Origin of the sequence: Streptomyces sp. NPDC007346 (assembly GCF_040703535.1) — a bacterium.
In the GTDB taxonomy this organism is placed as follows: Bacteria; Actinomycetota; Actinomycetes; order Streptomycetales; family Streptomycetaceae; genus Streptomyces.
Genome location: NZ_JBEYKR010000048.1, coordinates 1 through 45,119 on the forward strand (window position 1 = coordinate 1; position 45,119 = coordinate 45,119).

The 45,119-nt window shown below is 72.7% G+C and carries 46 protein-coding genes and 1 tRNA gene; 26 read left to right on the forward strand and 21 right to left on the reverse strand.

The window, feature by feature from the left end; all coding sequences use genetic code 11:
* Positions 1-47: 47 nt before the first annotated feature.
* The 3 genes from AB0917_RS15080 to AB0917_RS15090 form a co-directional block, all read right to left on the reverse strand.
* Positions 48-1,031, reverse strand: a complete 984-nt coding sequence (locus AB0917_RS15080) for a DMT family transporter (protein WP_366819960.1) — start codon at positions 1,029-1,031, stop codon at positions 48-50.
* Positions 1,032-1,201: 170 nt separating this feature from the next.
* Positions 1,202-1,966, reverse strand: coding sequence for a helix-turn-helix domain-containing protein (locus tag AB0917_RS15085; RefSeq protein WP_366819961.1), 765 nt, complete (start codon positions 1,964-1,966; stop codon positions 1,202-1,204).
* Positions 1,967-1,980: 14 nt separating this feature from the next.
* Positions 1,981-2,670, reverse strand: a complete 690-nt coding sequence (locus AB0917_RS15090) for a TetR/AcrR family transcriptional regulator (RefSeq protein ID WP_366819962.1) — start codon at positions 2,668-2,670, stop codon at positions 1,981-1,983.
* 77 nt (positions 2,671-2,747) lie between these two features.
* On the opposite strand from AB0917_RS15090, the gene AB0917_RS15095 reads away from it, so the two are divergent.
* The 3 genes from AB0917_RS15095 (at position 2,748) to AB0917_RS15105 (ending at position 5,026) form a co-directional block, all read left to right on the forward strand.
* Positions 2,748-3,899: an acyl-CoA dehydrogenase family protein gene (locus AB0917_RS15095; protein WP_366819963.1), complete on the forward strand. Its 1,152-nt coding sequence runs from the start codon at positions 2,748-2,750 to the stop codon at positions 3,897-3,899.
* A 106-nt stretch (positions 3,900-4,005) separates the two neighbouring features.
* A complete protein-coding gene (locus AB0917_RS15100) occupies positions 4,006-4,296 on the forward strand; it encodes a YiaA/YiaB family inner membrane protein (protein ID WP_366819964.1) in 291 nt (96 codons plus the stop codon).
* 100 nt (positions 4,297-4,396) lie between these two features.
* Positions 4,397-5,026 carry a TetR/AcrR family transcriptional regulator gene (locus AB0917_RS15105; protein WP_366819965.1) on the forward strand — a complete coding sequence of 210 codons (630 nt, stop codon included), beginning with the start codon at positions 4,397-4,399 and terminating at the stop codon, positions 5,024-5,026.
* 37 nt (positions 5,027-5,063) lie between these two features.
* On the opposite strand, the gene AB0917_RS15110 is transcribed toward AB0917_RS15105, so the two are convergent.
* The gene (locus AB0917_RS15110) at positions 5,064-5,525 is read right to left on the reverse strand and encodes a MaoC family dehydratase (protein WP_366819966.1); all 462 of its coding nucleotides are present in this window, start codon (positions 5,523-5,525) and stop codon (positions 5,064-5,066) included.
* Positions 5,526-5,658: 133 nt separating this feature from the next.
* Here AB0917_RS15110 and soxR point away from each other — a divergent pair, with 133 nt between their 5' ends.
* Positions 5,659-6,147, forward strand: a complete 489-nt coding sequence (soxR, locus tag AB0917_RS15115) for a redox-sensitive transcriptional activator SoxR (protein WP_366819967.1) — start codon at positions 5,659-5,661, stop codon at positions 6,145-6,147.
* Positions 6,148-6,202: 55 nt separating this feature from the next.
* On the opposite strand, the gene AB0917_RS15120 is transcribed toward soxR, so the two are convergent.
* On the reverse strand, positions 6,203-6,970 hold the full coding sequence (locus AB0917_RS15120) for a 3-keto-5-aminohexanoate cleavage protein (protein ID WP_366819968.1): 768 nt from the start codon (positions 6,968-6,970) through the stop codon (positions 6,203-6,205).
* 76 nt (positions 6,971-7,046) lie between these two features.
* A complete protein-coding gene (locus AB0917_RS15125; RefSeq protein WP_366819969.1) occupies positions 7,047-7,670 on the reverse strand; it encodes a hypothetical protein in 624 nt (207 codons plus the stop codon).
* A gap of 278 nt (positions 7,671-7,948) precedes the next feature.
* Here AB0917_RS15125 and AB0917_RS15130 point away from each other — a divergent pair, with 278 nt between their 5' ends.
* Positions 7,949-8,428, forward strand: a complete 480-nt coding sequence (locus AB0917_RS15130; RefSeq protein ID WP_366819970.1) for a GNAT family N-acetyltransferase — start codon at positions 7,949-7,951, stop codon at positions 8,426-8,428.
* 91 nt (positions 8,429-8,519) lie between these two features.
* On the opposite strand, the gene AB0917_RS15135 is transcribed toward AB0917_RS15130, so the two are convergent.
* Complete coding sequence (locus tag AB0917_RS15135; RefSeq protein ID WP_366819971.1) at positions 8,520-9,791, reverse strand: DUF1343 domain-containing protein; 1,272 nt, start codon at positions 9,789-9,791, stop codon at positions 8,520-8,522.
* Between the two features lie 219 nt (positions 9,792-10,010).
* Between AB0917_RS15135 and AB0917_RS15140 the strand changes: the two genes are divergently transcribed.
* The 4 genes from AB0917_RS15140 (at position 10,011) to AB0917_RS15155 (ending at position 14,830) form a co-directional block, all read left to right on the forward strand.
* Complete coding sequence (locus AB0917_RS15140; RefSeq protein WP_366819972.1) at positions 10,011-10,784, forward strand: SDR family oxidoreductase; 774 nt, start codon at positions 10,011-10,013, stop codon at positions 10,782-10,784.
* Positions 10,781-12,607 carry an AMP-binding protein gene (locus AB0917_RS15145; RefSeq protein ID WP_366819973.1) on the forward strand — a complete coding sequence of 609 codons (1,827 nt, stop codon included), beginning with the start codon at positions 10,781-10,783 and terminating at the stop codon, positions 12,605-12,607. Before AB0917_RS15140 ends, AB0917_RS15145 begins: the two co-directional genes overlap by 4 nt.
* 49 nt (positions 12,608-12,656) lie before the next feature.
* Entirely contained in the window at positions 12,657-13,250 is a 594-nt protein-coding gene (locus AB0917_RS15150) for a TetR/AcrR family transcriptional regulator (protein ID WP_366819974.1), read from the forward strand.
* Positions 13,251-13,492: 242 nt separating this feature from the next.
* Positions 13,493-14,830, forward strand: coding sequence for a M28 family metallopeptidase (locus AB0917_RS15155; protein WP_366819975.1), 1,338 nt, complete (start codon positions 13,493-13,495; stop codon positions 14,828-14,830).
* A 52-nt stretch (positions 14,831-14,882) separates the two neighbouring features.
* Here the strand turns inward: AB0917_RS15155 and AB0917_RS15160 are convergent, their stop codons facing one another.
* Both AB0917_RS15160 and AB0917_RS15165 read right to left on the reverse strand, forming a co-directional pair.
* Complete coding sequence (locus AB0917_RS15160) at positions 14,883-16,097, reverse strand: acyl-CoA dehydrogenase family protein (protein WP_366819976.1); 1,215 nt, start codon at positions 16,095-16,097, stop codon at positions 14,883-14,885.
* 7 nt (positions 16,098-16,104) lie between these two features.
* Positions 16,105-17,127, reverse strand: coding sequence for a phosphotransferase family protein (locus tag AB0917_RS15165; RefSeq protein WP_366819977.1), 1,023 nt, complete (start codon positions 17,125-17,127; stop codon positions 16,105-16,107).
* A 277-nt stretch (positions 17,128-17,404) separates the two neighbouring features.
* Here AB0917_RS15165 and AB0917_RS15170 point away from each other — a divergent pair, with 277 nt between their 5' ends.
* A complete protein-coding gene (locus AB0917_RS15170; protein WP_366819978.1) occupies positions 17,405-18,340 on the forward strand; it encodes an NADP-dependent oxidoreductase in 936 nt (311 codons plus the stop codon).
* Positions 18,341-18,475: 135 nt separating this feature from the next.
* On the opposite strand, the gene AB0917_RS15175 is transcribed toward AB0917_RS15170, so the two are convergent.
* From AB0917_RS15175 to AB0917_RS15185, 3 genes are read right to left on the reverse strand one after another with little or no spacing between them, the layout of a single operon-like run.
* Positions 18,476-18,790 carry a DUF202 domain-containing protein gene (locus AB0917_RS15175; RefSeq protein ID WP_366819979.1) on the reverse strand — a complete coding sequence of 105 codons (315 nt, stop codon included), beginning with the start codon at positions 18,788-18,790 and terminating at the stop codon, positions 18,476-18,478.
* Entirely contained in the window at positions 18,787-19,182 is a 396-nt protein-coding gene (locus tag AB0917_RS15180; protein WP_366819980.1) for a DUF202 domain-containing protein, read from the reverse strand. The genes AB0917_RS15175 and AB0917_RS15180 overlap by 4 nt, the downstream gene beginning before the upstream one ends.
* Positions 19,179-19,715, reverse strand: a complete 537-nt coding sequence (locus AB0917_RS15185; protein WP_366819981.1) for an NUDIX domain-containing protein — start codon at positions 19,713-19,715, stop codon at positions 19,179-19,181. Before AB0917_RS15185 ends, AB0917_RS15180 begins: the two co-directional genes overlap by 4 nt.
* A 110-nt stretch (positions 19,716-19,825) precedes the next feature.
* On the opposite strand from AB0917_RS15185, the gene AB0917_RS15190 reads away from it, so the two are divergent.
* Complete coding sequence (locus tag AB0917_RS15190) at positions 19,826-21,484, forward strand: FAD-binding dehydrogenase (RefSeq protein WP_366819982.1); 1,659 nt, start codon at positions 19,826-19,828, stop codon at positions 21,482-21,484.
* A gap of 62 nt (positions 21,485-21,546) precedes the next feature.
* On the opposite strand, the gene AB0917_RS15195 is transcribed toward AB0917_RS15190, so the two are convergent.
* Entirely contained in the window at positions 21,547-21,990 is a 444-nt protein-coding gene (locus AB0917_RS15195) for an ASCH domain-containing protein (protein ID WP_366819983.1), read from the reverse strand.
* Positions 21,991-22,194: 204 nt separating this feature from the next.
* Between AB0917_RS15195 and AB0917_RS15200 the strand changes: the two genes are divergently transcribed.
* Together AB0917_RS15200 and AB0917_RS15205 are read left to right on the forward strand one after the other, a co-directional pair.
* Positions 22,195-23,166 (forward strand): hypothetical protein, encoded by a 972-nt coding sequence (locus tag AB0917_RS15200; protein WP_366819984.1) that lies wholly within the window; start codon positions 22,195-22,197, stop codon positions 23,164-23,166.
* Between the two features lie 69 nt (positions 23,167-23,235).
* Positions 23,236-24,816, forward strand: coding sequence for an APC family permease (locus AB0917_RS15205; RefSeq protein WP_366819985.1), 1,581 nt, complete (start codon positions 23,236-23,238; stop codon positions 24,814-24,816).
* 163 nt (positions 24,817-24,979) lie between these two features.
* On the opposite strand, the gene AB0917_RS15210 is transcribed toward AB0917_RS15205, so the two are convergent.
* Together AB0917_RS15210 and AB0917_RS15215 are read right to left on the reverse strand one after the other, a co-directional pair.
* Positions 24,980-26,377 carry a gluconate:H+ symporter gene (locus AB0917_RS15210; protein ID WP_366819986.1) on the reverse strand — a complete coding sequence of 466 codons (1,398 nt, stop codon included), beginning with the start codon at positions 26,375-26,377 and terminating at the stop codon, positions 24,980-24,982.
* Positions 26,378-26,388: 11 nt separating this feature from the next.
* Positions 26,389-26,898, reverse strand: coding sequence for a gluconokinase (locus AB0917_RS15215; RefSeq protein WP_366819987.1), 510 nt, complete (start codon positions 26,896-26,898; stop codon positions 26,389-26,391).
* Between the two features lie 131 nt (positions 26,899-27,029).
* Here AB0917_RS15215 and AB0917_RS15220 point away from each other — a divergent pair, with 131 nt between their 5' ends.
* The 3 genes from AB0917_RS15220 to AB0917_RS15230 all read left to right on the forward strand — a co-directional run bounded on the left by AB0917_RS15220 (position 27,030) and on the right by AB0917_RS15230 (position 29,550).
* The gene (locus AB0917_RS15220; RefSeq protein WP_366819988.1) at positions 27,030-27,731 is read left to right on the forward strand and encodes an FCD domain-containing protein; all 702 of its coding nucleotides are present in this window, start codon (positions 27,030-27,032) and stop codon (positions 27,729-27,731) included.
* A gap of 104 nt (positions 27,732-27,835) precedes the next feature.
* Positions 27,836-28,921: an S-(hydroxymethyl)mycothiol dehydrogenase gene (locus AB0917_RS15225; protein ID WP_366819989.1), complete on the forward strand. Its 1,086-nt coding sequence runs from the start codon at positions 27,836-27,838 to the stop codon at positions 28,919-28,921.
* Positions 28,921-29,550, forward strand: coding sequence for an MBL fold metallo-hydrolase (locus tag AB0917_RS15230; RefSeq protein WP_366819990.1), 630 nt, complete (start codon positions 28,921-28,923; stop codon positions 29,548-29,550). The genes AB0917_RS15225 and AB0917_RS15230 overlap by 1 nt, the downstream gene beginning before the upstream one ends.
* 12 nt (positions 29,551-29,562) lie before the next feature.
* Here the strand turns inward: AB0917_RS15230 and AB0917_RS15235 are convergent, their stop codons facing one another.
* Positions 29,563-30,501: an RluA family pseudouridine synthase gene (locus AB0917_RS15235; RefSeq protein WP_366819991.1), complete on the reverse strand. Its 939-nt coding sequence runs from the start codon at positions 30,499-30,501 to the stop codon at positions 29,563-29,565.
* A 74-nt stretch (positions 30,502-30,575) separates the two neighbouring features.
* Positions 30,576-30,663: transfer RNA gene (locus tag AB0917_RS15240), tRNA-Leu, on the reverse strand.
* Positions 30,664-30,847: 184 nt separating this feature from the next.
* Here AB0917_RS15240 and AB0917_RS15245 point away from each other — a divergent pair.
* From AB0917_RS15245 to AB0917_RS15255, 3 genes are all read left to right on the forward strand, one after another.
* Positions 30,848-32,182, forward strand: coding sequence for a M20/M25/M40 family metallo-hydrolase (locus tag AB0917_RS15245; protein ID WP_366819992.1), 1,335 nt, complete (start codon positions 30,848-30,850; stop codon positions 32,180-32,182).
* 230 nt (positions 32,183-32,412) lie between these two features.
* Complete coding sequence (gene chpH, locus AB0917_RS15250) at positions 32,413-32,646, forward strand: chaplin ChpH (protein WP_366819993.1); 234 nt, start codon at positions 32,413-32,415, stop codon at positions 32,644-32,646.
* A gap of 139 nt (positions 32,647-32,785) precedes the next feature.
* Positions 32,786-33,586, forward strand: coding sequence for a chaplin (locus tag AB0917_RS15255; protein WP_366819994.1), 801 nt, complete (start codon positions 32,786-32,788; stop codon positions 33,584-33,586).
* 87 nt (positions 33,587-33,673) lie between these two features.
* Here the strand turns inward: AB0917_RS15255 and AB0917_RS15260 are convergent, their stop codons facing one another.
* Complete coding sequence (locus AB0917_RS15260; RefSeq protein ID WP_003970138.1) at positions 33,674-33,862, reverse strand: DUF5703 family protein; 189 nt, start codon at positions 33,860-33,862, stop codon at positions 33,674-33,676.
* Between the two features lie 47 nt (positions 33,863-33,909).
* Between AB0917_RS15260 and AB0917_RS15265 the strand changes: the two genes are divergently transcribed.
* A complete protein-coding gene (locus tag AB0917_RS15265) occupies positions 33,910-34,572 on the forward strand; it encodes a hypothetical protein (RefSeq protein ID WP_366819995.1) in 663 nt (220 codons plus the stop codon).
* A 51-nt stretch (positions 34,573-34,623) separates the two neighbouring features.
* Here the strand turns inward: AB0917_RS15265 and AB0917_RS15270 are convergent, their stop codons facing one another.
* Entirely contained in the window at positions 34,624-36,945 is a 2,322-nt protein-coding gene (locus AB0917_RS15270) for a helix-hairpin-helix domain-containing protein (protein WP_366819997.1), read from the reverse strand.
* Positions 36,942-37,925: an aldo/keto reductase gene (locus tag AB0917_RS15275; RefSeq protein WP_366819999.1), complete on the reverse strand. Its 984-nt coding sequence runs from the start codon at positions 37,923-37,925 to the stop codon at positions 36,942-36,944. Before AB0917_RS15275 ends, AB0917_RS15270 begins: the two co-directional genes overlap by 4 nt.
* Before the next feature lie 137 nt (positions 37,926-38,062).
* On the opposite strand from AB0917_RS15275, the gene AB0917_RS15280 reads away from it, so the two are divergent.
* Together AB0917_RS15280 and AB0917_RS15285 are read left to right on the forward strand one after the other, a co-directional pair.
* Entirely contained in the window at positions 38,063-39,112 is a 1,050-nt protein-coding gene (locus AB0917_RS15280) for an LLM class F420-dependent oxidoreductase (protein ID WP_366820000.1), read from the forward strand.
* 235 nt (positions 39,113-39,347) lie between these two features.
* Positions 39,348-40,136, forward strand: a complete 789-nt coding sequence (locus AB0917_RS15285; RefSeq protein ID WP_366820001.1) for a ferritin-like domain-containing protein — start codon at positions 39,348-39,350, stop codon at positions 40,134-40,136.
* A gap of 119 nt (positions 40,137-40,255) precedes the next feature.
* Here the strand turns inward: AB0917_RS15285 and corA are convergent, their stop codons facing one another.
* Positions 40,256-41,242: a magnesium/cobalt transporter CorA gene (gene corA / locus AB0917_RS15290; protein ID WP_366820002.1), complete on the reverse strand. Its 987-nt coding sequence runs from the start codon at positions 41,240-41,242 to the stop codon at positions 40,256-40,258.
* Between the two features lie 131 nt (positions 41,243-41,373).
* Here corA and AB0917_RS15295 point away from each other — a divergent pair, with 131 nt between their 5' ends.
* From AB0917_RS15295 to mshC, 4 genes are all read left to right on the forward strand, one after another.
* Positions 41,374-42,096 carry a histidine phosphatase family protein gene (locus AB0917_RS15295; protein WP_366820003.1) on the forward strand — a complete coding sequence of 241 codons (723 nt, stop codon included), beginning with the start codon at positions 41,374-41,376 and terminating at the stop codon, positions 42,094-42,096.
* A gap of 71 nt (positions 42,097-42,167) precedes the next feature.
* Positions 42,168-42,758 (forward strand): DUF3090 domain-containing protein, encoded by a 591-nt coding sequence (locus AB0917_RS15300; protein WP_355865661.1) that lies wholly within the window; start codon positions 42,168-42,170, stop codon positions 42,756-42,758.
* A complete protein-coding gene (locus AB0917_RS15305; protein ID WP_366820004.1) occupies positions 42,722-43,561 on the forward strand; it encodes an SCO1664 family protein in 840 nt (279 codons plus the stop codon). The genes AB0917_RS15300 and AB0917_RS15305 overlap by 37 nt, the downstream gene beginning before the upstream one ends.
* 145 nt (positions 43,562-43,706) lie before the next feature.
* Entirely contained in the window at positions 43,707-44,936 is a 1,230-nt protein-coding gene (gene mshC / locus AB0917_RS15310; protein WP_366820005.1) for a cysteine--1-D-myo-inosityl 2-amino-2-deoxy-alpha-D-glucopyranoside ligase, read from the forward strand.
* The last annotated feature ends 183 nt before the right edge of the window (positions 44,937-45,119 follow it).

Below are 45,119 nucleotides of genomic sequence, written 5' to 3' on the forward strand. Positions count from 1 at the left end.
CGTCGACGTCACCGGGCCACCGGACCACCGGGAAGTCCTGGCGCAGGTCACGTCCGCGGTGCGCTCCGGTGCTCGGCGTCCTGCCGGTCACCCTCCACCGGCCCGGCCGGATCCGCGGGTGCCGCCGCCGTCCGCCGGCGGCTCCGGGAGACCGCCACACCTGCCAGGCAGAGCAGCCCGCCGAGGACGCCGAGCAGGGTCGGCACCTCGTCCAGCAGCACCCACGCCATGAGCACCACCAGCGCCGGGACCGCGTACGTGGTGGCGCCCATCCGGCCCGCGGTGGTCCGGGCCAGCGCGTAGCCCCAGGTGGTGAAGGCCAGGGCGGTCGGGAAGACGCCCAGGTAGATCATGTTCAGCGTGGCGGACATCGGCGCGTCGCCCGCCTCGGAGATCAGCACCCCGGTGAACGGCAGGCAGGCGACGGCGCCGATCAGGCAGCCGAAGGTGTTGATCTGGAGCGAGGAGCCGTACGCGAGCGCCGGCTTCTGGCTCACCACACCCAGCGCGTACGCCACCGCGGCCAGCAGGCAGAGCGCCACACCCAGCACGGACGAGCTGCCGTGCCCGGACATCGCGAGGCCGACGACGACCGCGCCGGAGAACGAGATGCCCATCCCCAGCAGCAGGCGGCGCGGCAGCCCCTCGCCGAGCATCCGGGCACCCATCAGCGCCATCAGGATCGGCCCGATGTTCACCAGCATCGCCGCCGTCCCGGCGTCGACCTCCTGCTCGCCCCAGTTGAGCGCCACCATGTAGAGCCCGAACCACAGCACCCCGGATGTGACGATCCCGCGCCAGGCGCCCCGTCCGGGGAGCCCCTCCCGGCGTACGAGCAGGATCGCCCCGAGCACCAGGACACCGGAGACGAGCCGCCCCAGGGCCAGCGCGCCGGGGGAGTAGGCCTCGCCCGCGCTGCGGATGGAGACGAAAGCGGAGGCCCACAGGACCACGGTGGTGCAGGCGGCGGCGGTGGCCCGCCAGGATCGGGTGGGCGCGGAGGAGGCCGGGGCTGCCGGGGTCGTCGTCATGGCCACGACCGTAGGGCCCGAACGGTTCGGCCCCCACCGAATTGTGGGAGACCGTCAATCGACGGACCGCCACCCGGCCCACCCGGCCTGAGAACGCCACCGCGCCCCGAGCACCGCTTCCGCGCCCAGAGCCCTGCCGGGGCGGGCCGCATGCGCGTCGCCCCGTCCCGTCAGCCCTCGGCGGCGCCGCCGATCGCCCCGGCATCCACCCCCAGCGCCTCCGACAGGCCCCGCGCCCCCAGCGGCGTCACCCGCACCGCCCTCCCCGACCCGAACCTCTCGCACCACCCCGCCTCCAGCACATACGCGCACAGCGCCGCGCCCGCCGCCCCCGCGAGATGCGGCCGCCGCTCCGTCCAGTCCAGGCACCCCCGCACCAGCGGCCGCCGCCCGGCCCCGTCCAGCGCGATGCCGAGCTCGCCGAACCAGTCGAGCCCCGCCCCGGTCAGCGCGAACCCGGTGTCCTGCCGCAGCAGCCCCCGTACGGTCATCGCCTCGGTGATCCGGATGCCGAGGCGTCCGGCGAGATGGTCGTAGCAGGTACGCCCCCGGGCCAGCGCGCTGCTGACGCTCGCCGCCCGCAGGGTGCGCGGCGGCTCGGGCGCCCCGGGCAGCACGTGCGAGGCCAGCTCCTCCACCAGGTGCGCGACCCGCTCGTCGGCCAGCCGTACGTACCGGTGCCGCCCCTGCCGCTCCTCGGTGAGCAGCCCGCCCGCCACCAGCCGCCCCAGGTGCTCGCTGGCGGTGGAGGGGGCGACCGAGGCGTACCGGGCCAGCTCCCCGGCGGTCCAGGCCCGTCCGTCGAGCAGGGCGAGGCAGAAGGAGGCACGGGTCCCGTCCGCGAGCAGGGCGGCCAGCGCGGCGAGGCGCGGGGCGGCGGCGTCGTGCGGCCGGGCCCGCGTCGAACTGCCCGTGGGGCGAGGTGAACGGTCCATGGGTCCAGGATGCGTCAAGGACGTTTCGGCGCCGCCCGAATCGTGGCCGTGGCCCCGCCCGCCGGCCGCGCGTACTCCTCGTACTGGAGCGCCAGCCCGTCCAGCAGCGCCCGCAGCCCCGTCTCGAAGGCCCCCTCGTCCACCTGCCGCCGGTGGTCGGCCAGAAGGTGCGCCTGGCCCAGGTGCGGGTAGTCGGCGGGGTCGTAGGCGCTCTCGTCGTCGACGAAGCCTCCGGCGAAGGAGCCCAGCGCCGAACCGGTGATGAAGTAGCGCATCAGCGCCCCGATCCGGGTCGCCTGCGCGGGCGGCCACCCGGCCCCCACCATCGCCCCGAACACCGCGTCGGCCACCCGCAGCCCCGCCGGGCGCCGCCCCGGGCCCCGGGCGAGGACCGGGACGATGTGCGGGTGCGCGGCGAGGGCGGCCCGGTAGGAGAGCGCCCAGTCGTGCAGGGCCGCCCGCCAGTCCCGGGGGTCGGACTCCTCGAACATCGACAGGTCGACCTGTGCGGAGACGGCGTCGGCGACCGCGTCGAGGATCTCGTCCTTGTTGCGGAAGTGGTTGTAGAGCGAGGGCCCGCTGACCCCCAGGACGGCCGCCAGCCGGCGCGTGGAGACCGCGTCGAGCCCTTCGGCGTCCACGAGCGCGCTCGCCGCCTCGACGATGCGGTCTCTGCTGAGGAGGGGCTTGCGCGGTCGGGCCATGCGGCTCATAGTAGGCGCTGCGAACCAGAAACTAGCAGTGCTAATTAAGTGTTGTGCGAGAGGTGGGGTGGTGCGCGATGGACCTGGAGCTCAGTCAGGAGCAGGAAGCCGTCCGGCGGCTGGCCGAGGAGTTCGTGGCCCGTGAGGTCGCACCGCACGTCGTCGCGTGGGACCGGGCCGAGAATGTCGACAGGTCGATCGTGAAGAAGCTCGGCGCGCTCGGCTTCCTCGGCCTCACGATCCCCGAGGAGTACGGCGGATCGGGCGGCGACCACCTCGCGTACTGCCTGGTCACCGAGGAGCTCGGCCGCGGTGACTCCTCCGTGCGCGGCATCGTCTCCGTCTCGCTCGGCCTGGTCGCCAAGACGATCGCCTCCTGGGGGAGCGAGGAGCAGAAGCGGCAGTGGCTGCCGGGGCTCACCTCGGGCGAGGCGATCGGCTGCTTCGGCCTCACCGAGCCCGGCACCGGCTCGGACGCCGGGAACCTCGCCACCAGGGCCGTACGCGACGGCGGTGACTACGTCATCGACGGCACCAAGATGTTCATCACCAACGGCACCTGGGCCGATGTGGTGCTGCTCTTCGCCCGCACGAACGACGCCCCCGGCCACCGCGGCGTCTCCGCCTTCCTCGTCCCGGCCGACGCCCCCGGCCTCACCCGCCGCACCGTCCACGGCAAGCTCGGCCTGCGCGGCCAGGCCACCGCCGAACTGGTCCTCCAGGACGTCCGCGTACCGGCCACCGCCCTCCTCGGCCCCGAGGGCAAGGGCTTCTCCGTCGCCATGTCGGCCCTCGCCAAGGGCAGGATGTCGGTCGCGGCGGGCTGCGTGGGCATCGCCCAGGCCGCCCTGGACGCGTCCGTGCGGTACGCCGGTGAGCGCGAGCAGTTCGGCAAGGGCATCGCCGGACACCAGCTCGTCCAGGAGCTGCTCAGCGACATATCCGTGGACGTCGAGGCGGCCCGGCTGCTCACCTGGCGGGTCGCCGATCTCGTCGACCGGGGCCAGGAGTTCGCCACCGCCGCCTCCCAGGCCAAGCTGTACGCCTCCGAAGCCGCTGTCCGCTGCGCCAACAACGCCATCCAGGTCTTCGGCGGCTACGGCTACATCGACGAGTACCCGGTCGGCAAGCTGCTCCGCGACGCCCGCGTGATGACCCTCTACGAGGGCACCAGCCAGATCCAGAAGCTCATCATCGGCCGCGCGCTGACGGGTGTCTCGGCGTTCTGACGGGTGTCATCCCGCCCCGCCGGCACCCGGTTCGTACGGGTGTCTGAGTACGCGCCTGAGTACGGGCGCGGATGTGGCGCACGCCACGTCGGCGGATGCTGAACCCATGAGTGACACGACATCGGTCAAGCAGCAGAGCACCGCCGCCTTCTACGGCCAGGCCGTCGCCTCCTTCCTGGTGGCGATGGGCGCGGTGGCCCTCGGTATCTTCTTCCTCGACGCCGACGCCTGGGTGCGGGGCTTCCTCGCCATCGGGGTGCTCTACCTCGTCACGTCCTGCTTCACGCTGGCCAAGGTGATCAGGGACCGCCAGGAGGCCGGGCAGATCGTCAGCCGGGTCGACCAGGCCCGGCTGGACAAGATCCTCGCCGAGCACGACCCCTTCCAGAAGCTCTGATCCGGCACCAGGACCCGTCGCCGCCGGTGGACATCCCCTAAGCGCTTGCTCAGGTTCGGGGTATGGTGTTCGTCCTGTTGACGGAGAGGGGCCCTGGGCGATGAGTACGGCGGAGGAGACGAGCGGCGACGATGCTCCCTGGGGCGAGGTCACGCCCGAGGCGGCCAGGCGGCTCCTCGTCGCCGCGGTCGACGCCTTCGCCGAGCGCGGGTACCACGCGACCACCACCCGCGACATCGCCGGCCGGGCCGGGATGAGCCCGGCCGCCCTCTACATCCACTACAAGACGAAGGAAGAGCTGCTCCACCGGATCAGCAAGATCGGCCACGACCGGGCGCTGTACGTCCTTCAGGCCGAGGCCGACCGGGACGGCGCCGCCGCCGAGCGGCTCGCCGGAGCCGTACGGTCCTTCGTCCGCTGGCACGCCGAGCGCCACACCACCGCGCGCGTCGTCCAGTACGAGCTGGACGCCCTCGCCCCCGAGCACCGCACCGAGATCGTCGAACTGCGCCGCAGGAGCGACGCGGTGGTGCGCCGGATCATCAGCGAGGGGGTGCGGGCGGGGGAGTTCGACGTCCCCGACGTCCCCGGCACCACGCTCGCGGTCCTCTCCCTCTGCATCGACGTGGCGCGCTGGTTCAACGCCCAGGGCAGCCGCACGCCCGACGAGGTCGGCGCGCTCTACGCCGACCTCGTCCTGCGGATGGTCGGAGCCCCGCCGCAGCCGTAGGGCTCTGCGCGGCGCGCCTCAGGAGGGGTGGCGCGCCTCAGAAGTAGTAGCGCGACACCGACTCGGCCACGCAGGCGGGCTTCTCGCCGCCCTCGCGCTCGACCGTGACGAGCGCGGTGACCTGCACGCCGCCCCCGGCCTCCTCGACCTTGGTGAGCACCGCGGTGGCCCGCAGCCGTGAGCCGACCGGGACGGTGGAGGGGAAACGGACCTTGTCGGTCCCGTAGTTGATGCCCATCTTCACGCCCTCGACCCGCATCACCTGCGGCACCAGCGCGGGCAGCAGCGAGAGCGTCAGATAGCCGTGCGCGATGGTGGTACCGAACGGCCCGTCCGCCGCGCGCTCCGGATCCACATGGATCCACTGGTGGTCACCGGTCGCGTCGGCGAACCCGTCGATCCGCTTCTGGTCGACCTCCAGCCAGTCGCTGTGCCCGAGCTGCTCCCCCACTCCCTCGCGCAGCTCCTGTACGGACGTGAAGATCTTCGGCTCTGCCATGTTCCGGTTCCCTGCCTTCCGGCTCTCCGCGCCTTCCGGCGCGATGTCTAAGCGCTTGCTCAGCATCGTGGTGCGGTGCGTTCCTGTCAACGACGGAGGCCGGTTCCGTGGCGGGAGCAGTAGGGTCTGAGGAGTGCCACAGATCCCACAGACACTCAACGAACTCTCGGTCGGCCAGCTCTCGGCGCGCAGCGGCGCCGCGGTCTCCGCCCTGCACTTCTACGAGTCCAAGGGCCTGATCAGCAGCCGCCGCACCAGCGGCAACCAGCGCCGCTACTCGCGCGACGCCCTGCGCCGTGTCGCCTTCGTGCGGGCGGCGCAGCGCGTCGGCATCCCGCTGGCGACGATCCGGGACGCGCTCGCCTCCCTGCCCGAGGAGCGCACCCCGAACCGGGAGGACTGGGCCCGTCTCTCCGAGGCCTGGCGCCAGGAACTGGACGAGCGGATCAAGCAGTTGCACCGGCTGCGCGACCACCTCACCGACTGCATCGGCTGCGGGTGCCTGTCGCTGGAGAACTGTGTGCTGTCCAACCCCGACGACATCTCCGGCGAACGGATCACCGGCTCGCGCCTGATGCCCGAGCGCAAGCAGGGCCCGGCGGCGGGGGAGGGGAACGGCTGACCCGGGGGCCGGTCACGCGCCCTGCCGTGCCGGCCGTACGTCCCCCCGCGCCCGCCTAGGTTCTCCGCACCGGCCGTATGTCCCGGTCCGAGGGCCGCCCGGCCCCGGACGTCTCTCGCCGCAACCGCACCGCCGCGTCCACCAACTCCGCGTTCGAGCGGGCGGGGCGGCCGTCCGGCAGCACCGTCACGTCCTCCGCGCCGATCCGCGTCGCCAGGCCGAGCCGGAAGGCCAGCGCCGCCACCGGCCACGCGCCGCCGTCCTCCCCGTGCAGCAGCACCGGGCGGCCGTGGGCGGTGCCCACCTCGGCGAGGAGCAGCCGGGCCGTGCCGGTCGCCGTCGCCGGGTCCGTGTCGGTGACCTCGGCCAGCACCCGCAGGACCCGGGGTGCCAAGGGGGAGCGGCGGAAGAGGCGGTGCCCCTCCGTGCCCGACCAGATCCCGGCCTCCACGCCCACGCCCCGCTCCAGCAGGGCGGCGGCCAGCTCCTCGGCGCCCGGCTCGTGCCAGTTGACCGAGGCGTGGTCGGGCAGCACCGTCCACTCCCGCACCCGCTCCACCCGGCGCGCCGGATCGGGCTCCGCCCAGGCGCCCGTCGTCACCCCGACCGGGACGCGCACCGCCGCCCGTATCGCCGTCAGCGTCGCGGCCACCACCCGGGGCGAGAGCGTGTCCTGCCCGCAGGGGGTCCGCGGATGCACATGGATGTCGGCGGCACCGGCGGCGACGGCTTCGGCCGCCGACCGGGCCAGCGCTTCGGGGGACAGGGGCACGGCGGCCGAAGCCTCCGCACCACGCCGGCCGTTCAGGCAGACCTGGATCATGTCCCGATGGTGGCATCCGCCACTGACAACGGGCCCGGGACCAGCGGCCCCCAAGGCGGCGGGCCCCGGAAACGTCCTACGCCGCTGCCGCCGCGGCGGGCCTCCGGTGCCGTACCAGCCGGGCCCTGGCCAGCGTGTGGTCCGTCAGCACCGGCCGCGGCACCGCGATCCCGCACGCCGTGCACACCGGACCCGACCACGGCTCGTGCCCGCGCTCCCGCTCCTGCCGCCACTCGATCCCCGTGGCCGCACAGACCGGGCAGGCGGAGCCGGGGCCCGAGCCGAGCGCCGCGATCAGCCGGCGCAGCACCTCGGCGAGCGGCTCGCTGGGGTGGACCTCCGGGTCCGCGCAGCGGGCCACCCCGTGGCCGCCCCACGTCCGGCGGTGCCAGTCGTCGAAGGCGCCGGGCCGCCGCAGGCCCTCGTGCTTCTCGCGCCTCCGCCGCTCGGCGAACCCCGCCTCGTACGCGAGCCAGATGGCCCGTGCCTCCTCCAGCTCCTCCAGGGCGCCCAGCAGGCGCGCCGGATCGGGCGCCCGGTCCTCGGGATCGATCCCGTGCCGGGCGCACAGATGGTCCCAGGTCGCCCGGTGGCCGTACGGGGCGAACCTCTCCAGGCACTTGCGCAGCGAGTACCGCCGCAGGGCCAGATCGCCCCGCGGATCGCGGACCTGTCTCGCAAGACTCCGGAAACCGGCCATGTCTGCCACCTCCGTCGTTCGTCCTTCGGCGTCAAGGAGTGGACGTACGCCTGCCCGTTTCGGCTCCATCGAAAGGTGGAAACCGTCCATTGGCTGAGACTTTCCACGTCGGAGGGGAGTCACCGACGGAGGTGGACCGGCGCACGGACGGGTGGTGAAGGGGAGCGCGGACGTGCGGGGCCCGGTGGCGGGGCGGTGGCCGGAGAGCCCTGCGCATCCGACGGCCGACCGGGGAAATGCGGTGGCAGCGCCTTCGACGGGTGCGGTTGAGTGCCCCCATGACAGCAGTCTCCCCCCGCCTGGAAAAGGTCACGCCCGACACGGTGCTCGCCGCCTGTCGGCTGGAAGTCGCGCCCGAGCAGCGGAAGTTCGTCGCACCGGTGGCGCAGTCCCTGGCCGAGGCCTATGTGCACCCCGACACCGCCTGGCCCCGGCTGATCCGCGACGGCGACCGCGTCGTGGGCTTCGTGATGGCCTTCTTCGACGTCCCGTTCGCCTACGACGACCTGCCGGGCGCCGCGCCGCGCTCCGGTCTCTGGCGGCTCGCCGTCGCCGCCGGGGAGCAGGGCCGGGGGTACGGGCGGTTCGCGGTGGGCGCGGTGAACGAGGAGATCCGCCGGCGTGGCGGAAGGCTCTCGACGGTGACCTGGCACCCCGGCGAGGGCGGCCCCGAGGAGTTCTACCTCCGGCTCGGCTACCGCAAGCGGGGCCTGACCGGCGACGGCGAGTACCTCGGCGACCTGGAGCTCGGGGACTGAACCCCGGCGGGCCGGGCGCCCGCGCGAAGGCCCGGCGCCCCGCTGCCACCCGCCCCGAAGGGCTCGACGCCCCGCTCCCGCCCCGCCCGCACTACCCCCCGTACCGCAGATACCTCCGCCGCTTCGCGCGGAACGCCGTCAGGTCCGCCCGCCACGCGTCCACCACCGCGTCCGTGTCCGCCCCCGCGTCGATCATCGTGCGGACCCGGGTGTTCCCGGTGAGCTTGTCGATCCAGTTGTCCGGGCGCCAGGCGAACCCGCTCCACGTCCGCTTCGCCGTCACCAGCAGGGCGATGCCGGTGCGGACCGGGTCGAAGGCCTCCCGGTCCTGGACGTGCACCTGGACCCCGCCGACCGTCGTCCCCTCGAACTTGGAGAACGTCGGCGCGAAGTACGCCTCCCGGAAGGCGACCCCCGGCAGCCGCAGCGCGTTCGCCGCGGCGGCCCAGCGGTGGTCGACGCCCTCCGCGCCCAGCAGCTCGAAGGGCCGCGTGGTGCCCCGGCCCTCGGAGAGGTTCGTGCCCTCGAAGAGGCAGGTGCCGGAGTAGACGAGGGCCGTCTCGGGCGTCGGCATGTTCGGGCTCGGCGGCACCCACGGCAGCCCGGTGTCGTCGAAGAAGTCCGACCGCCGCCACCCCGACATCGTCACCACCTCCAGCCGTACCGGATTCTCGTGCAGGAACTCCGCGTTGAAGAACAGCGCCAGCTCCGCCACCGTCATCCCGTGCGCCTGGGCGATCTCCCGGCGGCCGACGAACGTCGCGAACGCCGGGTCCAGCACCGGCCCCAGCGCCGCCCGCCCGCTCACCGGGTTCGGCCGGTCCAGCACCACCAGGCGCTTGCCCGCGAGCGCCGCCGCCTCCATGCAGTCGTACAGCGTCCAGATGTACGTGTAGAAGCGCGCGCCCGCGTCCTGGATGTCGAAGACGACCGTGTCCACGCCCGACGCGGTGAAGATGTCCGCGAGCGGCTGCCCGCTGGTGAGGTACGTGTCGTAGACCGGCAGCCCCGTCACCGGATCGTCGTAGCGCCCCTCCGAGCCGCCCGCCTGCGCGGTGCCCCGGAAGCCGTGCTCTGGCCCGAAGACGGCGGTCAGCTCCACCCGGGAGTCCGGGTGCATCACGTCGACGATGTGCCGTACGTCGGCGGTGACACCGGTCGGGTTGGTGACGACGCCGACCTTCTGGCCCCGCAGCAGCCGGTAGCCCTCGGCCGCCAGCCGGTCGAAGCCGGTACGGACCCGGCCGCGCCCGTGCCCGGGGCCGCGGACGGAGGCGGCGGCTCCACCGGTACCGGCCGCCGTCGCCGCGACCGCTCCCACGGCGCCTCCGGCGGCCAGCAAACCACGTCGGGACAGGCTCATTCCGCTACCTCCACGATCGCGCCGACTGTCATGACCACGCACGCTAGCGCGGCCGCGGGCCGCACGGAACGACCCGGGCCGCGCCGATTCGCCGAACGGGGCCGCCCCCTCACCGACCTGCGCCGGGGCCCTTCCCGACCCTTCCCCGATGACATACCGACCGGTTAGTCTGCCGCTGGGGGCGGGCCGGAGAGCAGGCGTACGGAAGGCGGGACGACGATGGGTACGGCGGATACGGTGCGAGGCGCCGGCGTAGTGGTCACCGGGGCCGGAGGCGGCATCGGCGCCGCTCTGGCCCGCAGGTTCGCGGAGCGGGGGGCGCGGGTCGTCGTCAACGATCTCGACCTCGCGCGCGTCGAACCGCTGGCGGAGGAGATCGGCGGGACCGCGGTCGCCGGGGACGCCTCGGACATCGTGGAGGCCGCCCGCGACGCGCTGGGCGGCACGGTGGACGTCTACTGCGCCAACGCCGGACTCGCCTCGCCCGGTGACGTGTTCGCCGACGAGGAGGTCTGGACCGCCGCCTGGGACGTCAACGTGATGGCCCACGTCCGGGCGGCCAGGGCCCTGCTGCCGCAGTGGCTGGAGCGCGGCGGCGGACGCTTCGTCACCACCGCGTCCGCCGCCGGGCTGCTGACGATGATCGGCGCGGCCCCGTACAGCGTCACCAAGCACGGGGCGGTCGCCTTCGCCGAGTGGCTCTCGCTCACCTACCGCCACCGCGGCGTCAAGGTGCACGCGATCTGCCCGCAGGGTGTGCGTACGGATATGCTCACCGCCGCGGGTTCGGCCGGCGAGCTGGTGCTCGCCCCCGGGGCCATCGAGCCGGACGCCGTCGCCGACGCGCTGTTCGACGCGATGGAGGCCGACCGCTTCCTGGTCCTGCCGCACCCCGAGGTGGCCGGGTACTACCGGGCCCGCGCCGAGGACCCCGACCGATGGATGGGCAACATGAACCGCCTCCAGCAGAAGTGGGAGGCGAGCGGCGCATGAACGCCCCGGCCCCCGGCGACCCGGCCCGCGACACCCCGGCCCCCGGCGACCCGGCCGGTGCCTCCCCGGCCCCGGTCGGCAAGCTCCACGCCGACGCGGCTCCGCCCCGCGAGCCCACCGCCGCCTCGCCGCCCCCCGCCGGCGAGCCCGCCGCCGTCCCGCCCCCCAACGGCTCCCGCTACGCGGCCAAGCCCTGGCTCGCCCTCCTCAGCGACGCCCAGCGCGCCGAACTGCACCCGGCCGCCACCGTGCTGCACGCCTTCCGGGACGCGGTGGAGCGGGCCCCCGACAGCCGCCCGGCCCTCGCCTACTTCGACGGGCGGCTCAGCTACCGCGAGACCGACGCGCTCTCCGACTCGGTCGCCGGGCACCTCGCCTCCCGGGGCCTGCGGCGCGGCGACCGGGTCGCGATCATGCTCCAGAACAGCCCGCACTTCGTCCTCGCGCTCCTCGGCGCGTGGAAGGCCGGGGCCACCGTCGTACCGCTCAACCCGATGTACAAGTCCGGCGAGGTCGGCCACGTCCTCGCGGACGCCGGGGTCACCGCGCTGATCTGCTCGGACCGGGCCTGGGCCGTGTATCTGCGGGAGACCGCGGCCGCCGCCCCGGAACTCACCATCGCGCTGACCGCCTGCGAGCTGGACCTCCAGTCCGTGAACGACCCCCGCGTCCTCGGCTTCGAACGGCTCCCCGCCCCCGGCCCCGACGACCTGCTGACCGTCGCCCGCGCCGGCCACGCACCCCCCGGCGGCCGGACGGTCACCGCCGAGGACACGGCGTTGATCAGCTACACCTCCGGGACCAGCGGCACCCCCAAGGGCGCCATGAACTCCCACGCCAACATCATGGTCAACGCCGAACGGCAGCGCGCCGGGCATCCCCTGGCCGGGGGCTCCGTCTACTTCGCGCTCGCCCCGCTCTTCCACATCACCGGCATGGTCTGCCAGCTCGCCGCCTGCGTCGCCAACGCGGGCACCCTGGTCCTGGCCCACCGCTTCGAGGCGGGCGTCGTCCTCGAGGCCTTCGCCACCCACCGCCCCGCCTACACCGTCGGCCCCTCCACCGCCTTCATGGCCCTGGCCGCCCACCCCGACGCCACCCCGGACCACTTCGCCTCCTTCCAGGTGATCTCCTCCGGCGGCGCCCCGCTGCCGCCCGCGCTGGTGGAGAAGTTCCGCGCCGGCTTCGGCCCGTACATCCGCAACGGCTACGGACTCACCGAGTGCACCGCCCCCTGCGCCTCGGTCCCGCCCGACCGAGAGGCGCCCGTGGACCCGGTCTCCGGCACCCTCTCCGTGGGCGTGCCCGGCTCCGACACCGTCGTACGGATCCTCGACGAGGCGGGGCGGGAGGTGCCCTTCGGGGAGCAGGGCGAGATCGCCGTGCGCGGCCCCCAGGTCGTCTCCGGCTACTGGAACCTCCCCGAGGCCACCGAGGCCGCCTTCCCGGACGGTGAGCTGCGCACCGGCGACATCGGGTTCATGGACCCGGCGGGCTGGCTCTACGTCGTCGACCGCAAGAAGGACATGATCAACGCCTCCGGGTTCAAGGTCTGGCCCCGCGAGGTGGAGGACGTCCTGTACACCCACCCGGCGGTGCGCGAGGCGGCCGTCGTGGGCGTGCCCGACCCGTACCGGGGGGAGACGGTACGGGCCTATGTCAGCCTGCGTCCGGGCACATCCGTCGAACCGGGCGAGCTGGGGACGTACTGCGAGGAAAGGCTCGCCGCGTACAAGTATCCGCGCGAGGTGGAGATCCTGGCCGAGCTGCCGAAGACGGCGAGTGGGAAGATCCTCAGGCGGGAACTGCGTTCCTCCCGTTAGAACCGCGTCGAAACAGCGAACGCACGGTATGAAAGGCAGGTGGCGGCTCATGGCCAAGGCGACGGAGCAGAACGGCACTCCCGTCCCCCAGAGGCTGCTGGCCGCCGCCACCCGGCTCTTCGCCGAGCGCGGGTACGACCGCACCTCGGTCCAGGAGATCGTCGAGGCGGCGGGCGTCACCAAGGGGGCGCTCTACCACTACTTCGGCTCCAAGGAGGACCTGCTCCAGGAGGTCTACGCCCGGGTGCTGCGGCTCCAGCAGGAGCGGCTGGACGCCTTCGCGGACGCCGAGGCCCCCGTCGAGCAGCGGCTGCGCGACGCGGCGGCCGACGTGGTCGTCACGACCATCGACAACCTGGACGACGCCGCGATCTTCTTCCGCTCCATGCACCACCTGAGCCCGGAGAAGAACAAGCAGGTACGGGTGGAGCGCCGCCGCTACCACGAGCGGTTCCGGGCGCTGATCGAGGAGGGGCAGCGCAGCGGGGTCTTCTCCACCGCCACCCCCGCCGACCTGGTGGTCGACTACCACTTCGGCTCGGTCCACCACCTCTCCACCTGGTACCGCCCGGACGGCCCGCTCAGCCGCCAGCAGGTCGCCGACCACCTCGCGGACCTGCTGCTGCGGGCCCTGCGCCCGTAACTCCCCTTCGGGGACGGTCATTTCCCCGCGTTCCAAACGCGGCACGGTGTTCGTTAATAGAACGGACACGTCCGGTTTCCGCTCTTGACGGAACACTGTCACCTCATTGACCATCGGTCACGCATCGCACGGGCCATCGGCCGTGCGGTGCGCACCACCAGCTCCAGGACCCGGTCCCCGTTCCACGGCCGGGTGCCCCCCGCACGTTCCGTCAGTCCCCGAACGGAATCCGGAGCCTCATCATGAGACCGAACCGCCTCACCCTGCGCAGATCCCCGGCGGCCGTCGCCGCCGTCGCCCTGGCAGCCCTCCTCGCCACCGCCGCGCCCACCGCGCAGGCGGCCCCGGCGTCGGCCCCGGCGAGCGCCGCCGTCGCGGCGCCCGACATACCCCTGGCCAACGTCAAGGCCCACCTCACGCAGTTCTCGACGATCGCCGCGAACAACGGCGGCAACCGCGCCCACGGCCGCCCCGGCTACAAGGCGTCCGTCGACTACGTGAAGGCCCGCCTCGACGCGGCCGGATACACCACGTACATCCAGCAGTTCACCGCCAGCGGTGCCACCGGCTACAACCTGATAGCCGACTGGCCCGGCGGCGACCCGAACAAGGTCGTGTTCGCCGGGGCCCACCTGGACTCCGTCTCCTCCGGCGCCGGGATCAACGACAACGCCTCCGGCTCGGCCGCCGTCCTGGAGACCGCCCTCGCCGTCGCGCGCTCCGGCTACCAGCCCGACAAGCACCTGCGGTTCGGCTGGTGGGGCGCGGAGGAGCTGGGCCTGGTCGGCTCCAGGTACTACGTCAACAACCTGCCGGCCGCCGAGCGTGCCAAGATCTCCGGCTACCTCAACTTCGACATGATCGGCTCGCCCAACGCCGGCTACTTCGTCTACGACGACGACCCGGTCATCGAGAAGACCTTCAAGGACTACTACGCGGGCCTCGGCGTCCCCACCGAGATCGAGACCGAGGGCGACGGCCGCTCCGACCACGCCCCGTTCAAGACGGCGGGCGTCCCCGTCGGCGGCCTCTTCAGCGGCGCCAGCCGGACCAAGACGGCGGCCCAGGCGCAGAAGTGGGGCGGAACGCAGGGCCAGGCCTTCGACCGTTGCTACCACTCCTCGTGCGACACCACGGCGAACATCAACGACACCGCCCTGGACCGCAACAGCGACGCTGTCGCCCACGCGGTCTGGACCCTCTCCGCGGGCTCCACGGGCGAGCCGCCCGCGGGCGACGTCTACACCAACTCCACCCGGGTCGCCGTCCCGGACGCCGGGGCCGCCGTGACCTCGACGATCACGGTCTCCGGCCGGACCGGCAACGCCCCCGCCGCCCTCCAGGTGGGCGTGGACATCAAGCACACCTACCGCGGTGACCTGGTGATCGACCTGCTGGCACCGGACGGCACCGCCTACCGGCTGAAGAACTCCAGCAGCGGTGACTCGGCGGACAACGTCATCACGACGTACACCGTCAACGCCTCCGCCAAGGCCGCCAACGGCGCCTGGAAGCTCCGGGTGCAGGACATCGCCCGGTACGACACCGGCTACATCGACAGCTGGAAGCTCACCTTCTGACCCCCGGGCGACCCCGGCGCGGCCCCCTCCCCAGGAGGGGGCCGCACCCGGTTCAGAGGTACCGCTTGATCTCCCGCCGCGCCAGCGAGCGCTGGTGCACCTCGTCCGGGCCGTCCGCCAGCCGCAGCGTCCGCGCCGACGCCCACAGCTCGGCCAGCGGGAAATCCTGGCTCACCCCGCCCGCACCGTGCAGCTGCACCGCGGAGTCCAGGATGTCCACCACCGCGCGCGGGGTGGCGATCTTGATGGACTGGATCTCGGTGTGCGCGCCCTTGTTGCCGACCGTGTCCATCAGCCAGGCCGTCTTCAGCACCAGCAGCCGCAGCTGCTCCACCGTCACCCGGGCGTCCGCGATCCAGTTCTGCACGACGCCCTGCCGGGCGAGCGGCTTGCCGAACGCCGTACGTTCCACCGCCCGGCGGCACATCAGCTCGATGGCCCGCTCCGCCATCCCGATCAGCCGCATGCAGTGGTGGATCCGCCCCGGACCCAGCCGCGCCTGCGCGATGGCGAAACCACCGCCCTCCTCGCCGATCAGGTTGGCCGCGGGCACCCGCACGTCGTGGAAGACCACCTCGGCGTGGCCGCCGTGGGAGTGGTCCTCGTACCCGTACACCCGCATCGCGCGCCGCACTTCGAGGCCCGGGGTGTCGCGCGGCACCAGGATCATCGACTGCTGACGGCGGATGTCGTCGCCGTCCGGGTCGGTCTTGCCCATCACGATGAAGACCGCGCAGTCCGGGTTCATCGCCCCGGAGATGTACCACTTGCGGCCGTTGACGACATAGTCCTCGCCGTCCCGGACGATCCGGGTCTCGATGTTCGTCGCGTCCGACGACGCCACCTCCGGCTCCGTCATCGCAAAGGCGGAGCGGATCTCCCCGGCCAGCAGCGGCTCCAGCCACCGCTTCCGCTGCTCGTCCGTGCCGAACTGGGAGAGCACCTCCATGTTCCCGGTGTCCGGGGCCGCGCAGTTCAGCGCGGTCGGCGCCAGGTGCGGGGAGCGGCCGGTGATCTCCGCGAGCGGCGCGTACTGGAGGTTGGCCAGCCCGGCCCCGTACTCCGCGTCGGGCAGGAAGAGGTTCCACAGCCCCTGCCGCCGCGCCTCGGCCTTCAGCTCACCCACCACCGCCGGGGTGTCCCACGGCGAGGCGAGGAGCGCCCGCTGCTCCTCCGCGACCCGCTCGGCCGGGTACACGTGCTCGTCCATGAAGGCGAGCAGCCGGCTCCGCAGCTCCTCGGTACGCGCGTCGAATGCGAAGTCCATGGGTGTGTCAGCCTTCCTGGAGAGTGGTGAGGCCGTGCTCGATGAAGACGGGGACCAGCTCGCCGATCTGATCGAAACCGGCGCCGACGGTCCGGCCGAGGGTGTAGCGGTAGTGGATGCCCTCCAGGATCACGGCGAGCTTGAACCAGGCGAACGCCGTGTACCAGGAGATGGCGGAGGTGTCCCGGCCCGACCCGGCGGCGTACCGCTCGACCAGCTCGGCGGGCGAGGGGTGTCCGGCGGCGCCGCTGGTGGTGGAGACGGGGGAGTGCGGCAGGTCGAGGTCGGAGCTGTACATCACCAGGAGCCCGAGGTCGGTCAGCGGGTCGCCCAGGGTGGACATCTCCCAGTCCAGGACGGCGTTGATGCTCTCGTCCGGGCCGAGCAGCACGTTGTCCAGGCGGTAGTCGCCGTGGACGACGGTGGGCGCGGGGGACGCGGGCAGCTCGCGGCCGAGGGTGGCGTGCAGCTCGTCGATGCCGGCCAGTTCGCGGTTGCGGGAGGCGTCCAGCTGCTTGCCCCAGCGCCGCAACTGCCGGTCCAGGAACCCGTCCGGGCGCCCGAAGTCCCCGAGCCCGACGGCCACCGGGTCCACGGCGTGCAGGTCGACCAGCGTGTCGACGAGGGCCAGGACGGCGGCCCGGGTGCGCTCGGGGCCCAGCGGGGCGAGTTGCTCGGCCGTGCGGTACGGAGTGCCCTCGACGTACTCCATGACGTAGAACGGCGCACCGAGCACCGAGTCGTCCTCGCAGAGCAGCAGAGTCTCCGGCACGGGCACGGCGGTGGGGTGCAGCGCGCTGATCACCCGGTGCTCGCGCTTCATGTCGTGCGCGGTGGCCAGCACATGGCCCAGCGGCGGCCGGCGCACCACCCACCGGCCCGTCCCGTCGCCGACGAGGTACGTGAGGTTCGAGCGGCCGCCCTCGATCAGCCGCGCTTCGAGGGGGCCGCGCACCAGCCCCGGCCGCTCGCGGTCGAGGTGGCCACGCAGCAGCTCCGGGTCGAGACCTGGTGGGGGGAGTGAGCTCATGGTGCGTACCTCCGGGGCGATGGAACGATCGGTGACCACGATCGCTGACCATGATGCCGACCAGTCGGTATGTCGTCCAGTGAACTCCCGCACGAACTGCCTCGACCGGGCGGGGGAGGGGCGTCCGGACCTCGGCGGCGAACCGCGTCACTGAACACAGTTCATGTACGTGTACGCGCGTGCCGCTCACAGCGGCCGCCCGGGGCACCCCGCCCGTGCGCTCCCCAGCCGTACGCCCTGAGTTGCGGTGGCCCCGCCCCGCACGGAAGGTCGAGGGATGAAGGCGATCAGCTACAACACGTACGGCTCGGCCGACGTCCTGGAGTACGGCGAGCGGCCCGACCCCAAGGTCGGCCCCGACTCGGTCCTGGTGAAGGTGCGGGCGGCGGCGGTCAACCCGGTCGACTGGAAGGCCCGGGAGGGCTACCTCCAAGGTGGCCTCGAAGCCGTCTTCCCGGTGATCCCCGGCTGGGACGTCTCCGGTGTGGTCGTGCAACCGGGCGTCGCCGTCGACGAGTTCGCGGTCGGGGACGAGGTGATCGGTTACGTCCGGGAGGACTTCCTCTCCCGGGGTACGTTCGCCGAGTACGTCGCCGCCCCCGTGCGGACCCTCGCCCGCAAACCGCTCAGCCTGAGCTTCGAGGAGGCCGCCGGCCTGCCACTGGCCGGGCTCACCGCGTACCAGGTGCTGCACCGCACCCTGAAGATCCGCAGCGGCGACACCGTCCTCGTCCACGCGGCGGCGGGCGGCGTCGGCTCCCTGGCCGTACAGCTCGCCCGCCACACCGGCTGCCGGGTCATCGGCACCGCGAGCCCCCGCAACCACGACCACGTACGCAGCCTCGGCGGCGAACCCGTGGAGTACGGGGAGGGGCTCGCCGAGCGGCTGCGGGAGCTGGTCCCCGAGGGCATCGACGCCGCCTTCGACACGGTGGGCGGTGACACGCTGCGGGTCTCGGCCGAGACCCTCGCCGAGGGCGGCCGGCTCGCCTCGATCGCCGACAGCGAGGTCTTCTCGTACGGGGGGCGCTACGCCTTCGTCCGGCCCGACGCGCACGACCTGGCCCAGCTCGCGGAGCTGGCCGAGCAGGGCATCGTCACCGTCCACGTGGATCAGGTCTTCCCGCTGGAAGAGGCGGCCGAGGCGTACCGCCTCAACCAGGAGGGGCGCACCCGGGGCAAGATCGTGGTCACGGTGGACTGGGACGGCTGAGCGGACCGGGCGGTCGCGCTCGCGACAGCGTGGCCGCCGCGACAGCGTGGCCGCCGTGCCCACCGCGACCGCCGTGCCCACCGCGACCGTTGTGAGCGCCGCGAAGGCTCGGAGCCGCTGGGCCGCCCCCGGCCCTCACACCAGCATGACCACCGCGAACACCGCGAACGCCACCGTGCACAGCGCCGCCGTCAGCGCCCCGCGCGGCGCGAGCGGCTCCGGCCGTGCCACGCCCATGCGCCGCACCCTGCGGTGGGCCACCGCCAGGAGCCCCAGCCAGGCCACCGAGGTCAGCGCCACCGCGACCAGCGCGGCCGGGGTCGCGCCGCTGTGCAGCGCCTGCCGCCCGGCGAGCAGCGCCACCACCGTGGCGGACAGCGTGGTGCGCCGCCAGGCGAGCCGGGTCCGCTCGGGCTGGAGCCCGGGGTCCCGGTCGGCCGCCGCCGTCACCGGCCCTCCCAGCCGAAGAGGACCACCACCACCATCGCGACGGCCACGACCGCGACCACGATGCCCAGCACCGTCGGGAACCGGGAGACCGGAAGGTCCTCCCCGCGCCGCATCGCCCGCTCGCACCGCACCCAGTGGTTGACCGCCCGCAGCGCGCACAGCACCCCGGCGGCGAGCAGCCCGAGGGCGAGCCCCGCCCGGACGCCCCAGGCCAGCTCCGGCAGGAACTGGTCCACGGCGAAGCCCCCGCCGATCAGGGCCAGCGCCGTCCGGATCCAGGCGAGGAACGTACGCTCGTTGGCCAGCGAGAACCGGTAGTCGGGGGTGGTCCCCTCGTCCCGGATCCGCTGCGGCGCGAACCACAGACGTACGCTCTGCGCGATCTTGTTCACACCGGCACCTCGGAGGTGTTCGGCCGCCCGGACCGGAACTCCTTCAGCCGCCGGTACGCCTCCACCCCGTCGGGCACCCACGGCCACTCCCCGAGGCGCTCCTCCACCTCCGCGTCGTCCAGGAAGGTGTGCCAGGCCACCTCCTCGGTCTGCGGGGCCACCGGCAGCTCGCACCGCACCTGATAGACGGCGGACCACCAGCTGTGCGTGTCATCGGTGTAGAGGAACCGGAACAGCGGCTCGGGCTCCGGCAGCCCCGAGACCCCCAGCTCCTCCTCCGCCTCGCGCAGCGCCGCCTCGTCGTAGGACTCGCCGGCGCCCACCACCCCGCCCACGAACATGTCGTAGTACGAGGGGAAGAGCAGCTTGGTGGGCGTCCGGCGGTGGACGAAGAGGCGCCCCTCGGCGTCGCGCGCCTCGATGAAGACACAGCGGTGGCGCAGACCCAGGGCGGTCGCCTCACCGCGCGGCGCCTGCCCGATGACCTCGTCTCTCTCGTCGACGATGTCCAGGATCTCGTCAGAAGGCGTCATACGTTTCATCCAACAGCACCCGGACGGTTGACGTGGCAGCGGCCGGTACCCAAGATCTGACGCACGGGTAACTTGTCACCCGGCTGACCCCCCCCGACTGGATGGAACCCATGGCGTACGACGCTGATGTGATCGTGATCGGGGCAGGGCTCGCCGGACTCGTGGCCACCGCCGAGCTGGTCGACGCCGGCCGTTCCGTGATCGTCCTGGACCAGGAGCCCGAGCAGTCCGTCGGCGGGCAGGCCCACTGGTCCTTCGGCGGCCTCTTCCTCGTCGACTCGCCCGAGCAGCGCCGGCTGCGGATCAAGGACAGCCGGGAGCTGGCGCTCCAGGACTGGTACGGCACCGCCGGGTTCGACCGCGCGGAGGACCACTGGCCCAGGAAGTGGGCCGAGGCGTACGTCGACTTCGCGGCCGGGGAGAAGCGCTCCTGGCTGCACCGGCAGGGGCTGCGGATCTTCCCGGTCGTCGGCTGGGCGGAGCGCGGCGGCTACGACGCGCGGGGCCACGGCAACTCCGTACCCCGCTTCCACATCACCTGGGGCACCGGCCCCGGCGTCGTCGCCCCCTTCGAGCGCCGGGTCCGCGAGGGTGTCGCCAAGGGGCTCGTCCGACTGAGGTTCCGCCACCGTGTCACGGGCCTCGCCCGTACGGCCGGGGCGCTGGACACGGTCACCGGGGAGATCCTGGAGCCGAGCGGCGCCGAGCGCGGCACCGCCAGCAGCCGGGAGGCGACCGGCGCCTTCGAGCTGAGGGCCCAGGCGGTGATCGTCACCTCCGGAGGCATCGGCGGCAACCACGACCTGGTCCGCTCCCAGTGGCCCCAGCGGCTCGGCACCCCGCCCGAGAAGATGCTCTCCGGCGTCCCCGCCCACGTCGACGGCCTGATGCTGGGCATCGCGGAGGAGGCGGGCGCCCACCACATCAACCGCGACCGGATGTGGCACTACACCGAGGGCATCGAGAACTGGAACCCGATCTGGGCCAGGCACGGCATCCGCATCCTGCCCGGCCCCTCCTCCCTCTGGCTCGACGCCCGGGGCAAGCGGCTGCCGGTCCCGCTCTTCCCCGGCTTCGACACGCTCGGCACCCTCGAACACATCACACGCTCCGGCCACGGCTACACCTGGTTCGTGCTCAACCGGCGGATCATCGGCAAGGAGTTCGCCCTCTCGGGCTCGGAGCAGAACCCGGACCTCACCGGCAAGTCGGTCCGCGACGTGCTCGGCCGGGCCCGCGCGGACGTGCCCGCACCGGTCAAGGCGTTCATGGACCACGGCGCCGACTTCGTCGTGGAGAAGGACCTGGACGCGCTGGTCAGGGGCATGAACGAGGTGACCGGCGACGACCTGATCGACGCGGCCGAACTGCGCCGCGAGATCACCGTCCGCGACCGCGAGATCGCCAACCCCTTCACCAAGGACCTCCAGGTCACCGCGGTCCACGGAGCCCGCGCCTACCTCGGCGACCGCCTCATCCGCACCGCCAGGCCCCACCGCATCCTGGACCCGGCGGCGGGCCCGCTGATCGCCGTACGCCTCAACATCCTCACCCGCAAGTCCCTGGGCGGCCTGGAGACGGACCTGTCCTCCCGGGTCCTGACCTCGCAGGGCACCCCGCTCCCCGGCCTGTACGCGGCGGGCGAGGCGGCCGGCTTCGGTGGCGGCGGGGTCCACGGCTACCGCTCGTTGGAGGGCACGTTCCTGGGCGGCTGCATCTTCTCGGGCCGGGCGGCGGGCCGGGCGGCGGCGAAGGCGGTCGCCACGTAACCCCTCCCAGGGCGGCGCCCCGGGGCCTCACCCGGCCGAACACCCGCCGCACCCCGGGCCCCTCACCCGGAGACTCCGCCCCCGTCCAGCCGCTCCACCACCCGAAACCGCTCAGCCACGATCATCGTCCCGTCATCCACCGTGAACGACGGATCGCCCATCGCCTCCCGCATCTCCTCGCTGTGCCAGAACCGCTCATGTGCCGCACGCCATTCGGCCACCGACCGATACCCCTCGCCCTCGTCGAGCGCATGGCGCAGACCGATCTCCCCGAGCGGCAGCACCCGTACGTCGGTCACCTCCACCACCGCCACCTCCCGCCCCCGCGAGTCGATCAGCGCGGACCGTTCGCCCACCGGTCCAGGCTCCTCACGCTCCAGCTCGTACTCGGCCAACAGCCCGGAGGTGGACACCTTCTCGCCGGAAAGGACCGCCGCCACCAGCCGGTCGCGCAACGGGCCGGGAAAGGCGAGGAGAAAGGGTTTCAGAGGTTCACGTGGCTCCATCCCGCCAGTGTGTCAGGCGTCACCCGCCACCCGCCCGCACCACCCGCACGCTGCGCGGACTCCTCTCCCGGTGCGACGACTTCCAGCCAACTATCCGGAAGGAGTGATGAGTTGGTAGAGACCTCCTCTTGACTCGGAGCATTCCCTGCCGCTTTGCTGTGCGCGATCATCTGCTCGCACACCGCGTCGAAAGAAGTCTGCGGCATGTCCCCGCCTCCGCCGCCCCTGGGCCGCTCCCGCCGCCGGGGCGGTCGCTCGGACCACACCTTCGACCCGGCTCTGGACGACCGCGAACTCGTCGACGCGCGCAGCCAGTTCACCCAGGGGCGCTGGGGCGGGGCCCGCGCGCTGCTGGTGGCCACCGGCAAGGACTGGGACCGCCGCGGACACCGCCTCCTGGCCCTCGCCGAGATCCCCTCCGCCGTGGACTGGGCCGGGGACTGGCTGCTCGCCGAACCCGAGAGCGCGGACGCCGCCGCCCTCCTCGGCTGCGCGTGCGTCGTACGGGCCCTGCGCCCCAAGGCCAAGGCCGGCGACGTGGCCCGCGCCCGTCAGGCCTGCCTCGCCGCCGCCCGGGTCACCCCCGACGACCCCACCCCGTGGCTCGCCCTGCTCCTGTTGGACCGGGGGCGCGACGACGGCGGTGACGAGACCGGCAGGCTCTTCGAGGAGGTCCGCTCCCGCCACCCCGAGCACCACCACGCCCACCACGTGATGACCGCCCAACTGGCCGAGAGCCGGCCCGACAGCGGCCAGGACCCGCTGCACGAGGTGTACGACTTCGCCGCCTGGGCCGCCGAGCAGGCCCCGGCCGACTCCCCGCTCGCCGTGCTCCCCGTCGTCGCCCACGCCGAGCGCTACCGCGTACTCGTCGCGGCGGGCAGCGAGCCGGACGACCCGGTGGCGTCGGGGCACTGGTCGGGCCGGCGGGCCCGGCAGGTGATGAAGAGCGCCTTCGACTGGTGGCTGGAGTGGGAGCGCGAGGACCACCCGCGCCACCACGTCGACCTCAACTTCCTGGCCCACGCCAAGGTCTGCGAGGGCCGGAGTGCCGAGGCCGCCGCCCTCTTCCACCGCATCGGCCCGCACGCCACGGCCGCCCCCTGGTCGTACGCGGGCCGCGACCCGTACGCGGCGTTCACCGCCGCCCGCGACCACGCGCTCGGCACCCCCTGATCAGCGCCTCACCGAGAGCCCAAGACCGAAGACCGAGGATCGAGAACCGAAGAAGGGACCACCCCCGCCATGTCGACGGGCAGTTCATTTCCAGGCAGGACCCGGCAGACCGGCACCACCGGGCCGGCGGGCGATACCGGCGGGATCAACACCTACAAGGGTGAGGAACGGGCCCTGCGGGCCAACCGCCTCGGCACCCCCGGCCTGCTGCTCTCCGTACTGGCCGCCAGCGCCCCCCTGATGGTGGTCGCCGGGGTGATGCCCACGGTCTTCGGCGTGATGGGCATCGTCGGCCAGCCCCTGCTCTACGTCATCCTCGGCGCCGTCCTGATGCTGTTCAGCGTCGGCTACGCGGAGATGAGCCGGCACGTCCACAACGCCGGCGCCTTCTACGCGTACATCGCCCGGGGCCTCGGCCCCACGGCCGGCGCGGGCGCCTCGCTCGTGGCGCTGGTGGCGTACAGCGCGATGCAGGTCGGCATCTACGGGATCCTCGGCTTCGAGGTCTCCGTCATCTTCTCCACGTACCTCGGCATCGACGTGCAGTGGTGGATCCCGGCGCTGATCTCGGTGGTCGTGGTCGGCGTCCTCGGCTGGCTGAAGATCGACCTCAACGCCAAGGTACTCGGCGTCCTGCTGGTCATCGAGTGCCTCCTCGTGGTGATCTTCGACATCGCCGCCGTCTCCAAGCCCGGCCCCGAGGGGCTCTCGCTGCACGCCTTCAACCCGGAGACCCTCACCGGCGCCGGGCTCTCCACCGCGCTCTGCTTCTGCATCGCCGCGTTCGTCGGCTTCGAGCAGGCGCCGGTCTACGCGGAGGAGACCAGCCGCCCGCAGATCGTGGTCTCCCGGGTGATGTTCCTCGCCGTGGGCTACGCGGCGCTCTTCCTCGCCATCAGCTCCTGGGCCCTGACCGTCGCCGCCGGACCCGGCTTCATCGCCGACACCTCCCTCAAGGAGGGCCCCGGCATGCTGTTCGGGCTCACCGAGGCGCGGCTCGGCTCCACCTTCACCGACATCCTGCACATCCTCTTCGTCACCGGCATGTTCGCCGCGCTCCTCAGCTTCCACAACGTGGTCGCCCGCTACGCGTTCGCCATGGGCCGCGAGGGTCTGCTGCCCGCCCGCTTCGGCCGCACCAACCGGGCGAGCGGCGCCCCCGGCACCGGTTCGCTGCTCCAGTCCGTCATCTCCGTCGTGATCGTGCTGGCCTTCGCCTTCACCGACGACAACCTCATCGGCGACCCCACCGTCCCCGTGCTGCGCCTCTTCACCTGGATGGGCAACGTCGGCGCGCTGGGCGTCATCCTGCTGATGGCCGCGGCCTCCTTCGCCGTGATCGCCTTCTTCGTCAAGCGCGGCGCGGGCCGCGTCCAGGCCCCGCGCCTGGTCGCCTCCGGCCTCGCCGGGATCGCGCTTCTGTCGATCGCCGTCTTCACCGTCCGCGACTTCGACGTCCTGGTGGGCTCCGGCTCCGGCTCGGTCCTCAACTGGCTGCTGCCCGGCGTGATCGTCCTCGCCCTGATCGGCGGCGTGATCTACGGAGCGGTCCTGCGCAAGGTCAAGCCCGAGGTGCACGCCCGGATCGGCCTCGGCAACGAGGCGTTCCAGCTGGAGAAGGCGGCCGAGAGCGAGGCCACCCGCCGCTGAACACCCCGTAACCCCTGCCCTGTACGTACGAGGTCCTGCCCTGTACGTACGAAATACGCACGAACGAAGTACGCACGAACGCGCCCGCCCCGGTGGGCTCCGGGGGCGGGCGCGTTCAGCCGTATCCGTACGGAGCCGCGACTGCCGTATCCGTACGGGGCCGCTACAGCAACAGCGACAGCAGCATGATGAAGGCCATCGCGACCACCGAGATGATCGTCTCCATCACCGACCAGGTCTTCACGGTCTGGCCGACGTCCATCCCGAAGTACTCCTTCACCAGCCAGAACCCGGCGTCGTTCACATGGCTGAAGAAGAGCGAACCGGCGCCGACCGCGAGGACCAGCAGGGCCGCGTGCGAGGTCGACATGTCGGCCGCGAGCGGGGCGACCAGTCCGGCGGCGGAGATGGTGGCGACCGTGGCCGAGCCGGTGGCGAGGCGGATCGCGACGGCGATCAGCCAGCCGAGCAGCAGGGCGGGGATCGACCAGTTCTCGGAGAAGTCCAGGATCATCTGGCCCACCCCGGCGTCGATCAGCGTCTGCTTGAAGCCACCGCCGGCGCCGACGATCAGCAGGATCCCGGCGATCGGGGCGAGCGACTTCTCCACGGTCCCGGCCAGCCGTCCCTTGGTGAACCCGGCGGCCCGGCCGAGGGTGAACATCCCGACCAGTACGGCGGCGAGCAGGGCGATCAGCGGTGAGCCGATCACCTCCGTGACCCGCTGGACGCTGTTCCCGGAGTCGTCCACCACGATCTCGACGAGCGCCTTGAGCAGCATGAGGACGACCGGCAGCAGGATCGTCACCAGGGTGGCGGCGAAGCTCGGGCGGCGGTCCAGTTCCTCGGACGGGCGCTGCGGGATCATCTTCTCCGGCGGCTCGATGTCCACCCAGCGCGCGGCGTAGCGGGCGAAGACCGGTCCGGCGATGATCACGGTCGGGACGGCGACCAGCACACCGAGCGCCAGCGTCACCCCGAGGTTGGCGTCCAGGGCGTCGATGGCGACCAGCGGGCCGGGGTGCGGCGGGATGAGCCCGTGCATCACGGAGAGTCCGGCCAGCGCCGGGATGCCGATCCGCATCAGGGAGAAGTTGCCGCGCTTGGCGACGAGCAGCACCACCGGGATCATCAGCACGATCCCGACCTCGAAGAAGAGCGGCAGACCGATGATCGAGGCGATCAGGACCATCGCCCACGGCATGGCCCGCCCGCTCGCCTTCGCCAGGATGGTGTCGACGATCTGGTCGGCCCCGCCCGAGTCGGCGAGCAGCTTGCCCAGAATGGCGCCGAGCGCGATGAGGACGCCCACGCTCGCGACGGTGGAGCCGAGCCCCGCGGTGAAACTGCCGATCGTGTCGGCCGGTGCCGCGCCCGCGAAGGAGCCGAGCGCCAGCGAACCGATGGTCAGCGCCAGGAACGCGTGCATCTTGAGCTTGGTGATCAGGAGAACGATGACGGCGATGCCCGCCAGGACGGCGATGCCCAACTGCGCGTTGCCTGCCGAGGTGATCGGTTCGGCGGCGTCCGCTGCCAGCATCTCGACGCTGAGACTGGTCACGGTGATGGTCCTTAGATGTCGAGCCGGCGCAGCGCGGCGACGGCCCGCCGGGTGATTTCCTCGGGGGTGCCGGACACGTCGACGCCCACCCCGGCCTCGTCGGCCTGGAGCGGCTGCAACGTCGCGAACTGGGAGTCGAGCAGCGCGGCGGGCATGAAGTGGCCCTTGCGGTCCGCCATCCGCTCCTCGATCAGCGCCCGGTCGCCGGTCAGATGCAGGAACACGGCGTCGGGCGCCCCGGCCCGCAGCCGGTCGCGGTAGGACCGCTTGAGGGCCGAGCTGGAGACGACCCCGCCTAGCCCCGCCCGTCCGCGCGCCCACTCGCCGATGGCATCGAGCCAGGGGCGGCGGTCGTCGTCGTCCAGAGGGGTGCCGGCCGACATCTTCTCGACGTTCGCCGGGGGATGGAAGTCGTCGCCCTCGGCGTACGGAACGCCGAGTTCGGCGGCGAGCAGGGGGCCGATCGTGGTCTTGCCGGTCCCTGCTACGCCCATCACCACGACGACGTGGGGGGTGCTCATGGAGTGCCTCGCTGTCTTCATCGACATCGGTCCGTCGCGCTACTGAAACCTATTAGGTACGACTTATTCAAGAGCCTGTGACGCAAACGTCGTACTTTTTACTCCCGAGGGTCGGCCCGTAGGCTTGCCCCATGAGCACACAGGGCCAGGGGCTGCATACACATGTGCTGGACACCCTGGGTCTGGAGATCTCCTCCGGCCAGTGCCCGCCGGGCAGCGTCCTACGCACCGACGAGCTGGCCCAGCGCTTCGACGTCTCCCGCACGGTCGTCCGCGAAGTGGTCCGGGTCCTGGAGTCCATGCACCTGGTCGAGTCCCGCCGCCGGGTCGGGGTGACCGTCCGCCCCACCGAGACCTGGAACGTCTACGACCCCCAGGTCATCCGCTGGCGCCTGGCCGGCGCCGACCGCCCGCGCCAGCTGCGCTCCCTCACCGTGCTGCGCTCCGCGATCGAACCGGTCGCCGCGGGCCTCGCCGCCCGGCACGCCACCGCCGAGCAGTGCGCCCAGCTCACCGAACGCGCCCTCGGCATGGTCGCCACCTCGCGCGGCCGGCAGCTGGAGGGCTACCTCGAACACGACATCGCCTTCCACCGGATCGTCCTCAACGCCTCCGGCAACGAGATGTTCGCCCGCCTCGGGGACGTCGTCGCCGAGGTGCTCGCGGGCCGCACCCACCACCAGGTGATGTTCGAGGACCCCGACCCGGCCGCCGTCACCCTGCACGTCCGGCTCGCCGAGGCGGTCCGCGAGGGCGACCCGGAGGTCGCCGAGCGGATCACCAAGGAGATCGCGGTGGGTGCCCTGCACGAGCTGGACATCCTCGCTCCCTAGGGCGGCCGACTCTTTCCCGCTCCACAGCGCGCGGACCCGCTCACGAGGCGTACGGTTGTCCGCGTTCGATCTTCGCGAAAGCTCAGGAGCAGGGAGAACACGGTATGGCGCAGCAGGTGCAAGGGGTCATCGCACCGGGGAAGAACGAACCGGTGCGGGTCGAGACGATCGTGATCCCGGACCCCGGCCCCGGAGAGGCCGTCGTGAAGATCCAGGCGTGCGGCGTCTGCCACACCGACCTGCACTACAAGCAGGGCGGCATCAACGACGAGTTCCCCTTCCTCCTCGGCCATGAGGCCGCGGGTGTCGTGGAGTCGGTCGGCGAGGGCGTCACGGACGTGGCCCCCGGCGACTTCGTCATCCTCAACTGGCGTGCGGTCTGCGGCCAGTGCCGCGCCTGTCTGCGCGGCCGCCCCTGGTACTGCTTCGACACTCACAACGCCAAGCGGAAGATGACGCTGCTCGACGGAACGGAGCTGTCACCCGCCCTCGGCATCGGCGCCTTCGCGGAGAAGACCCTGGTCGCCTCCGGCCAGTGCACCAAGGTCGACCCCGAGGTCTCCCCGGCCGTCGCCGGACTGCTCGGCTGCGGTGTCATGGCGGGCATCGGCGCCGCCATCAACACCGGCCAGGTCGGCCGGGGCGACTCGGTCGCCGTCATCGGCTGCGGCGGCGTCGGTGACGCGGCCGTCGCCGGGGCCCGCCTCGCCGGCGCGGCGAAGATCATCGCGGTCGACATCGACGACCGCAAGCTGGAGACGGCGAAGACGATGGGCGCCACCCACACCGTCAACTCCCGCTCCACCGACCCGGTCGAGGCGATCCGCGCCCTCACCGACGGCAACGGCGCCGACGTCGTCATCGAGGCCGTCGGCCGCCCGGAGACCTACCGACAGGCCTTCTACGCCCGCGACCTCGCCGGAACGGTCGTCCTGGTCGGCGTCCCCACCCCGGAGATGAAGCTCGAACTGCCGCTCCTGGACGTCTTCGGCCGCGGCGGCTCGCTCAAGTCCTCCTGGTACGGCGACTGCCTGCCCTCCCGCGACTTCCCGATGCTCGTCGACCTGCACCAGCAGGGCCGCCTCGACCTCGCCGCCTTCGTCACCGAGACCATCGGCCTGGGCGACATCGAGCAGGCCTTCGCCCGGATGCACGACGGCGACGTCCTCCGCTCGGTGGTGGTCCTCTGATGGCCGCCCGCATCGACCACCTGGTCACCTCCGGCACCTTCGCCCTCGACGGCGGCGAGTGGGACGTCGACAACAACGTCTGGATCGTCGGCGACGACACCGAGGCGATCGTCATCGACGCCGCCCACGACGCGGCCGCCATCGAGGCCGCGCTCGGCGGCCGTACGCTGCGCGCCATCGTCTGCACCCACGCGCACAACGACCACATCGACGCCGCCCCGGCCCTCGCGGAGGCCACCGGCGCCCCGATCCTGCTCCACCCGGACGACCTGGAGCTGTGGGGGCAGACCCACCCGGACCGCGCCCCCGACGGCACCCTGGCCGACGGCCAGGAGCTGGAGGTGGCGGGCACCACCCTCAAGGTCCTGCACACGCCCGGCCACGCGCCCGGCGGGGTCTGCCTCTACGCCCCCGAGCTGGCCACGGTCTTCACCGGTGACACGCTCTTCCAGGGCGGCCCCGGCGCCACCGGCCGGTCGTTCTCCCACTTCCCGACGATCATCGACTCGATCCGGGACCGGCTGCTGACCCTGCCGGGCGACACCACCGTCCGCACCGGTCACGGCGGCCCCACCACCATCGGCGCGGAAGCCCCGCAGCTCGACGAGTGGATCAAGCGCGGCCACTGACGGCCGCGTACGTCACCCCTCCGGCCAGGCGGAGAGCCGCAGCCCGCTCTCGAAGCGGCGCGGCTCCCCGCTGACCGGATCGGTGAACTCCAGCCGCCGCGCCAGCAACTGGAGCGGCTCGCGGAAGTCCTCCACGGCCCCCTCCGGCTCCACCACCGGATACAGCGGATCGTGGACGATCGGCACCCCCAGCGCGTTCATGTGGACGCGCAGCTGATGGGTCCGCCCGGTCGCGGGCAGCAGCCGGTACCGGCCCAGCCCGCCCCGCCGCTCCACCAGCTCCACCCGGCTCTCGCTGTTCGCCTCGCCCGGCTCCTCCCGGGCGGCGAGCACCCCGCGCTCCTTCACGATCCGGCTCCGTACGGTCCGGGGAAGGACCAGCTCCGGGTCGTACGGGGCCACCGCCTCGTACTCCTTCCTCACCAGCCGGTCCCGGAACAGCGTCTGGTACGCGCCCCGCTCCTCGGGCCGCACCACGAAGAGCACGAGCCCCGCGGTCAGCCGGTCCAGCCGGTGCGCGGGCTGGAGCGAGGGCAGTCCCAGCTCCCGCCGCAGCCGCGCCACCGCGGTCTCGGTGATGTGCCGCCCCCGGGGCGTGGTGGCGAGGAAGTGCGGCTTGTCGGCGATCACGACGTGGGCGTCCCGGTACACGACCCCGACGGGAAAGGGCACCGGCTCCTCGGCCGCGAAGTCCCGGTGGAACCAGAGGCTCAGCCCGGCGGCGTACGGTTCACCGCCCCGCACAGCGCGCCCGCCGCCGTCCACGAACCGCCCCGCCTCGAGCATCTGCGCGACCCGCCCGGCCCCGATCGCCCCACCGAACCGCGCGACCAGATGCTCCCCGACACTCGCCCAGGCACCGTCCGGATCCTTCGGCAGCCGCACCCGTACGGCGTCGATCCCGTCCCGCTGGGGGAGGGGAGCTGCCGGCGCCTTCCTGCGCCCCCTCATCGTCGCCCCTCTCCGCCATCCACGGCCCGGTGACCCGGTGACGCAAAAGAGCCCCACCGAAGTGGGGCTCCTGCTGGTGTCCGAGGGGGGACTTGAACCCCCACGCCCGATAAAGGGCACTAGCACCTCAAGCTAGCGCGTCTGCCATTCCGCCACCCGGACAAGGTGTCTGTCTCGCGGGCCCTCGCCCGTTCCGACGTGGAAAACCATAGCAAACATTCAGGGGTGCTCGATCACGCCCCGATGGCTGTGAACGGTGCGTGACGGGGGGTGCACGGCCTTGGGCGTGGGCCGTGGGCGCGGGAGGATGGGAAGGAGCACCACAGCGACAGCGGAAGGAAGCAGCGTGAGCGAGAGCAGCACGGGCAAGGCCGTCGGCGGCGGCAACGCCGAGAAGGAGGTCGTGGACCTCTGTCGTGACCTCATCCGGATCGACACCAGCAACTACGGCGACCACTCGGGCCCCGGTGAGCGGCTCGCCGCCGAGTACGTGGCGGAGAAGCTCGCCGAGGTGGGACTGGAGCCGCAGATCTTCGAGTCGCACAAGGGCCGTGCTTCCACCGTCGCCCGGATCGAGGGCGAGGACCCCTCCCGGCCCGCCCTGCTCATCCACGGTCACACCGACGTCGTCCCGGCCAACGCGGCGGACTGGACGCACGACCCGTTCTCCGGGGAGATCGCGGACGGCTGCGTCTGGGGCCGGGGCGCCGTCGACATGAAGGACATGGACGCGATGACCCTCGCGGTCGTACGCGAGCGGATGCGCACGGGCCGCAAGCCCCCGCGCGACATCGTGCTGGCCTTCCTCGCGGACGAGGAGGCGGGCGGGACGTACGGGGCCCGCTACCTCGTCGACAACCACCCCGGGCTCTTCGAGGGCGTCAACGAGGCGATCAGCGAGGTCGGCGGGTTCTCGTTCACCGTCAACGAGAAGCTGCGCCTCTATCTGGTGGAGACGGCCCAGAAGGGCATGCACTGGATGAAGCTCACCGTGGACGGCACCGCCGGGCACGGCTCGATGATCCACAAGGACAACGCCATCACGGAGCTGTCCGAGGCGGTCGGGCGGCTGGGGCGGCACAAGTTCCCGGTGCGCGTCACCAAGACGCTGCGGCACTTCCTGGACGAGCTCTCCGACGCGCTGGGCACCGAGCTGGACCCGGAGAACATGGACGAGACGCTGGCCAAGCTGGGCGGCATCGCCAAGCTGATCGGAGCCTCCCTCCAGAACACCGCCAACCCCACCCAGCTCGGGGCCGGCTACAAGGTCAACGTGATCCCGGGCCAGGCCACCGCCCATGTCGACGGCCGGTACCTGCCGGGGTACGAGGAGGAGTTCCTCGCCGACCTGGACCGGATCCTGGGACCCAACGTGAAGCGCGAGGACGTGCACGCGGACAAGGCGCTGGAGACCACGTTCGACGGCGCCCTGGTCGACGCCATGCAGACCGCGCTGGTCGCCGAGGACCCGATCGCCCGTGCCGTGCCGTACATGCTCTCGGCCGGCACCGACGCCAAGTCCTTCGACGACCTGGGCATCCGGGGCTTCGGCTTCGCCCCGCTGAAGCTGCCGCCGGAGCTGGACTTCGCGGGGATGTTCCACGGGGTGGACGAGCGGGTCCCGGTGGACGGTCTGCAGTTCGGCGTGCGGGTGCTCGACCGGTTCATCGACCACAGCTGACCGGTCCCGTACGAACCGGTGACCGGTCCCGTACGGTCCGGTGACCGGTCCCGTACGGTCCGGTGACCGATCCCGTACGGGCCGCCGGCCGGTCCGTACGGCAATTCGCCTGCCTGTGCGCACATGACCGAAAGGGTGAAACGCGCCGTTCACACGTAGCTCCGCCTCACCCTCCTCGTTACAAGGTGTGCGGTCCGCGGCTGGGACCGCATTTCCCACTAGGAGGAATAATGATCAAGAAGGTCGTCGCAGTTGCGGCTGCTACCGGTGGCCTCGTTCTCGCGGGTGCGGGCATGGCCACCGCCGACGCGGGCGCCCAGGGTGCCGCCATCGGCAGCCCCGGCGTGCTCTCCGGCAACGTCGTCCAGGTCCCGGTCCACGTGCCGATCAACCTGTGCGGCAACACGGTCTCCGTGATCGGGCTGCTGAACCCCGCCTTCGGCAACACCTGCGTCAACGCGTGACGCTGTGCGTCAGCCCGTAAGGGTTTGAGCTCGGTCGGTCCCGGAGTGCGTGCCATGCACTCCGGGACCGTTCGGTATTCGGCTCCCGCACGGTCATGTCCGGGGGTTTTTCGGAAGGCAGAAGGCAGGAAACGAACCTATGCGACAGGTCACTCGTAAAGGCCTGATCACGATGGCGGCGGCGGGCGGGGTCCTCGCCCTCAGTGGCGGCTACGCCCACGCCGACGCCGGCGCGGCCGGTACGGCGTCCGGATCTCCGGGCGTGCTGTCCGGCAACTCGGTCCAGATCCCGATCGACATCCCGGTCAACGTCTGCGGCAACTCGGTCACCGTCGGCGGCCTCATCAACCCGACGTTCGGGAACAACTGCGAGAACGGGACGGCGGAGTCGAGCCGCGACGCCGGACCGCAGAACCGTATCGGCGGCGGCTCCGGAGAGGCGGCCCAGGCCGGCAACGGGGCGCAGGCCGGGGACATCACGGCGACGGACCGGCACGGCGCGTCCGGTACGGGCCGTCACCGGGCCGGCGGCGCCGGTGCGGAAGGGATCGCGCAGGGCTCGCCCGGCATCCTCTCCGGCAACACGATCCAGGCGCCGATCCACATCCCCGCGAACATCTGCGGCAACAGCGTCTCCGTGATCGGGCTGCTGAACCCGACCTTCGGCAACAGCTGCTTCAACGACGCCGAGCCGCCGCCCCCGCCGCCGGAGGAGCCGCAGGAGCCTCCGGTCACGCCGGAGACGCCGGTCGACCCGCCCGTCGACCCCCCGGCCGACCAGCCGCCCGAGCCGAACGTTCCCGAGCCCCAGCTCGACCCGGAGGAGCAGCTCGCACAGACCGGGGCGGGCGGCATGGAGACGCTCATCCCGGCGAGCGCCGGACTGCTGCTGGCCGGCATGGGATCGGTGCTCTACCGCCGCTCCCGCAGCGCCGCCTGATCCGGGCGCACACCGGGAACAGCGGGACGGACACGGACGGGCCCCGCGGTCGCGGGGCCCGTTCCCTGTCGTCAGGTGGTGCGGAGGTCACCAGGTGGCCCGTAGCTGACGGATGATCCGCCTGCGCAGCCGCACCCTCCGGCTGCCGTCGCGGCGAAGTGTCAGGCGGTCCAGCTCCCAGTGTCCGTACTCGGCGTGGTCGGTCAGCAGTCGGGCCGCTTCCTTGCGGGAGACCCCGCGCGGCACGTACACGTCGACAAATTCGTATTCCGGCATCGCATCTATTGTGCGGGCAGAGCCCCGGTACGGATAGCGTCTGCACTATGTCTGATGCTGCGCAGCCCACCGCTGCCGAGGTACGTGCCGCCGCCGAGGCGGTCAAAGCCGCGATCGACCGTCACCTCGACGCGGTCGAACGCCGTACCGGGGACGACGACCCCGCCGTCTACGAAGCGTTCAACTCACTGGCCGCTGCGGCCGAGGTCTACGACGAGCTTCTCTACGACCGCTACGACGAGGTCACCCCCTTCGAGATCCCCGGCGCGGAGGACTCCCTGCCGCCCTACGCCGGACCCGCCGAGCCCAGCGCGCTCAGCGTGCTGATCCGGCGCGACTACGCGGTCGCGGAGCCCCCGCGCCTGCTCGCCCAGGCCCAGCGCCTCGCCGACATCGACGCGGGGCCCGGCGCGGACGGTGTCACGACCCCGGTGGTGGGCACCAGCGTCCATGCCGCGCTCGGCATGCTCTTCGGTGAGTACGAACCGGACGAGATCGCCTCCCGGCACCAGGAGTTCGGCCTGGAGGAGGGGGACGCCACCCTCTGGGTCTCGGCCGCGGAGGCGCTCCCCGAGCCGGGGGAGTGGCTCGACGCCCCGTTCGAGGACGCCGACCCCGAGCTGGTGGTGTGCCGCTTCGACGTCAGCGCCGTCTTCGACGAGGAGGAGCTGGACGAGGAGCTGGACGAGCCGGCGGCCGGCCGCGCGTGACATGACAGTGGGCCCCGGCGCGGTGCGCCGGGGCCCGCTGTCATGCGTCGCTCAGGAGGCCGCGTCGGGCGTCGGGAGCGCCTCCAGCAGCGGACGCAGCCGGGTCGTCCGCTCCTGGGCCGGGACCTGCGCCACCGCGTGCGGGAGCGCCTGGTCCACCCCGTGCACCACGGACAGGTGGAGCTCGCCCCGGCCGAACGCCGTGTAGACCCACGGCCGGCTCAGCCCCGCCGCCGCGTCGCCGGGCAGCACCACCACCGCGGCGGGCCAGCGCATCCCGGCCGCCTGATGGGCACTGAGCGCCCAGCCGTGCCGCACCGCCGACTCCACCCGCTCCTGCGGTACGACGACGGGGACGCCCCCGCAGTCCAGGTGCAGCCCCTCGGCGTCGGCCGAGCGCACCACCCCGGGCACCGCGCGTCCGGGCGCGGGGACATGGATCACGCGGTCGCCCGGGTCGAACCCGCCGAACCGGCCCGGCCCCGGGTTGAGCCGCTGCTTCAGCGCCTCGTTGAGCACCCGGGTCCCGGCCGCACCGCCGTGGCCCACCGTGATGACCTGGGTCTGTGCGGCGGGGATGGAGAAGGCCCTGGGCACCGAGTCCGCGACCAGCTGCACCGTGCGGTGGACCGCCTCGCCCGCATCGCGGACCGGGACGATCACGACCTCCTTGCCGGGGGCCTCGACCTGGGTCAGCTCACCGATGCCGATCCCGGAGACCAGCTCACCGATCGGCCCGGGGTCCGGCGTACGGGAGACGACCTGCGGGCACGCCCGCGCGGCCAGCACATCCGCGAAGACCCGCCCGGCGCCCGCCGAGCCCAGCACACCGGGGTCACCGCTCAGCACCAGCCGGGCGCCGTCCGCCAGCGCCTCGACCAGGACGGCCGCGCCCTCCACGTCCAGCTGCGGGGCGTCCAGCACCACCAGCAGGTCGAGCGCGAGGGCCCCCTCCTCGTCGCGGCCGGGACCCTCCACGCCGGAGAGCAGCCCGGCCAGGGTGACGGCCGCGTCCGGGGCGCCGACCGCTTCGGCCAGCCGGCGGCGGCCGTCCTGGCTGTGGGTGGCGCCCAGGGCCCGGAGCCCCAGGCCCCGCGCCGCCGCGATCAGGGCGGCGGGCTCGGCTCGGGCCGCCTCGCCGCCGCTGTGCGCCACCAGCCCGGCGGTGGCCGTCGTACGGATCAGCTCGGCGGCCGAGGGGGACGGGGCGGCGGCTGCCGCCTCCGCCCAGTCGGCCCCCTTCCCGCAGGTGTTCACGAGGCGGGCCAGGCCGTCGGCGAGGCTCTCCTCGGCCAGGGCGTAGCGGTCCAGGCCCAGCAGCACCTGGACCGGCTCCGGGGCCTGGCCCGGTCCGTCCTCTCCGGCGTCAGCCTCCGCGGGGGCCTCGCCCTCCTCGTAGGCCTCCGACTCCGCGGGGTCCGTGCCCTCCTGGAAGACCAGGGCGACGCCCTCCTCCACGGCGTTGCGCACGGCCTCCTCCGGGTCGCTCACCGCCCGCTCGGCGAGCGCGGCCCGTACCGCCGTGGCGTCCAGCGCCGTGTGGCCCTGGAGGGCGGCGCGCTCCAGCAGCCACCCGACCAGCGCAGCCGTGCGGCGTTCGTCGTCCGGGCCGCACGCGGTGCCCAGGAGGGCGCGGGCGAAGCCGTCAGCCTGCTCGGGCCGGACGCCCGGGACCGCCAGCAGCTGCCAGGGGTCGGCGCGCAGCAGCTCGGCGCCCTGTTCGCCCAGGGTCGCGGTGGCGGGGCGGGCCAGGGCCTCGGGGGCCCCGCCCTCGGCGAGGACCGCCCGCACCGCGTCCGTGGCCTCGGGCGAGGCGGTCCGCTCGGTGGGGGCGGTGGCGGCCGGCGCGGGCCGCTGAGGCTGTCCGGCGGGGGCCGGGGCGGCGCGGCGGGGCGCGGGGGCGCCGGTGGGCGAGTCGAAGAACTCCGTGCCCGCCTTCTCGCCGCTCTCCACGGCCCGCACGGCCGCCAGGAGGTCGGCGGCGGTGCCGCTCAGCTTCGTGCCGGCGGCGACGGGGCCGTCCTTCTCCGCCTTGCGCCTGGCGATCCGCTCGCGCAGTTCCCGCTGGGCGGCCAGCTCGGCCTGTGCCTCCGAGAGCGCGGCGGCGGCCGCCGCGTCGCCCTCCTCACCGGCGGACGCCTCGGTCTCCGCGGCCGCCGCGGACCCCTCGGCCTGTGCGGGCTCGTCGGCCTGTGCAGGCTCGGCGTCGGTGGCCTCGGTGGCCTCGGTGGCGTCGGGCGAGGCGGTCCGGTCGGCGGTGTCGGGCGCTTCGGTGTGCGCGGGGCCTTCGGCGTCGGCGGCCGCCGGGGGCTCGGCGCCCTCCGGTGTGTCCGTGCCGGCGGTGCCGGGGGTCTCCCCGGGAAGCGCAGTCACAGCGTGCTCCAGTCCTGGTCGGGATAGCGGTGCACGGGCGCCGACACATCGTCGAGCGCCTGGCAGATCTCGTAGGGAAGACTAAGCGCCTCCACTGACAGAGCCTCCGCGAGCTGCCCGGCGTTGCGCGCACCGACGATCGGGGCGGCCACTCCGGGGCGGTCCCGCACCCAGGCCAGTGCCACGTGCAGCGGGCTCGTCGCCAGGCCGTCCGCCGCCGTCACCACCGCGTCGGTGATCCGGGCCGCCGCGTCGTCCAGATACGGCTCGACGAACGGGGCGAGCCGCTCCGAGGCGCCCCGGGAGCCGGAGGGAGTGCCCTGGCGGTACTTGCCCGTCAGCACGCCACGGCCCAGCGGGGAGGAGGGCAGCAGCCCGATCCCCAGGTCCAGCGCGGCGGGCAGCACCTCCCGCTCGATGCCCCGCTGGAGCAGCGAATATTCCATCTGCGTACTGGCCAGCCGGGTGCGCACCCCGGGCGCGGCGAGCTGCCAGGTGGCGGCCTTGGCCAGCTGCCAGCCGCAGAAGTTCGACACGCCCGCGTAGCGGACCCGGCCGGAGGAGACGGCCAGGTCCACCGCCTGGAGCGTCTCCTCCAGCGGGGTCTGCGGATCGAAGGCGTGGACCTGCCACAGGTCCACGTAGTCCGTGCCCAGCCGCTCCAGGGAGGCGTCCAGGGCGGCCAGCAGGTGACCGCGCGAGCCGTCGAAGCGGCGGTAGGGGTCGGGGACGTTGCCCGCCTTCGTGGCGATGACCAGATCCTGGCGCGGCACCAGGCTGCCCACGAGCCGCCCGAGCAGGCGCTCGGCCTCCCCGCCCCCGTACACATCGGCGGTGTCCACCAGGGTGCCGCCCGCGTCCCAGAAGGCCTTGAGCTGGTCGGCGGCGTCGTGCTCGTCCGTGTCCCGGCCCCAGGTGAGGGTGCCGAGCCCGATCCGGGACACGCGTAGGCCGGTGCGGCCGAGATGCCTCTGCTCCATGGGCGCGAGATTACTGGCCACGGCCCCGGGGGGCGCGGGCCTGTGGACAACGCGAGGTCGCGCGGGCCTGCCGGATCGCCGCCACCCGCGCTAGAGTCGCCAGGAAGGGACGTTACTGATCAGTAAGGGGAGCGGCTATGCGGCTCGGCATCAATCTCGGTTACTGGGGCGCGGGCATGGACGGCGACAACCTCGCCGTCGCCCAGGAGGCCGACCGGCTCGGCTACGACGTCTGCTGGGCGGCCGAGGCCTACGGCTCCGACGCACCGACCGTGCTGACCTGGGTCGCGGCCCAGACCCGATCCATCGACGTCGGCTCCGCGATCATGCAGATCCCGGCCCGCCAGCCCGCCATGACGGCGATGACCGCCGCCACCCTGGACTCGCTCTCCGGCGGCCGCTTCCGGCTCGGCCTCGGCGTCTCGGGACCGCAGGTCTCCGAGGGCTGGTACGGCGTCAAGTTCGACAAGCCGCTGGCCCGCACCCGTGAGTACGTCGAGATCGTCCGCCGGGCGATGACCCGCGAACGCCTCTCCTACGAGGGACAGCACTGGACGCTCCCGCTGCCCGGCGGACCCGGCAAGCCGATCAAGCTCACCGTCCACCCGGAGCGCGAGCACATCCCGCTCTACATCGCCGCGATCGGCCCGAAGAACCTGGAGCAGACCGGCGAGATCGCCGACGGCGCCCTGCTGATCTTCCCCTCCGCCGACCACCTGGAGGAGACCGCGATCAGCCATCTGCGCGCGGGCCGGGAGAAGGCCGGCACGACCATGGAGGGCTTCGACGTCTCCCCGACGCTGCCGCTCGCCGTCGGCGACGACGTCACGGGCCTCGCCGACATGTTCCGCCCGTACACCGCCCTGTACGTCGGCGGGATGGGCAGCCGGAAGCAGAACTTCTACAACCAGCTCGCCCAGCGCATGGGGTACGAGAAGGAGGCCGCCGAGATCCAGGACAAGTACCTGGACGGGGACAAGGCCGGGGCCGCCGCCGCCGTACCGCACCAGCTGATCGACCAGACCACGCTGCTCGGCCCGGTCGAGCGGATCGCCGAGCGGATGCAGGCGTACGCCGCCGCCGGGGTCACCACGCTCAACCTCGCCCCCGCCGGCTTCACCCTGGAGGAGCGGCTCACCGCCCTGCGCGCCGGCACGGACGCCCTGGAGCGCTCCGGGCTCGCCTGACCGGCCCCGGCACGCACCGGGACAGCACTACGGCCGTGGTGGGGGCTCGGGGGTCTTCCCCGCCACGGCCGTCACCGGGAACAACGCGCCGCACGCCCCGGAGTTACGCCGGACCGTGCGGCCGGCCCAACCGTTGCTCCGGTTGCCGACCGCTCCCCGGCGCATTTGACTGCTGCTCCGCGCACTACTGCCCCGCGGTGCCCACTCCGCGAGGACCGGTACGGAGGTGGCCCTCATGCTCTCAGCCCGCAGCCTGTTCCAGGAGATCCTGGACGACGACGAGACCTACCGGCTCTTCTGCTCCATCGCCGCCGGCGGGGAGTCCCAGGGCGGCTGGGAGAACGCCCGCATCGCCGCCCTCGCCCCCGAGAGCCGCCGCGATCTGGCGTCCCGGATCGTGCGGCACGGCGCCGACGAGGACAAGCACGGCCGGATCTTCAACGCCCTCCTGAAGAAGCGCGGGCTGCGCCCGGCCGACGTCCCCCCGGAGACCGACTACACGATGCTCCTGGAGCAGCAGGGCATCGGCCTCGCCCACTCCCGGCTGCGGGGCGAGGAGCGGCTCACCGAGCGCGACATCATCACCTATCTGGCCCATAGCAGGATCACCGAGCAGCGCGCCTCCGAGCAGATGCGGCTGCTGCGGCGGTACTTCGCCGACCACCCCGACATCGGCCGCGCGGTGCGGATGATCTCCGACGACGAGGACGGCCACCTCGCGTACTGCCACGAGGAGCTGCTGCGGCTCGCCCGTGAGGGGCACGGCCGGACCATCCAGCGGATCATGCGCGAGTGCGCCCTGGCGGAGATCCGGGTCTACCGCGACGTCAGCCTCGCGGTGATGGCCCACATGGGCCGGCTACTGGGCTGGCCGCGTCCCAAGGCCGCCGCGCTGCTCGTCGGCATCCACGCCGTGTACGCGTACGAGCGCCTCGGCGGCTGGCGGCGCATGGTGAGGCTGGAGATGCCCGAGCGGCGCGACGCGCTGGGCGGCCGGGCCGTACCGGAACCCGAGTACGCGTGACCTTTCACGCGCACGCGTGACCCTCAGGGCCGCGCGTAAGCCTCGGGGCAAACACGTAACCCACAGGACCACGCGTAACCCCTACGACCACGCGTGACCCCTCAAGGTCCCGCGTCACCTCAGAGCCACCCCCGCCGCTTGAACTGGCGGTGGAGGCCGAACACCGCCAGGGCCATGAAGGCGACGACGACCGGATAGGTCCACGCCCAGTGCAGCTCCGGCATGTGGTCGAAGTTCATGCCGTAGATGCCCGCCACCATCGTCGGGACCGCGGCCATGGCCGCCCACGCCGAGATCTTGCGCATGTCGTCGTTCTGCCGCACCCCCATCTGCGCCAGGTGGGCCGAGAGGATGTCCGACAGCAGCCGGTCCAACCCCTCCACCTGCTCGTTGACCCGCATCAGGTGGTCGGCGACGTCACGGAAGAACGGCCGCGCGTCCTCGTGGACGAACGGCACCCCCGCCCCCGCGAGCCGGGTCATCGGCGACGTCAGCGGGCCGGTGGCCCGGCGGAACTCCAGCACCTGCCGCTTGAACGTGTAGATGCTCGCCGCGGTGTTCGAGGAGTCGCTGTTCCCGCTCGGGGCGAAGACCTCGGTCTCCAGCTCCTCCAGGTCCACCTGGAGCTCGCCGGCCACGTCGATGTAGTGGTCCACCACCGCGTCGCTGATCGCGTAGAGCACCGCGGTCGGGCCGTGCGCCAGTATCTGCGGGTCCGCCTCCAGGCGCCTGCGGACGTCGGCCAGAGGGGCGCTGCCGCCGTGCCGGACGGTCACCACGAACGAGTCGCCGATGAAGATCATCAGTTCGTCGGCGCTCACCGTGTCGCTGCTCGACTCGTAGACGACCGGCTTCAGCACCGCGAAGAGGGAGTCGTCGTACACCTCCAGCTTGGGGCGCTGGTGGGCCCGCAGCGCGTCCTCCACGGCTAGTGGGTGCAGCCCGAACTCATGGCTCACCAGGTCGAATTCCTGCTCGGTCGGCTCGTGCAGCCCGATCCAGAGGAAGGCGTCGTCGGACTTTCGCGCCTTTCCGAGCGCCTGGGAGAAGTCGTCGGGTCCATCGGTCCGGTGTCCGTCCTGGTAGATGGCACAGTCCACGATCATTTCGGCATCCTTGGGAGGTTAAGGACCACAACGTACAAGGTGGGCGGGGTCAGGTCACCGACCCCTCCTTCCCCGTGAGGCCTTCCCCGCACCCAGGTCCTGATCCGCCGGACACGCCCTAGGCTGCCGGTATGCCCACGCTGATCCTCGTACGCCACGGACGCTCCACCGCCAACACCGCCGGAGTGCTGGCGGGCCGCACCCCAGGGGTCCTCCTCGACGAGCGCGGCGCCGAACAGGCCGCCGCCCTGCCCGCGCGGCTGGCCGCCCTCACCTTCGCCGCCGCCGTCAGCAGCCCCCTGGAGCGGTGCCGCCAGACGCTCCAGCCGCTCCTGGACGCCCGCCCCGAGCTGCCCGTGCACACCGAGGAACGCGTCAGCGAGTGCGACTACGGCGACTGGTCGGGCCGCAAGCTCGCCGAGCTCTCCGAGGAGCCGCTGATGTCCGTCGTCCAGCAGCACCCCTCCGCCGCGGCCTTCCCCGGCGGCGAGTCGATGCGCGCGATGCAGGCCCGCGCCGTCGACGCCGTACGCGACTGGAACGACCGCGTCGAGGCGGAGCACGGCGAGGACGCCACCTACGTGATGTGCTCGCACGGCGACATCATCAAGTCCCTGGTCGCCGACGCCCTCGGCATGCACCTGGACCTCTTCCAGCGCATCCACGTGGACCCCTGTTCGGTCACCGCGATCCGCTACACGCGGCTGCGCCCCTTCCTGCTGCGGGTCGGCGACACCGGCGATCTCACCCCGCTGGCACCGCGCGAACAGTCCGTCGGGGCGGACGCCGTGCCGTCCGGCGCGGCTGACACCACGTCGGAGGCGGCGGTCGGGGGCGGCGGGGGCGCGCCGTGATCTCCGCGGGCAGTAGGGTGGACGCGCCGTAGCGCCGCTATCCACCCAACGATTCTCAAGGGAGACAGGACGTGTCCCGTCAGGTGTTCCTCTACGACCCACCGGACCGATTCGTGGCCGGTACGGTCGGGTTGCCTGGCCGCCGTACGTTTTTCCTGCAGGCCTCCTCCCAGGGGCGGGTCACCAGCGTCGCCCTGGAGAAGACGCAGGTCGCCGCCCTGGCCGAGCGGATCGACGAACTGCTCGACGAGGTGGTCCGGCGTACCGGGGGCAACTCGCCGGTCCCCGCCGTGGCTCCCACCGACGTCACCGACACCGCCCCCCTGGACGTCCCCGTCGAGGAGGAGTTCCGGGTCGGCACCATGGCCCTGGCCTGGGACGGCGACGAACAGCGCATGATCGTCGAGGCGCAGGCCCTCGTCGAGCTCGACGCGGACTCCGAGGACGACCTCGCGGAGGCCGAGGAGAAGCTTCTCCAGGACGAGGAGAACGGCCCGCCGATGCTCCGCGTCCGGCTCAGCGGCGCCCAGGCCCGAGCGTTCGCCAAGCGAGCCCTGGACGTCGTCAACGCCGGGCGTCCGCCGTGTCCGTTGTGCAGCCTGCCGCTCGATCCGGAAGGACACGTATGCCCGCGCCAGAACGGATACCGTCGCGGAGCCTGACGGACACCGAGCTGCTCACCCTGCTCACCGAAGGCACGCTCACCGTGCTCGGGCAGGTCGGCGGGGCGTCCAACGCGGTGCTGCACTGCACCGTCGCGTACGAGGGTGAGGAGCGCACCTGCGCCTACAAGCCGGTCGCGGGGGAGCAGCCGCTGTGGGACTTCCCCGACGGGACGCTGGCGCAGCGGGAGGTGGCCGCGTACGAGATATCCCGGGCGACCGGGTGGGAGCTCGTGCCGCCCACCGTGCTGCGGGAGGGCCCGTACGGCGAGGGCATGTGCCAGCTCTGGATCGACGGGCCCGGGTCCGGCGAGGAGGCGCCCCCGCTCCTCGCGCTCGTGGAGGACGACGAGCCGGGCGAGGGCTGGAAGGCCGTGGGCTTCGCGGACGTGGGGGAGGGGAGGACCGCGCTGCTGGTGCACGCGGACGACCCCCGGCTGCGGCGGCTCGCGGTGCTGGACGCGGTGATCAACAACGGGGACCGCAAGGGCGGCCACCTCCTGCCGGCCCCCGGCGGGCTGCTGTACGGCATCGACCACGGGGTCACCTTCAACGCGGACGACAAGCTGCGCACCCTCCTGTGGGGCTGGGCCGGCGAACCGCTCACCGAGGAGGCGCTGCGGGTGCTCGGGCTGCTCGCCGGGGAGCTGGCCGCGGGGGAGCCCCTGGCCACCCGGATGGCGCAACTCATCACGGCGGCCGAGCTGGAGGCCCTGCGGGAGCGGGTGGCGGGGCTGCTCGCCGACGGGGTGCACCCGAAGCCGGGCGGCCGGTGGCCGCCGATTCCCTGGCCGCCCGTGTAGCGGCGCCCCTCGGCAGGGGCACCTGCGGGCGCCCGTACACCTCCTGCCCGTACAGCCTTTCGAAGGTTTATCGCAAGAGTGCCTCTTCGGACAGGATTCCGGATCCGGTTCGTATCCGGAAGCATCGTCCGGTTACGCTCAGGACATGCATGCCTGGCCCGCTTCTGAGGTCCCCGCCCTGCCTGGCAAGGGCCGCGACCTTCGGATCCACGACACCGCGACCGGCGGACGGATCACCCTTGACCCCGGTCCCGTCGCCCGCATCTACGTCTGCGGCATCACGCCGTACGACGCGACCCACCTGGGTCATGCGGCGACCTACAACGCGTTCGACCTCGTTCAGCGCGTGTGGCTCGACACCAAGCGGCAGGTTCACTACGTCCAGAACGTGACCGACGTGGACGATCCGCTCCTGGAGCGGGCCGTGCGCGACGGCCAGGACTGGTCCGAGCTCGCGGAGCGCGAGACGGCTCTCTTCCGCGAGGACATGACCGCCCTGCGGATGCTGCCCCCGCAGCACTACATCGGAGCGGTCGAGGCCATACCGGGCATCGTGCCGCTCGTCGAACGGCTGAGGGAGGCGGGTGCCGCCTACGAACTCGAGGGCGACGTCTACTTCTCCGTCGACGCCGACCCGCACTTCGGCGAGGTCTCCGGGCTCGACGCGGCGGCGATGCGCCTGCTCTCCGCCGAGCGCGGCGGCGACCCCGAGCGCCCCGGCAAGAAGAACCCCCTCGACCCGATGCTCTGGATGGCCGCCCGCCCGGGTGAGCCGAGCTGGGACGGGGCCTCCCTGGGCGAGGGCCGTCCGGGCTGGCACATCGAGTGCGTCGCCATCGCCCTCGACCACCTCGGCATGGGCTTCGACATCCAGGGCGGCGGCTCCGACCTCGTCTTCCCGCACCACGAGATGGGCGCCTCGCACGCCCAGGCGCTGACCGGCGAGCACCCGTTCGCCAAGGCGTACGTCCACGCCGGCATGGTCGGCCTCGACGGCGAGAAGATGTCCAAGTCCAAGGGCAACCTCGTCTTCGTCTCCACCCTGCGCCGCGAGGGCGTGGACCCGGCGGCCATCCGCCTCGCCCTGCTCTCCCGCCACTACCGCGCCGACTGGGAGTGGACCGACCAGGTCCTCGCCGACGCCGTCGAGCGCCTGGCCCGCTGGCGCGCGGCGGTCTCCCGCCCCGACGGGCGGTCGGCCGACGCGCTGGTCGAGGAGGTCCGCGAGGCCCTCTCCGACGACCTGGACACGCCCACGGCGCTCGCCGCCGTGGACCGCTGGGCCGCACTCCAGAGCGCGGAGGGCGGCACGGACGAAGGGGCACCCGGCCTCGTCTCCCGTACCGTCGACGCCCTGCTGGGGGTCGCGCTGTAGGGCCCCTCGTCGGGATCGGGCCGGGCTCGCGGGGTTCGGCCTGATCCCGACGGAAGACCCCGGTACGGCGGGCGGCCCGCCGCCGCCCGCTCCCCTCACCAGGACCGGCCCCCGCATTAGCCGCGCAAAGCCGGGCCGGTACCCCTCACTACAACAAGGGGGTCTTCGGGGAGGCCCCCCGAC

Excerpts from the sequence above, each read along its gene's own strand:
- AB0917_RS15145 (WP_366819973.1), top strand. The coding sequence starts at position 10,781 with ATGAACGCCCCGGCCCCCGGCGACCCGGCCCGCGACACCCCGGCCCCC.
- AB0917_RS15225 (WP_366819989.1), top strand. The coding sequence starts at position 27,836 with ATGGCGCAGCAGGTGCAAGGGGTCATCGCACCGGGGAAGAACGAACCG.
- AB0917_RS15255 (WP_366819994.1), top strand. The coding sequence starts at position 32,786 with ATGCGACAGGTCACTCGTAAAGGCCTGATCACGATGGCGGCGGCGGGC.
- AB0917_RS15130 (WP_366819970.1), top strand. The coding sequence starts at position 7,949 with ATGACAGCAGTCTCCCCCCGCCTGGAAAAGGTCACGCCCGACACGGTG.
- mshC (WP_366820005.1), top strand. The coding sequence starts at position 43,707 with ATGCATGCCTGGCCCGCTTCTGAGGTCCCCGCCCTGCCTGGCAAGGGC.
- AB0917_RS15205 (WP_366819985.1), top strand. The coding sequence starts at position 23,236 with ATGTCGACGGGCAGTTCATTTCCAGGCAGGACCCGGCAGACCGGCACC.
- AB0917_RS15110 (WP_366819966.1), bottom strand. The coding sequence starts at position 5,525 with ATGGCAGAGCCGAAGATCTTCACGTCCGTACAGGAGCTGCGCGAGGGA.
- AB0917_RS15135 (WP_366819971.1), bottom strand. The coding sequence starts at position 9,791 with ATGAGCCTGTCCCGACGTGGTTTGCTGGCCGCCGGAGGCGCCGTGGGA.
- AB0917_RS15155 (WP_366819975.1), top strand. The coding sequence starts at position 13,493 with ATGAGACCGAACCGCCTCACCCTGCGCAGATCCCCGGCGGCCGTCGCC.
- AB0917_RS15275 (WP_366819999.1), bottom strand. The coding sequence starts at position 37,925 with ATGGAGCAGAGGCATCTCGGCCGCACCGGCCTACGCGTGTCCCGGATC.
- AB0917_RS15260 (WP_003970138.1), bottom strand. The coding sequence starts at position 33,862 with ATGCCGGAATACGAATTTGTCGACGTGTACGTGCCGCGCGGGGTCTCC.
- AB0917_RS15195 (WP_366819983.1), bottom strand. The coding sequence starts at position 21,990 with ATGGAGCCACGTGAACCTCTGAAACCCTTTCTCCTCGCCTTTCCCGGC.
- AB0917_RS15100 (WP_366819964.1), top strand. The coding sequence starts at position 4,006 with ATGAGTGACACGACATCGGTCAAGCAGCAGAGCACCGCCGCCTTCTAC.
- AB0917_RS15235 (WP_366819991.1), bottom strand. The coding sequence starts at position 30,501 with ATGAGGGGGCGCAGGAAGGCGCCGGCAGCTCCCCTCCCCCAGCGGGAC.
- AB0917_RS15190 (WP_366819982.1), top strand. The coding sequence starts at position 19,826 with ATGGCGTACGACGCTGATGTGATCGTGATCGGGGCAGGGCTCGCCGGA.
- AB0917_RS15280 (WP_366820000.1), top strand. The coding sequence starts at position 38,063 with ATGCGGCTCGGCATCAATCTCGGTTACTGGGGCGCGGGCATGGACGGC.
- AB0917_RS15170 (WP_366819978.1), top strand. The coding sequence starts at position 17,405 with ATGAAGGCGATCAGCTACAACACGTACGGCTCGGCCGACGTCCTGGAG.
- AB0917_RS15105 (WP_366819965.1), top strand. The coding sequence starts at position 4,397 with ATGAGTACGGCGGAGGAGACGAGCGGCGACGATGCTCCCTGGGGCGAG.
- AB0917_RS15160 (WP_366819976.1), bottom strand. The coding sequence starts at position 16,097 with ATGGACTTCGCATTCGACGCGCGTACCGAGGAGCTGCGGAGCCGGCTG.
- AB0917_RS15265 (WP_366819995.1), top strand. The coding sequence starts at position 33,910 with ATGTCTGATGCTGCGCAGCCCACCGCTGCCGAGGTACGTGCCGCCGCC.
- chpH (WP_366819993.1), top strand. The coding sequence starts at position 32,413 with ATGATCAAGAAGGTCGTCGCAGTTGCGGCTGCTACCGGTGGCCTCGTT.
- AB0917_RS15095 (WP_366819963.1), top strand. The coding sequence starts at position 2,748 with ATGGACCTGGAGCTCAGTCAGGAGCAGGAAGCCGTCCGGCGGCTGGCC.
- AB0917_RS15230 (WP_366819990.1), top strand. The coding sequence starts at position 28,921 with ATGGCCGCCCGCATCGACCACCTGGTCACCTCCGGCACCTTCGCCCTC.
- AB0917_RS15200 (WP_366819984.1), top strand. The coding sequence starts at position 22,195 with ATGTCCCCGCCTCCGCCGCCCCTGGGCCGCTCCCGCCGCCGGGGCGGT.
- AB0917_RS15140 (WP_366819972.1), top strand. The coding sequence starts at position 10,011 with ATGGGTACGGCGGATACGGTGCGAGGCGCCGGCGTAGTGGTCACCGGG.
- AB0917_RS15185 (WP_366819981.1), bottom strand. The coding sequence starts at position 19,715 with ATGACGCCTTCTGACGAGATCCTGGACATCGTCGACGAGAGAGACGAG.
- AB0917_RS15085 (WP_366819961.1), bottom strand. The coding sequence starts at position 1,966 with ATGGACCGTTCACCTCGCCCCACGGGCAGTTCGACGCGGGCCCGGCCG.
- AB0917_RS15295 (WP_366820003.1), top strand. The coding sequence starts at position 41,374 with ATGCCCACGCTGATCCTCGTACGCCACGGACGCTCCACCGCCAACACC.
- AB0917_RS15220 (WP_366819988.1), top strand. The coding sequence starts at position 27,030 with ATGAGCACACAGGGCCAGGGGCTGCATACACATGTGCTGGACACCCTG.
- AB0917_RS15150 (WP_366819974.1), top strand. The coding sequence starts at position 12,657 with ATGGCCAAGGCGACGGAGCAGAACGGCACTCCCGTCCCCCAGAGGCTG.
- AB0917_RS15215 (WP_366819987.1), bottom strand. The coding sequence starts at position 26,898 with ATGAGCACCCCCCACGTCGTCGTGGTGATGGGCGTAGCAGGGACCGGC.
- AB0917_RS15165 (WP_366819977.1), bottom strand. The coding sequence starts at position 17,127 with ATGAGCTCACTCCCCCCACCAGGTCTCGACCCGGAGCTGCTGCGTGGC.
- AB0917_RS15120 (WP_366819968.1), bottom strand. The coding sequence starts at position 6,970 with ATGATCCAGGTCTGCCTGAACGGCCGGCGTGGTGCGGAGGCTTCGGCC.
- corA (WP_366820002.1), bottom strand. The coding sequence starts at position 41,242 with ATGATCGTGGACTGTGCCATCTACCAGGACGGACACCGGACCGATGGA.
- AB0917_RS15285 (WP_366820001.1), top strand. The coding sequence starts at position 39,348 with ATGCTCTCAGCCCGCAGCCTGTTCCAGGAGATCCTGGACGACGACGAG.
- AB0917_RS15305 (WP_366820004.1), top strand. The coding sequence starts at position 42,722 with ATGCCCGCGCCAGAACGGATACCGTCGCGGAGCCTGACGGACACCGAG.
- AB0917_RS15090 (WP_366819962.1), bottom strand. The coding sequence starts at position 2,670 with ATGGCCCGACCGCGCAAGCCCCTCCTCAGCAGAGACCGCATCGTCGAG.
- AB0917_RS15125 (WP_366819969.1), bottom strand. The coding sequence starts at position 7,670 with ATGGCCGGTTTCCGGAGTCTTGCGAGACAGGTCCGCGATCCGCGGGGC.
- AB0917_RS15080 (WP_366819960.1), bottom strand. The coding sequence starts at position 1,031 with ATGACGACGACCCCGGCAGCCCCGGCCTCCTCCGCGCCCACCCGATCC.